The organism is Mobilisporobacter senegalensis (genome assembly GCF_003752155.1).
GTDB classification, from domain to species: domain Bacteria; phylum Bacillota; class Clostridia; order Lachnospirales; family Lachnospiraceae; genus Mobilisporobacter; species Mobilisporobacter senegalensis.
In genome coordinates this window covers 230,687-288,357 of sequence record NZ_RJVG01000002.1, presented here as the reverse complement: position 1 = coordinate 288,357, position 57,671 = coordinate 230,687, and the positions used below count along the sequence as shown (strand labels likewise).

Annotated in this window: 58 protein-coding genes and 1 tRNA gene (2 of these 59 running past the window's edge); 10 read left to right on the top strand and 49 right to left on the bottom strand. The window is 34.7% G+C overall.

From position 1 onward, the window contains the following. Nucleotides 1-499, bottom strand: the 5' portion of a protein-coding gene (locus tag EDD66_RS04105; protein WP_123608292.1) for an AraC family transcriptional regulator. Its footprint begins 497 nt before the window's first position; the window shows 499 of its 996 coding nt (coding positions 1-499); its start codon is at nucleotides 497-499; its stop codon lies beyond the left edge, outside the window. Between the two features lie 130 nt (nucleotides 500-629). On the opposite strand from EDD66_RS04105, the gene EDD66_RS04100 reads away from it, so the two are divergent. After that, nucleotides 630-881: an HPr family phosphocarrier protein gene (locus tag EDD66_RS04100; protein WP_123608291.1), complete on the top strand. Its 252-nt coding sequence runs from the start codon at nucleotides 630-632 to the stop codon at nucleotides 879-881. 1 nt (nucleotide 882) lies between these two features. On the opposite strand, the gene EDD66_RS04095 is transcribed toward EDD66_RS04100, so the two are convergent. From EDD66_RS04095 to EDD66_RS04075, 5 genes are all read right to left on the bottom strand, one after another. Beyond that, nucleotides 883-1,671, bottom strand: coding sequence for a CPBP family intramembrane glutamic endopeptidase (locus EDD66_RS04095; RefSeq protein ID WP_170164248.1), 789 nt, complete (start codon nucleotides 1,669-1,671; stop codon nucleotides 883-885). A gap of 52 nt (nucleotides 1,672-1,723) precedes the next feature. Continuing rightward, a complete protein-coding gene (locus EDD66_RS04090; RefSeq protein ID WP_408632100.1) occupies nucleotides 1,724-2,209 on the bottom strand; it encodes a nucleotidyltransferase domain-containing protein in 486 nt (161 codons plus the stop codon). Nucleotides 2,210-2,528: 319 nt separating this feature from the next. Next, on the bottom strand, nucleotides 2,529-2,942 hold the full coding sequence (locus EDD66_RS04085) for a VOC family protein (protein ID WP_123608289.1): 414 nt from the start codon (nucleotides 2,940-2,942) through the stop codon (nucleotides 2,529-2,531). A 44-nt stretch (nucleotides 2,943-2,986) separates the two neighbouring features. Beyond that, a complete protein-coding gene (locus tag EDD66_RS04080) occupies nucleotides 2,987-3,451 on the bottom strand; it encodes an SRPBCC family protein (RefSeq protein ID WP_123608288.1) in 465 nt (154 codons plus the stop codon). A 29-nt stretch (nucleotides 3,452-3,480) separates the two neighbouring features. Continuing rightward, on the bottom strand, nucleotides 3,481-3,945 hold the full coding sequence (locus EDD66_RS04075) for a hypothetical protein (protein ID WP_123608287.1): 465 nt from the start codon (nucleotides 3,943-3,945) through the stop codon (nucleotides 3,481-3,483). 188 nt (nucleotides 3,946-4,133) lie between these two features. Here EDD66_RS04075 and EDD66_RS04070 point away from each other — a divergent pair, with 188 nt between their 5' ends. Then, entirely contained in the window at nucleotides 4,134-4,346 is a 213-nt protein-coding gene (locus EDD66_RS04070) for a DUF6774 domain-containing protein (RefSeq protein WP_123608286.1), read from the top strand. Between the two features lie 152 nt (nucleotides 4,347-4,498). On the opposite strand, the gene EDD66_RS04065 is transcribed toward EDD66_RS04070, so the two are convergent. The 6 genes from EDD66_RS04065 to EDD66_RS04040 form a co-directional block, all read right to left on the bottom strand. After that, nucleotides 4,499-4,789 carry a P-loop NTPase family protein gene (locus EDD66_RS04065; protein ID WP_123608285.1) on the bottom strand — a complete coding sequence of 97 codons (291 nt, stop codon included), beginning with the start codon at nucleotides 4,787-4,789 and terminating at the stop codon, nucleotides 4,499-4,501. 109 nt (nucleotides 4,790-4,898) lie between these two features. Continuing rightward, nucleotides 4,899-5,951 carry an acyltransferase family protein gene (locus EDD66_RS04060; RefSeq protein WP_170164247.1) on the bottom strand — a complete coding sequence of 351 codons (1,053 nt, stop codon included), beginning with the start codon at nucleotides 5,949-5,951 and terminating at the stop codon, nucleotides 4,899-4,901. 187 nt (nucleotides 5,952-6,138) lie between these two features. Further along, nucleotides 6,139-6,984, bottom strand: a complete 846-nt coding sequence (locus EDD66_RS04055; RefSeq protein WP_170164246.1) for a S1 family peptidase — start codon at nucleotides 6,982-6,984, stop codon at nucleotides 6,139-6,141. A gap of 163 nt (nucleotides 6,985-7,147) precedes the next feature. Beyond that, nucleotides 7,148-7,235: transfer RNA gene (locus EDD66_RS04050), tRNA-Ser, on the bottom strand. 53 nt (nucleotides 7,236-7,288) lie between these two features. After that, nucleotides 7,289-8,263 carry a DNA polymerase III subunit delta gene (holA, locus tag EDD66_RS04045; protein ID WP_123608282.1) on the bottom strand — a complete coding sequence of 325 codons (975 nt, stop codon included), beginning with the start codon at nucleotides 8,261-8,263 and terminating at the stop codon, nucleotides 7,289-7,291. Between the two features lie 117 nt (nucleotides 8,264-8,380). Continuing rightward, nucleotides 8,381-9,085, bottom strand: coding sequence for a VOC family protein (locus EDD66_RS04040; protein WP_123608281.1), 705 nt, complete (start codon nucleotides 9,083-9,085; stop codon nucleotides 8,381-8,383). A gap of 153 nt (nucleotides 9,086-9,238) precedes the next feature. On the opposite strand from EDD66_RS04040, the gene EDD66_RS04035 reads away from it, so the two are divergent. Next, entirely contained in the window at nucleotides 9,239-9,940 is a 702-nt protein-coding gene (locus EDD66_RS04035; RefSeq protein WP_123608280.1) for a MerR family transcriptional regulator, read from the top strand. Between the two features lie 128 nt (nucleotides 9,941-10,068). Here EDD66_RS04035 and EDD66_RS04030 read toward each other — a convergent pair whose 3' ends face one another. From EDD66_RS04030 to argC, 12 genes are all read right to left on the bottom strand, one after another. Beyond that, nucleotides 10,069-10,680 carry a GNAT family N-acetyltransferase gene (locus EDD66_RS04030; RefSeq protein WP_123608279.1) on the bottom strand — a complete coding sequence of 204 codons (612 nt, stop codon included), beginning with the start codon at nucleotides 10,678-10,680 and terminating at the stop codon, nucleotides 10,069-10,071. Between the two features lie 3 nt (nucleotides 10,681-10,683). Further along, nucleotides 10,684-11,289: a TetR/AcrR family transcriptional regulator gene (locus EDD66_RS04025; RefSeq protein WP_123608278.1), complete on the bottom strand. Its 606-nt coding sequence runs from the start codon at nucleotides 11,287-11,289 to the stop codon at nucleotides 10,684-10,686. Between the two features lie 99 nt (nucleotides 11,290-11,388). Next, entirely contained in the window at nucleotides 11,389-13,800 is a 2,412-nt protein-coding gene (locus tag EDD66_RS04020) for a DNA internalization-related competence protein ComEC/Rec2 (RefSeq protein ID WP_170164245.1), read from the bottom strand. 71 nt (nucleotides 13,801-13,871) lie between these two features. Beyond that, a complete protein-coding gene (locus EDD66_RS04015) occupies nucleotides 13,872-14,837 on the bottom strand; it encodes a GerMN domain-containing protein (protein WP_170164244.1) in 966 nt (321 codons plus the stop codon). A gap of 28 nt (nucleotides 14,838-14,865) precedes the next feature. Then, nucleotides 14,866-16,257: a sensor histidine kinase gene (locus EDD66_RS04010; RefSeq protein WP_123608275.1), complete on the bottom strand. Its 1,392-nt coding sequence runs from the start codon at nucleotides 16,255-16,257 to the stop codon at nucleotides 14,866-14,868. Between the two features lie 25 nt (nucleotides 16,258-16,282). Beyond that, the gene (locus tag EDD66_RS04005; protein WP_123608274.1) at nucleotides 16,283-16,972 is read right to left on the bottom strand and encodes a response regulator transcription factor; all 690 of its coding nucleotides are present in this window, start codon (nucleotides 16,970-16,972) and stop codon (nucleotides 16,283-16,285) included. 10 nt (nucleotides 16,973-16,982) lie between these two features. After that, nucleotides 16,983-17,708 carry a helix-hairpin-helix domain-containing protein gene (locus tag EDD66_RS04000; RefSeq protein ID WP_123608273.1) on the bottom strand — a complete coding sequence of 242 codons (726 nt, stop codon included), beginning with the start codon at nucleotides 17,706-17,708 and terminating at the stop codon, nucleotides 16,983-16,985. Between the two features lie 97 nt (nucleotides 17,709-17,805). Continuing rightward, nucleotides 17,806-18,240, bottom strand: coding sequence for a DMT family transporter (locus EDD66_RS03995; protein ID WP_123608272.1), 435 nt, complete (start codon nucleotides 18,238-18,240; stop codon nucleotides 17,806-17,808). 359 nt (nucleotides 18,241-18,599) lie between these two features. Beyond that, a complete protein-coding gene (locus EDD66_RS03990) occupies nucleotides 18,600-19,781 on the bottom strand; it encodes an aspartate aminotransferase family protein (protein WP_123608271.1) in 1,182 nt (393 codons plus the stop codon). Further along, nucleotides 19,774-20,664: an acetylglutamate kinase gene (argB, locus tag EDD66_RS03985; RefSeq protein WP_123608270.1), complete on the bottom strand. Its 891-nt coding sequence runs from the start codon at nucleotides 20,662-20,664 to the stop codon at nucleotides 19,774-19,776. Before argB ends, EDD66_RS03990 begins: the two co-directional genes overlap by 8 nt. Nucleotides 20,665-20,741: 77 nt before the next feature. Then, nucleotides 20,742-21,962, bottom strand: coding sequence for a bifunctional ornithine acetyltransferase/N-acetylglutamate synthase (gene argJ, locus EDD66_RS03980; protein WP_123608269.1), 1,221 nt, complete (start codon nucleotides 21,960-21,962; stop codon nucleotides 20,742-20,744). 31 nt (nucleotides 21,963-21,993) lie between these two features. Next, nucleotides 21,994-23,034 (bottom strand): N-acetyl-gamma-glutamyl-phosphate reductase, encoded by a 1,041-nt coding sequence (gene argC, locus EDD66_RS03975; protein ID WP_123608268.1) that lies wholly within the window; start codon nucleotides 23,032-23,034, stop codon nucleotides 21,994-21,996. Between the two features lie 339 nt (nucleotides 23,035-23,373). Here argC and EDD66_RS03970 point away from each other — a divergent pair, with 339 nt between their 5' ends. The 3 genes from EDD66_RS03970 (at nucleotide 23,374) to EDD66_RS03960 (ending at nucleotide 25,350) form a co-directional block, all read left to right on the top strand. Further along, nucleotides 23,374-24,594 carry an argininosuccinate synthase gene (locus EDD66_RS03970; protein ID WP_123608267.1) on the top strand — a complete coding sequence of 407 codons (1,221 nt, stop codon included), beginning with the start codon at nucleotides 23,374-23,376 and terminating at the stop codon, nucleotides 24,592-24,594. A gap of 188 nt (nucleotides 24,595-24,782) precedes the next feature. After that, nucleotides 24,783-25,145 (top strand): hypothetical protein, encoded by a 363-nt coding sequence (locus tag EDD66_RS03965; RefSeq protein ID WP_170164243.1) that lies wholly within the window; start codon nucleotides 24,783-24,785, stop codon nucleotides 25,143-25,145. A 1-nt stretch (nucleotide 25,146) separates the two neighbouring features. Then, nucleotides 25,147-25,350, top strand: a complete 204-nt coding sequence (locus tag EDD66_RS03960) for a helix-turn-helix transcriptional regulator (RefSeq protein ID WP_123608265.1) — start codon at nucleotides 25,147-25,149, stop codon at nucleotides 25,348-25,350. A 39-nt stretch (nucleotides 25,351-25,389) separates the two neighbouring features. Here the strand turns inward: EDD66_RS03960 and EDD66_RS03955 are convergent, their stop codons facing one another. The 16 genes from EDD66_RS03955 to EDD66_RS03880 form a co-directional block, all read right to left on the bottom strand. Further along, on the bottom strand, nucleotides 25,390-26,370 hold the full coding sequence (locus EDD66_RS03955) for a beta-galactosidase small subunit (RefSeq protein ID WP_123608264.1): 981 nt from the start codon (nucleotides 26,368-26,370) through the stop codon (nucleotides 25,390-25,392). Continuing rightward, a complete protein-coding gene (locus EDD66_RS03950) occupies nucleotides 26,354-28,237 on the bottom strand; it encodes a glycoside hydrolase family 2 TIM barrel-domain containing protein (RefSeq protein ID WP_123608263.1) in 1,884 nt (627 codons plus the stop codon). The genes EDD66_RS03955 and EDD66_RS03950 overlap by 17 nt, the downstream gene beginning before the upstream one ends. A gap of 29 nt (nucleotides 28,238-28,266) precedes the next feature. After that, nucleotides 28,267-29,100, bottom strand: coding sequence for a carbohydrate ABC transporter permease (locus EDD66_RS03945; protein WP_123608262.1), 834 nt, complete (start codon nucleotides 29,098-29,100; stop codon nucleotides 28,267-28,269). Continuing rightward, complete coding sequence (locus EDD66_RS03940) at nucleotides 29,093-29,995, bottom strand: carbohydrate ABC transporter permease (protein WP_123608261.1); 903 nt, start codon at nucleotides 29,993-29,995, stop codon at nucleotides 29,093-29,095. The genes EDD66_RS03945 and EDD66_RS03940 overlap by 8 nt, the downstream gene beginning before the upstream one ends. A gap of 150 nt (nucleotides 29,996-30,145) precedes the next feature. Then, entirely contained in the window at nucleotides 30,146-31,501 is a 1,356-nt protein-coding gene (locus tag EDD66_RS03935; RefSeq protein ID WP_123608260.1) for an ABC transporter substrate-binding protein, read from the bottom strand. 247 nt (nucleotides 31,502-31,748) lie between these two features. After that, entirely contained in the window at nucleotides 31,749-34,010 is a 2,262-nt protein-coding gene (locus EDD66_RS03930; protein ID WP_123608259.1) for a helix-turn-helix domain-containing protein, read from the bottom strand. A 293-nt stretch (nucleotides 34,011-34,303) separates the two neighbouring features. Further along, entirely contained in the window at nucleotides 34,304-34,843 is a 540-nt protein-coding gene (gene rbr / locus EDD66_RS03925) for a rubrerythrin (protein WP_123608258.1), read from the bottom strand. Nucleotides 34,844-34,994: 151 nt separating this feature from the next. Then, a complete protein-coding gene (locus EDD66_RS03920) occupies nucleotides 34,995-35,573 on the bottom strand; it encodes a Maf family protein (protein ID WP_123608257.1) in 579 nt (192 codons plus the stop codon). A gap of 77 nt (nucleotides 35,574-35,650) precedes the next feature. After that, complete coding sequence (locus tag EDD66_RS03915) at nucleotides 35,651-36,280, bottom strand: histidine phosphatase family protein (RefSeq protein WP_123608256.1); 630 nt, start codon at nucleotides 36,278-36,280, stop codon at nucleotides 35,651-35,653. Between the two features lie 147 nt (nucleotides 36,281-36,427). Further along, nucleotides 36,428-37,438, bottom strand: a complete 1,011-nt coding sequence (asnA, locus tag EDD66_RS03910; protein ID WP_123608255.1) for an aspartate--ammonia ligase — start codon at nucleotides 37,436-37,438, stop codon at nucleotides 36,428-36,430. A gap of 221 nt (nucleotides 37,439-37,659) precedes the next feature. Then, on the bottom strand, nucleotides 37,660-38,673 hold the full coding sequence (locus tag EDD66_RS03905) for an aldo/keto reductase (protein ID WP_123608254.1): 1,014 nt from the start codon (nucleotides 38,671-38,673) through the stop codon (nucleotides 37,660-37,662). A gap of 20 nt (nucleotides 38,674-38,693) precedes the next feature. Beyond that, a complete protein-coding gene (pfkB, locus tag EDD66_RS03900) occupies nucleotides 38,694-39,629 on the bottom strand; it encodes a 1-phosphofructokinase (protein WP_123608253.1) in 936 nt (311 codons plus the stop codon). A gap of 15 nt (nucleotides 39,630-39,644) precedes the next feature. Then, nucleotides 39,645-40,691 (bottom strand): galactitol-1-phosphate 5-dehydrogenase, encoded by a 1,047-nt coding sequence (locus EDD66_RS03895; protein WP_123608252.1) that lies wholly within the window; start codon nucleotides 40,689-40,691, stop codon nucleotides 39,645-39,647. 13 nt (nucleotides 40,692-40,704) lie between these two features. After that, the gene (xylB, locus tag EDD66_RS03890; protein WP_123608251.1) at nucleotides 40,705-42,213 is read right to left on the bottom strand and encodes a xylulokinase; all 1,509 of its coding nucleotides are present in this window, start codon (nucleotides 42,211-42,213) and stop codon (nucleotides 40,705-40,707) included. A gap of 60 nt (nucleotides 42,214-42,273) precedes the next feature. Next, nucleotides 42,274-43,137 (bottom strand): class II fructose-bisphosphate aldolase, encoded by an 864-nt coding sequence (locus EDD66_RS03885; protein ID WP_123608250.1) that lies wholly within the window; start codon nucleotides 43,135-43,137, stop codon nucleotides 42,274-42,276. A 187-nt stretch (nucleotides 43,138-43,324) separates the two neighbouring features. Then, the gene (locus EDD66_RS03880; RefSeq protein WP_123608249.1) at nucleotides 43,325-44,338 is read right to left on the bottom strand and encodes a LacI family DNA-binding transcriptional regulator; all 1,014 of its coding nucleotides are present in this window, start codon (nucleotides 44,336-44,338) and stop codon (nucleotides 43,325-43,327) included. A 366-nt stretch (nucleotides 44,339-44,704) separates the two neighbouring features. On the opposite strand from EDD66_RS03880, the gene EDD66_RS03875 reads away from it, so the two are divergent. After that, on the top strand, nucleotides 44,705-45,757 hold the full coding sequence (locus EDD66_RS03875) for a M23 family metallopeptidase (protein ID WP_408632099.1): 1,053 nt from the start codon (nucleotides 44,705-44,707) through the stop codon (nucleotides 45,755-45,757). A gap of 157 nt (nucleotides 45,758-45,914) precedes the next feature. On the opposite strand, the gene rlmH is transcribed toward EDD66_RS03875, so the two are convergent. From rlmH to EDD66_RS03830, 9 genes are all read right to left on the bottom strand, one after another. Beyond that, a complete protein-coding gene (gene rlmH / locus EDD66_RS03870; protein ID WP_123608248.1) occupies nucleotides 45,915-46,394 on the bottom strand; it encodes a 23S rRNA (pseudouridine(1915)-N(3))-methyltransferase RlmH in 480 nt (159 codons plus the stop codon). 26 nt (nucleotides 46,395-46,420) lie between these two features. Next, on the bottom strand, nucleotides 46,421-46,870 hold the full coding sequence (locus tag EDD66_RS03865; RefSeq protein WP_123608247.1) for a threonine/serine exporter family protein: 450 nt from the start codon (nucleotides 46,868-46,870) through the stop codon (nucleotides 46,421-46,423). Further along, entirely contained in the window at nucleotides 46,867-47,643 is a 777-nt protein-coding gene (locus EDD66_RS03860) for a threonine/serine exporter family protein (protein WP_123608246.1), read from the bottom strand. Before EDD66_RS03860 ends, EDD66_RS03865 begins: the two co-directional genes overlap by 4 nt. A 395-nt stretch (nucleotides 47,644-48,038) precedes the next feature. Further along, nucleotides 48,039-48,398: a type II toxin-antitoxin system PemK/MazF family toxin gene (locus tag EDD66_RS03855; protein WP_123608245.1), complete on the bottom strand. Its 360-nt coding sequence runs from the start codon at nucleotides 48,396-48,398 to the stop codon at nucleotides 48,039-48,041. Nucleotides 48,399-48,531: 133 nt separating this feature from the next. Further along, complete coding sequence (gene alr / locus EDD66_RS03850) at nucleotides 48,532-49,722, bottom strand: alanine racemase (protein ID WP_123608244.1); 1,191 nt, start codon at nucleotides 49,720-49,722, stop codon at nucleotides 48,532-48,534. A 12-nt stretch (nucleotides 49,723-49,734) separates the two neighbouring features. Next, nucleotides 49,735-51,261 (bottom strand): NAD(P)H-hydrate dehydratase, encoded by a 1,527-nt coding sequence (locus EDD66_RS03845; protein ID WP_123608243.1) that lies wholly within the window; start codon nucleotides 51,259-51,261, stop codon nucleotides 49,735-49,737. Nucleotides 51,262-51,264: 3 nt separating this feature from the next. Beyond that, entirely contained in the window at nucleotides 51,265-51,627 is a 363-nt protein-coding gene (acpS, locus tag EDD66_RS03840) for a holo-ACP synthase (RefSeq protein WP_123608242.1), read from the bottom strand. 19 nt (nucleotides 51,628-51,646) lie between these two features. Further along, nucleotides 51,647-52,261 carry a coiled-coil domain-containing protein gene (locus tag EDD66_RS03835; RefSeq protein ID WP_123608241.1) on the bottom strand — a complete coding sequence of 205 codons (615 nt, stop codon included), beginning with the start codon at nucleotides 52,259-52,261 and terminating at the stop codon, nucleotides 51,647-51,649. 40 nt (nucleotides 52,262-52,301) lie between these two features. Continuing rightward, complete coding sequence (locus EDD66_RS03830) at nucleotides 52,302-52,952, bottom strand: redox-sensing transcriptional repressor Rex (RefSeq protein WP_123608240.1); 651 nt, start codon at nucleotides 52,950-52,952, stop codon at nucleotides 52,302-52,304. A gap of 220 nt (nucleotides 52,953-53,172) precedes the next feature. Between EDD66_RS03830 and EDD66_RS03825 the strand changes: the two genes are divergently transcribed. The 3 genes from EDD66_RS03825 to abc-f form a co-directional block, all read left to right on the top strand. Next, a complete protein-coding gene (locus EDD66_RS03825) occupies nucleotides 53,173-53,367 on the top strand; it encodes a hypothetical protein (RefSeq protein ID WP_123608239.1) in 195 nt (64 codons plus the stop codon). Nucleotides 53,368-53,624: 257 nt separating this feature from the next. Then, nucleotides 53,625-55,697, top strand: a complete 2,073-nt coding sequence (locus EDD66_RS03820; protein ID WP_123608238.1) for a methyl-accepting chemotaxis protein — start codon at nucleotides 53,625-53,627, stop codon at nucleotides 55,695-55,697. 218 nt (nucleotides 55,698-55,915) lie between these two features. Continuing rightward, nucleotides 55,916-57,671, top strand: partial view of a ribosomal protection-like ABC-F family protein gene (gene abc-f / locus EDD66_RS03815; RefSeq protein WP_123608237.1) — the 5' portion only. The gene runs 164 nt beyond the window's last position; 1,756 of the gene's 1,920 nt are visible here — the first part of the coding sequence; its start codon is at nucleotides 55,916-55,918; its stop codon lies beyond the right edge, outside the window.

Sequence of the window (57,671 nt, the reverse complement as noted above, 5' to 3'; positions counted from 1 at the left end):
ACATATAGTTTCGTTGCTGTGGCAGTTTATTTCTCAAAAATAGAGAAATTGAATTATTATCTTCATAAAAATATTTTAAGGTTCTCTTAAATACCTCTTTTTTAAGACAAAAATTAATGAGCAATGTATAAGAACATGTGCTCTTGATTTCCTGAATAGCATGTGGATTCAGAATAGATAAATCCCCTTCTGACATATAGAATTCATTTCCATCAATAATATTCTTTATGCCGCCTTGGCACACATACGTTATTTCATAAAAACTGTGTGTATGGGACGGGAAATCAGAAGATACATCGTGAGCAAGGATATAGATATTTTCATTTGGAGGGAATTTATCAGATATCTGAGAGATATTATCAATCTTATAAGAATCCCAAGACGTCTTCTGACTATATTTGAGCAAAGTCTGTGACATAACTGTAGAAACTGAAAAAGGGCTCTTTACCCCATCAGCGGTTATAGTGATCAAAGATCCTAAACTTTTTTTATACTTCATAAATATCACTCCTAAGAAAATCACATATTTATCTAAACAAATGCACTTCTTAATTTTTTATAATCGCTTATAATTATACCATAACTCTAAATGGTTGCACATTGGATTGAAAGATATGGAAGGTGATTTTATGATATCCAGAAAATTTAATCAACGAAATGAATTATCCATGAAAATTCTAGTGAATTCCTATTCTAAAATAAACACATATATGAATATTGTGGCTCAGATTCCTAATGAAATATATATGGCTTCGGGAGAAAAGTGCGTGAATGGAAAATCGTTAATGAGTATATTCCGTCTGGATATTACAGAACCTGTGACCATATATAATATTCCAATAGATTTCATTGAACAATTGAAACCTTTAAAATGCCCGTAAATTAGATACTTAGAGATTTTCCTTTTGGAAAGGTCACTTTCTTATGAAACATCCAACCCTTATTCACTGCTACAACAACAACGCAGATTAGTCCAAATAAGATCATTTCTGTTAACAAAAGATTTATGTTGAATCTTCCCCAGACAAATACACGGTTTGCCAGATTAAAAAAGGCATGGAGTATAATTGCTGTCCATAAATTCCCATTTGTTTTATACAGGAAAAATGTAAAAATAATTGACAGCTCTACAGTGGTCATAATAAATATCAACCAAAAAATAATATCACCCGCATAGTTTAAATGCCAAAATCCCCACAAGCACCCTACAAGGATACTACTGAAGAAAGGGGTAAACCTTTTATTCAGTACCGGCAGTAAATATCCACGCCAGCCAAGTTCTTCACCGATGCTTCCCAACAGCATTGCCATGAAATTTAGAGAATAGAATATTGGAGTTCCGTTCCAGGCGAGATATGGATTGCTAAAAATTACCCCAAGTAAAAAGCTGCTAATGCCTATTAATGCAAAAGAAGTAATTGCCGCCCATACATAAAAAACAATATCTTGTATATGAAAAAATAATCCGGTTTGAATTTTTTTCAAGGCATTCTTATCTTTTACAATATAGATTAACAGAAAGGTTGCAAGCATTGGTCCGAATTGGGTGAAGGAAACAGAATAATCCCCTGCACTTTTCCAAACAAAATGCAAGCAGAGCAATCCTCCGGTAAATATCAGGTTGGCAAGATACCATATTGGAATATTATATTTTTGAATTTTTTGTCTCATAGCTCTCTCCATATGCAAATTATGATCTGTTCCCATAATATTCTTTCATTTCTCAAATAAGGCTATCAAGGTTTTTCATATCAATTTTATCAACTTCTCTAAGCTCATATCCACTATGAAATAATTTTTGAGCTTCCGCAGAAATACATGGAATAATTCTATCGTCAAACAATGCACTGGAAAACCATTCAGCCTTAAAGTCATACCAATCATTATTTAATCCAGCTTGTTTTGCACTTCCATCTTTACTTATTATTAAAGGATGTATATCTATATATCCCAATTCAGGATGGTACAGCTCAATACGTGCTGGACGCCAGTCGGTTGTAATCTCATAGCCTTTTTCTTTCAGTATCTCTAATAAAATCCCTGTAAATTCTCCATCAAAATCCACATCAATATCTCTGTGTTCCCTGTGCTGTTTCCCAAGTAGAATGTCTACACCCCAGCCTCCGTCGATCCAATATTTCATTTTTAAACCTTCAAGTAAATTTAAAACTTCCATCAGATTTTCTTTCGTCGTAATTTCTTTTTTGATAATAAACACTCCTTTTGACAAATCATTGTTTGTCTTTTTATTATAAAGTAAGTAAATTAACTAATCAAATATATTTCTTTATTATAACAAAGAAGAGACCGAAAGATATTTCATCAATATCTTTATATACCCAGAAAAACTTTCTCACCAAGATATATAGCTGAAAGCTTCCGGAATGGTATGGCGAGAGCAAAAGAAAAAGCAGCGAATGGAACTATCACGGACATATCTTTTTATAGCTCCACGCTGCTTTTCTCCTTCTCTATAATAAATGAGATGAGTATCTCTTGTGAATCCAAATAAAACGAACTGATATCAATTATTTATTTCCAAAAGTTAATTGCCATGAGACACCAAACTTATCATTTACCCACCCAAATCTTTCACTAAACGGATACTCCCCAAGGGGCATTAGGATTTTGCCGCCCTCTGAAAGCTTTTCAAACAGTTTATTAATCTCATCTTTAGTATCACATGTTACATATAAAGACATTGCAGGGGTAAATGTAAATTCATGCTTCACATTGCTGTCTATACACATATACTCCTGCCCATTCAATGAAAATATAGCATGCATTACCGTCCCCTCTTTACCGGATTGATTTGCTCCATAGTAGGTAACATTCATTATTTCAGAATTATCAAATAATGAAATATAAAAATTCATTGCCTCTTCCCCATTGTCATCTTGAAACATTAAGAATGTAGTAATTTTCTGTTTTGAATTATTCATTTGATTTTCTCCTTTACAGGTATTTTTAATGATTTACAGCCTATTTAACTATGAGAAAATTTAATCAGCCTATCCTCCATCTGAGCAAGAACCAGCGGCCATGCCTGTTCATGCCTGTCCCTCGATTCTTCATCTGGAAACCCCGCATGATTTAATCGTAATACTGTTCCACTCTCGACCTCTTCTAATTCCACAGTCACAACCGTTTCAGCACCTTTGGTTCCGTCAGCACCTGTTAGCCAGGTAAGCACAACCAGTTGGTCAGGTACAAGTCGAAGAAAACGGCCATAGTGGGGATGACGGCTCCCTTCAAAGGCTGTTTCAAAGTAAAAAACAGTGTTGACTTCTCCTTTCATCAGAACAGAACCCGGTTCTGCAAACCAGAGATCAAACTGTTTAGTCCAGGCACGATACAGTACATTGGGTGGAAATGAAATGATTCTCTCTACCGAAAGCCAAAATGGTCGTAATGATAAATCAGGCATACAAATTGGTATTGTTTGTTTCATAGGTCAATCTCCTTTCATTTGAATTTTTCTCATTTCGATTTCGTGGCACCACCCAATAGATTCAGCCATTTTTTCTGTCTATGTCTGTAAAATAAATAACTCCACCAATATACAAAAATCGTTTTCCATCCAGCATAGATTTCGACTTGATCGCTGTATTGTGTACTATTTACACCCAATTCTTTCAAACTGATCCGATGATTCCATGTTGGTACGCTATTGTTTTGCTCATTTGTGTATATTGATAAGCTATCTCTATTGAACTCCAGAACATTAATTGTATGGATTCCAAAAGGGAATATACCAAATAGTTTTAATTGGAACTGTGAACTTGCACCTTCCTGCCACAATATGTGCTCGTTATCAAGGGATTCAAACGTTACAAACGGCGCAGCTATATATTGAAGCGTATCCAAACGCTGTATTTTCTTCCAAATATCAGATACAGAGGCTGGAAAGATACTTGTAACACAAATAATTTTTGCTTTTCCCATATTTACCTCCTATTATATAATATTTCCATTTTAACTTATAAAATCACATTTCTGCAATCATTTTCTTTTCATAAAACATTAGGTATCTCTACTCCAAAATAGATATAATTCATTGCGTATAAAAAATCAAACTTTTGTATATTCACAAACAATAAAGCAATACATATATTATACTGGGAGGCGAAAAGATGAATGATTGCGAATTAATTTCATATATCACAGCGATTGCCTGCACTATCATTAAATGTATCCCCGATGATGATGATATTGCATTAATGGCTGCGGGCTTTACTCAACTTGGCGATACATTAGCTACCTATCTTACTCAAAAAAGTATTAAGGATAACAAAAAAACTCTTAATAGTGATAATAATAATATTTTTGATAAGGATACAGTATAAAAACCTGTATCTTTAACTTTGGAGCACGTTTACTTTAACTTAAAATTGTACTTGCTTCTCTTAACAGATAGTGCCTGCATTTTTTACAGATTCTCATCTCAGATGATTACATATGGAGTAAAGCCTCCTGGTCAATTAAGATTTGTCAGATTTCAATGAAATTCCTTTAAAACAAGCTGGCATAATACATCCACCGGCTGGTTTGCGTCCAGTTCCAGAGTTTTGCATTTTGCCTCTTTTAAAAGGCACCTATGACAGGCAAGCGAACAGATATCGTTCTGATACATCTTTAATCGCTCCTCAATCGGATAATTCTCGGTGAAATCAGCATCCTTCCATAAATATCTGTCAGTATCAATCCAATATATATCAGCCACTTCGCTAATATATTTGCAAAGTGTGCTTTTGCCGACACCCGAGGCTCCAATCACTCGTATTTTCATAGTTATCTCCCTTATTATCTAAGACATAAACCAATGGTATTTCAGAATTCTTTGTTATGCTCATAGTGGTAACTCAACTTCTTTTAAACGACATTCTAAATTAGAGCCTTTATTTAATTCCAAATATCCATCGCGTAATACCGATACTCTTGCAAATATTGTATGTGAGGAACGTTATGGGAACGCTGAACAGCAAAATCAAAGCGATCTGTAAGCCAACGTTTTGCGTGATGCGAAACACGAAGAAAGCGATAACAACGATCCATGATTGATGAAAAAGATAGACACCGAAAGACGATTTTGATAGATATCCGGTCAGCTTGGTCTGAAAATTTAGATGACGCCTTGCCATTCCTATAAAAGCAAGAATAGCGATCCATGCGTAAAATCCGGCGATTATGTCAAATAAATAGCTGTTTATTTCGTAAATGCCTGTCCCTGTCGCCAATATCAGGATAAAGCCTGCAATAAAAATTGCCATAAGAGGCAAACGGCATCGTTCCATTTTATCGAGCACGCTCTCCTGGGACAACACGAAATAGCCCAGCATGAAAAACGTGAAATACTCTCCGACACTTTTCCCACTGATGTCCAAAACAAGCTGCATCAGCAATGGGACAACAAACAGCGCCAACAGCAGCGGCAAAGAGACGTTTTGTATATCAAACCGTTTCCTGTGTTTTTGATGATACAACATGAAAGGTAGCGCCAGCAGCGAAATAACGAACAAATACAGAATAAACCAAAGGTGTCCCGGTGTAAAGCCCCCGGCATACCCAGTTAAATCGGTTACCTTCGCAAAATAATTCCAATAATTTGCTGATCCATAATGAAATATCTCTGCCAAGTAGGTTTGGACGGGGATAATCAGCAGCATTCCAAATAGCAGCGGGATGAGCAGTTTTAGGACGCGCTCTTTCAAATATGTGCCGCCTGAACGCTTCTGCAGTGCATAGGCTGAGCTCATACCCGCGATAGTGAACAAAACTGGCATCATCCAAGGCCATAGCGCATGAAGTATTCTGCTTAACCCATCTATTTCAGCCCCATGAATATAAAAACTCTCAAAATTATTATAAATCATAAATATATGATAGGGGAAAAGCAACAATACGACTGTCCAACGTAGATTGTCAATATATAATTTTCTTATTTTATCCACCACCTTGATTTGAATAATATATAAATAATCTCAGTCCCAATTTCTGCTTTAAGCATGTGTGTAATAATTTATCTTTATTTTAACACTTAGAGGAACAAAAAAACAGACAAATTTGATATCAAAATTTGTCTGTTTTCTTTGGAGTAATAGTGGAAAAAGATTTTTGTAGTTAATCCATCATAGACAGCTATTGCTTTTTACTTGAATACCATGTTGTTATGAAATCATTTATCTCATTTGCGGGCATTACCAAAGAATATCTGAAATTATCAAAGATATCACGGCCACCGCCTAAAACAATCCCCGCTATTTCTGATTGTTTATTTAATAAAACACTTCCACTACTACCGAAATTATCATAGGCGGATGTTTTGATTACTAATCGCTGATTCTCTCCGTTTGCATCGCCAAATTTGACTGGTTTTTTTGAAATAATCGTACCATAAGTGATTTCATTTCTCCCTTCATTCAATGGACTGCTAATAATCGCAACTTGATCTTTAAAAGCCGGGGTGTTTGAGGCAATATTTAATATTCCAAAAGAATCACTGCAACTAAATTTAAGGATAGCAAGATCATACTCCTCATCAGAATAAACCACTTCTGCTATAGGTAAAGTCTTATAATAGTCTCTTAACCCTATATGTTGTTCTTGCTGTGCAATGCGTTCATTATATGTTAAATCATCATAAGAGAGAACATATAAGTGTGTTGGATTGTTGTCTACGGCGTGCAGAGCCGTAAGGGCATAATATACTCCATCGGCCTCAGAAAAAACCACGCCACCAAATCCAGCGCCATAGCTAAATGATTCGTCGTTTCCTGATATTGTTGCAGTTTCACTAACAATATACAAAGTCGAGGATTTCACCTCATGATTAATTATTTCTTGGAAATCTATATTCTTTCTGGTACGACATACGTAATCATAAAAAAAAGAACTTCCTATAATGGAGACACATACAACAGCACTAATTACAATGCTTACAATGCTTATTGTTTTTTTGCTTTTCCTTGATAATCTTTTTTCCACAGCTACTTTCGATCTCTCCTTACATTGCATATTATCCTCATTATATAAATAATCAGCAGGTTGCCTTTCGCCAGGTATTAAGCGGTTTTGAGGCTATAATACCATGTTTTCTGAAATTAAGAAAGACATATCTTCCCCTTGGCGGAAAATATGTCTTTTTTGACGGAGACGGTGGGATTCGAACCCACGTGCCGGTTACCCGACAAAACGATTTCGAGTCGTTCTCGTTATGGCCACTTCGATACATCTCCATATTTATTCAACACTTATCCTGCGAAACTAAGCAGGATAAGTGAAGATATCATTATGAACTATATTTTACGATTAGAAGCTCCACACCCATAGTGTCAATTAACCGGCCTGTTTTTACCTGTTCTTCAATATCTGCACAGGAATTTAATGCTTCTTTTAAAATAATTGGAGAAAAATTCTTAGATTGAGTGATATATTTACTTACTGCAAATGGCGGCAGCCCGGTTCTTTGGCTAATAACTGTATTATTTACTCTGACTGTTTCTAATTCTTTTACCTGATATAACATATTAAAATGTCTTGTTATCAAAAATAGAATAGACATTGGTTTTTCCCTTAAAGAGAGTAAATCATAATATAAACTTAAAGCATTACTCTGCTTTTTACTTGCGATTGCATCAATCATTTGGAATATCTTATTGGATATTTGAGTTGTACAGATTTCATCAATGTCTTCTGACGTTATTACTTCCCTCTCCATAGTATAGCAAATTAATTTTTCAAGTTCCTGGCTAATATTCTCCATATCAGTTCCGGATTTATTTAAGAAATACATCAGTGTATTACCTGTAATTTTCTTATTATCCTTATCCAGAATAGATGTGATCCAAAGTTTGAGATTATTCTCATCTAAACCATTCATCTCAGAGATAACTCCAATATCTTTCACTGCTTTAAATAAACGATTTCTCTTATCAACCTCTGATTCAACAAACACGATATGGGTTCCTTCCGGAATCCTTTTTATATAATCTGCCAAATCATTTTGAGCTTTGAAAAGTCCGCTGTTTTCTATCATGATCAATCTTCTATCGCTAAAGAAAGGGAGAGTTTCTGCAATTTCTATTACTTTATTTATCTCAATACCCTTGCCTTCGAAATGAGAATAATTCATCTCATCACTTCCAAGAAGTATTCCTTCTTTTAACTTATTCTTATATAAGTTCTTTAAGTAACTTTCTTCACCATATAAAAGATATACAGGTTTATAGGTATTTAGTTTAATATGTTCTTTAATTGTTCTCATAAACACTCCCTAGGTAATACCTAATAAAACTATATTAAAAATACAAATCGTTTACCCATCTATTCTACTAGGAAATATTAAAATTATCAAGGTATCTTCGGAAATTTTATAACGGACTTATTCATCATTAATAATTTCATTATATTTTTCTAATATTTTCTCCCAATAAGAATTTTGTTTGTCACAAGTATGAAGTATCTCATTAAGCCTTCCACTAATTCTTTCATCAATTATTTTATTTTTTTGTAAGTTAATATCTAATGCAACTAACAATATTTTGGCTATATCTAATTCATCGGCCTTAATTGTGGTTATGTCTGTAGGAAAGAATTTCATTAACATATTAAAAGCTATATTACAATCTTCTTTTGAATAAGTTAAATCATACAATATTTTAAAGTTTTCAGCGTATTCTTCATTATCAATAGTTCTATAGAAATTTTCTTTGATAGGTGTCCCTATAAAGAATGTATTACCTCCTGCATCTGTTAAGGTAAATCTTCTATCACTTTGAAGATCTCTTGGTTTTGAAATTCTTGGGATTCCGTTTCGTGGTATTTTTCCAATGTTTTTCTTATAGTTAGTAATAAACTCCTCATATGTTCTATCTACATCTTCAACTCTCATAAAGCACATATTGGGATTTTCTGAAGGTTCTGTTTTTTTACTACCATAAAAATGTATTTCAAAGGTACCATACTGCAGCACAGCATATGGATTTGGAGAGGCAAATACTTCCATTGTAGTAAATCCTAAATTTTCAAAAAATATAACTTGCTCTTTAATCGATGGGCAGGGCAATATAGGTATTATTTTGTTCATAATCAATCCTCCGTTAATTTAAATATTATTTATTACAACCTTATTCTACAACATTTGTGCAAATGATAAAGTTACTATTTATTTCATTAGAATATTACGTTATAATAGATTAGCAACCTTATCATATACTTCAATCTGCCTGGATGTGTTAAAATGCATAAACCTATTGATATTGCCAAAAAATTAAATATTAGTACCAGTACCCTAAGACATTACGAAGCATGGGGTATTATTCCGCCTGTACCTCGCTCTATGAATGGATACAGAGAATACACCGAAGAACATATTGGGTATTTTGAATGCATTAGAGCAATGTTACCTGGATTTGGTATGGATTTGGTAAAAGAAATCATGATAAATATTCAGTTAAAAAATATAATGTCTGCCATTTTAATTATGAATAAAGCACAAAGTAATCTGTACCAAGAGAGACTGATTACAGAACAAACGATTGAATTATTAGAAACGAATGCACTTAGTGCTACAAAATTAATGGGTAACAAAAAGTGGTTGACAATCGGTGAGGTATCATCTATAGCTAAAGTCCCCACAACAGCTATACGTCACTGGGAAAGAATAAGGCTAATTTCTCCTTGCAGAGACACAAATAATGGATATAGGAAATTTAATGTATCTCATTTAAGGCAAATTCTTTTTATTCGATCACTAAAGAAAACTATATATCTACTCGATGGAATTCGGGGTTTGATAAAGGAATTAGAAAATAATAATATAGAAATTGTTCGAAAAGCAGCCAGAGATTCTTTGGATTACTTTGACCAGGTAAGTAAGGATCAGATTCATGGAGTACACTCATTTTATATTTTATGCAACAAATTAATGCTATTAGAATGATATATCTGCAATGTAACAATCACTATTCTGGATATAAAAAGAAATAGCACCTGGTAATAAACCAGGTACTACAACTTTTTCTGTTACTCATTTCTACAAAATATTATCGTTTTAATCTATTTATATTTTTATTTTATATATTTTAAAGCTATGAAATTATTTATCCCAATTTTCTTGACCCTCTTTTGCGGAACAGGTATCCGTTTATATTCCTTAAAGCCCAACTTTTTATATAGATTCATAGCTGATATATTAGAGTCAGCAACCTCTTCAATTAAATACTCTCGATAGGGTGTATTACTGATGATATAGTTAATAATCTGTGTTGCCACACGCTTACCTCTGAATTCAACAGCCGTTCCAACAAACTCGATAGATCCTGTTTCTGGAGGAGGATTTTTAAAAGTTCTTTCAAATTCTTTTTTTAAAGCAATTGCTGCAATGCTGCCCTTGAAAAAGCCTAAGTACTTTCTCAGTTCTTTTTTATTCAGCCTGACTGACAGTGTTCTACAGTCTGTACAAGCAACCATTCCGGCTATTTTATTGTCAGTAACTGCTACATAAAATTGATCCAAAACAAACATATGGGCAAATGCTTTAGCTATTATATTTTTATCCTTTGAAAAAAACACAAGCCATTGAGTAAATCCCTCAGCAAATATTTCAGACATTTGCAGCCTAACATCTAAATCCAATTTATCTGCTCGAATTACAGCAAACTTATAATCTTCATATATCATAAATTATTCTCCTTCCTTAAATAAAAAAGCAGTTATAACAGATGGAGATGGCATAATAAAACTATCTTTTAATGTGACCTTCATCATTGCTAATCCTTGTAATGCTGAATAGAAAAACTCCGCTAATTCATAGGGATTTCCTGGACGAAGTTCACCGAGTTCCTGTCCTCTTTCAATTAGCTTTGCAGTAGCTTGAAGCATCTTGACATCTACCTCTATAATTTCATTTTGTTTAAGATTAGCTGCCCCCGACAAAAATGATTGGGTCATAAGAATTAATAGATTAGCTAATTCTTCACCATTTATCATGTCGTTATAAACTTCCCAAACAAATTGATTAATTAATTCCTTAGGCGAATTATTCTGATTGAATAAATCAGTAATATTTTTAATACCTATAAGTGAATATTCAACTAAATCACTAAATAATTCTTCTTTAGTCCTGTATTGACGATATAAAAGTCCAATGCTAATTCCGGCTAAATCAGCAATCTCCTGAACATTTGTAGAACCAAATCCCTTTTGAACAAACAACTTCATCGCCGCTGATTGAATTTTATCTCTGGTGACTCTGCGCATTTCTTCAAATTGTTCTTTTGTTCGTGGCATAAATCTCCTCCTTTTTTGAGTGAGTATATACTCATTGTAAAATTAATGAATACTTTTGTCAAGTCAATTCTTCTAAAGATCGGTGATGGGAACAGCACCTCATTGATCCAGAAAGCTTTTTATTATGAACTTTTCACCATCCGTCCACAGGGTGATTGCCCCCTTCTCATAAGTTCCCATGATCCGACTTCCTGCCTCTTCAAGCCTCTTTAGCAGCTCCGGGTGTGGATGCCCGTATCGGTTATTCCTGCCACACGATATAATTGATATTTCCGGCAATGCAGATTTAAGAAATTCTACATGGCTGGAATATTTGGAACCATGATGTGCAACCTTTAGCAGATCATAATCTAATAATAGTTTCTCACCTTTCGGATTCTTTTCCTCCAGAATCATTTTTTCTCCATCTTTTTCAATATCCCCTACAAATAATGCTTTAAAATCTTTATATTCCAGGCTCAACACTGTAGAATATCCATTTCTGGATGTGGTTTTATAATCAGGGGTTGGATGGAGGCAGGTCATAGATAGATCGCCATCTTGAATGATATCCCCCTTCTCTATGTAAAGTACTTTTGTCTTATTACTCTTGGCTAAAGAAACCAATTCTTCATAGGCTTCATCTTTAAAGGAAGTATCAGGTAATACTAAGTATTTCACTTTTATTTCATTCCTTCCACCTAACAGCTCCTTTAATCCACTGATATGATCAGAATCTGCATGAGTCACAAGAGCATAATCTATTGTACTGATTCCACTGGCCTTAAGAAATGGTTCCAGGCGATACTCTCCAACCTTTGATACGTCACTGCTTCCTCCATCAATAAGATAGGTCGTTCCACTATCCGAGTGGATAAAGATACCATCCCCCTGAGATACATCTAGAAAGGTTATGGTAAGGCCTTTTTCATTTTTATGGATAAATATTATAAAAAGTAAAATCAGAATAAGAAAACAACGTTTTTTCTCATATCTCTTCATTACAAAAACAAAGGTGATCAGGATACCATAATATATTATGATCTGAATGAAAGCCGGCTTTCCCACTATAAGCATGTGCCCTGGCATACTCTGAAAAAACTCGCACATAGTTTGATATGCTTCAAGAATATAATGGGCTCCTCCTATAAAGAAAGTCCCAAGATGGTGGTGAAAGCAGCCAGCCATTCCTCCAATTATCATAAGATATGTTAAAACAGACATAGGTGGAATAATTAATAAATTAACAATCAGGCTGTAAACCGGCAGCTCATAGAAAAAGTATATTAAAATTGGAAGGGTTATAAGATTAATACTAATACAGAGAAAGATGCTATTTGTAACACCTTTTAGAAATTTCAAAAAATGCTTATTATCAATATTACTATTATCATTTACTTTATATTTCCTAAGTACATCTTCAAATATATTATCTGTAAATTTTGTGAATAAAGGTGTGATAATTCCTATCCCCAGAACAGCTCCAAATGATAATAGAAAGCCTGCATCATAAATCTCCATAGGATTTTGTATCAGAATAAGAAGTGCACTTAATGATATTGCAGAAAGAAGATCATAAGTACGCCCGATTACATTGGCAAAAAGACTTACGATAAGCATGACCACTGCTCTATTGGTGGATACACTAAAATTAGTTAAGACTCCATAACAGTAGATGGTAAATGTAGAAATCAGAGTAGACGCTAATTGGTTTAATCCAATTTGATTTAGAATTTTATAGAATGTCAATCCGATTAATGATACATGAAATCCGGAAATGGCTAAGATATGAGTGATTCCATTTTGTTGATATAATTCTTTAATTTCTTCCTCCAGTAAAGACTTTTCTCCAAGAAGCATTGCAGATACAATTCCTGCATTCTTATCATTAAGAATACTGGAATAAACCCTTACCAGTTTTAACTTCAACTCATATAACCTCTGCTTTAACCAGTTATACTTTGGATCTATGATCAGGGTATGTTTTTCATATACTTTATAGTCTATTCCACCAATATTATAATAAGAGGCTTCATCAAATTGACCATAGTTGGTAGCTGGCTTAAATTTATGGATTTCACCATCTACGCTGATTTTATTACCTATCTTTAATTGTTTTTCATTCTTTGAATATAGGATTAATTGATCGCTTAGAAAAAGCGTTGAATGTTTAGAAATTTTAATTTGATTATTCTTTAGATAAATGACTGTGTTCTCACCTTTATCCACAATCATAGAAACAGTGCCAGTGATATTTCCCATAATTTTATCAGCAAATAGTTCATCCATGGGATTCTTAACCTGCTGCCTGCTCATTAGTACGAATCCAAAGTAGAGAAAGAGTGGCAGTAAAATTAAAAATTGATCCAGAGAATTTACATATCTGTTGGATAACTTTAAAATATATAATATTAATATGATCAATATTAATACAGTACTTATCACTCCAAATACAACTGGCGCCTTAAATTTCGTGAGCATGCTTCCCAGAATAAAACTAAGAAGTATAACTACAAAGGGCCTTTTTATCAAATACATTCCCCCTTATTTATTTTTAGACCAGGCAATTGCAAAACTCTAAAATAGTTTTGCAATTGCCTGTATTATTCTTTTACAATATCTAAATTACGTTCAAAAAATTCATTAAAAGTCATAGTCTCTCGATATGTCTTATGTTCTTCTCCCTCAATTAAGAATTTGACCTTATTTACGGAAGGCATCTCTACTAAAGAATTTACAACAGAATAAATGGCTACTTGATCCGTAATCTCCGGTATCTTCTCAAGAAATTCCTTACTTAGATCAACATAACATACTCCATCTTTCGTTGATACTTTAATTAAAGAAACAGAGGATGGAATGGTTGGATACAAAGTCCCTTCTTTGGTGCCTTTAATCACACTTGGTCCTTTAATAAGCTGCTCAATAATTAATTGCTCCATAGAAATGGTTCCATCATAGATCTTAGTTACTCTTGTTTCAACCAGGGCATTCCCCTTTTTATTTGCAAAAAATAATGTCATAGTAACTTCCTGGGTATAATCTGTTTCACCACCGGTGTTCTCAATAAAATCATCTCTTTTCATGAATCCAATTGGTTTCTCATTGGTATTCATAAGTGGCTGCCCATTAACATTAAACTCAATATATTCAATGCCATCAATCTGACCTAAAGTTTTAACAATTGCTGCCCGGCATAAAATCTCTGAAATTCCTGTAAGACTTTTATAATTCACATCAAAATTCAGTGATAACTGTCCGTCATCTGTTAGTTTATAATCTTTAATAGTCACATTATCCGGTTTTGCTTTTTTATAAGATAAATTCTTGGGATTTAAATCCAATTGCAGTAAGAACTCTTCCAGTAATTCTGTAGTATCGTTTCCCTCTGGTTCATATGGCTCACCTACTACCCTTGCTTCTTCACTGTCCAGGTAGTATACCTTATATTCTGATTCATCACTTTTTTGTTCTTCCTTTTTACATCCTGTAAATGAAGAACAGAACAATAGAATCATACCAATATAAAGAAAAATTCTTAATTTTGATTCGGTGAATCGTTTCTTCATAGTTCTTCCTTTCATGCTTATTGATCTTCTATGCAATGTAGTTAAGGGGTACCCTCACTGTAAATGTTGTTCCTTCATTTTCTTTACTATAAACTTTAATTGCTCCTCTGTGCATAAGGATGGCATTTCTTGTGATAGAAAGACCAAGGCCTGTCCCACCCGTTTCTCTGGACCTGGCTTTATCCACTCTGTAAAAACGTTCGAAGATAGCATTTTGTGCATCCTCCGGAATACCAACACCAGAATCTGATACTTTTACATAAAAGAACTTGTGGTCAGCATTTAAAGAAACTCTTACCCAGCCTTCATCAAAATTATATTTAATTGCATTCTCAATCAGATTTGATAATGCTAATGATATCTTCACTTCATCCACTTCTGCAATGACCGGCCTGAAACTTTCAAATACTAATTCAATATTTCTCTTGGCAGCGATTGGACGTAAACGTTTCATGATCTGCTCTAACAGCTCATTAATATTAATGGTTGAAATATGCATCTCACCGGATTTCTTATCTAACTTAACTAATGATAATAAATCATTGATAATTTTATTCTCACGATCGATTTCTTCTGCAATATCCACCAGGAACTCTTGATAAAGTTCTGCCGGAACTCCTTCTTGCTGTAACAGAGAATCTGCAAGCACTTTCATGGAAGTAATGGGAGTTTTTAATTCGTGAGATACATTAGATACAAATTCCTGTCTGGAATCTTCTAATTGTTTCATTCTTGAGATCATCTGATTAAAGGATTCTGAAATACTTTCCATCTCAGAGAATCCTTTAATGGAAACATCTTCATCCATATAGCCTTCTGATAAACGGTCAATAGAACTTGTAACCCGCTTAAAAGGTTGTGTCAGCTTGCTGGAATAAAAGAAAGCAAAAAGAAAAACTATGGTAGATATAGTAATAATTATAATTGTTGCCTTTTGTTCCAACATATCAGATATGGTATCCATATTCTTTGTGGAAAAGCTCATAATAATTACTCCTACAGTCTTCCCAGAGTCAGGATGATTAACTGGTATTGTCATTTCTACATACTGTTTGCCCTTATCTGTATATTGGCTTTTATTTCCCTCAAAACTTTTTATTGCTTCTTTTGAAATTAATGTTTTGCCCTCTTCTAATGCATAAGAATCTTTTATGATTTTAAGATTATTATCCACTACAAGGATTCTTCCTTCATAAATATTAGCAACCTGTGCAATTTCAGAATTCACCTCAGATATTGTATTATCTGTCATGTATCCTGTAGTCACTAAAAGATTTGATATAATATTACCATGATTTTGAAGGCTACTAATTCTTTGATTAATAGCCTCATCATAATAGGTATGAATCAAAACCCATGCAAATATCGTCATAGGTATTACACCTAAGAGAATTAACACTGCAAAGAGCTGAGCCTTCATACTTCTTAAGTATTTATTTTTGATTTTAATTCTGGAAAAAATATCCTACACCCCATTTTGTATGTATATATTTTGGTTCACTTGGATTAGTTTCTATTTTTTCACGAAGTCTACGAATATGAACATCCACCGTACGAACATCACCTGGATAGTCATATCCCCAAACAGTATTTAATAAACTATCACGACTATATACTTTATTTGGATTAAACATAAGTAATTCTAATAGATCAAATTCTTTTGCTGTCAGATTCACTTCTTTATTCTCAATGTAGACTCTTCTGCTTTCGCAATCCACTCTTAAATCGCCAAATTCAACTATTTTTGAAGCTTCTTCTCCAACTTGTCTTTTGCCGTTTCTACGTATAATTGCTTTGATTCTGGCTTTTACTTCCAAGATGTTGAATGGTTTTGTAATATAGTCGTCTGCACCATACTCTAATCCCAATATCTTATCCATGTCATCACCTTTTGCTGTTAACATGATAATCGGCATACTTGAGAATTCTCTTATTTGCTGGCATACTTCAAAACCTGTAAGTTTTGGAAGCATGACATCTAAAAGTACCACATCATACTCTCTCTGTCTGGCCGCCTCTAAAGCTTCCTCTCCATCATAGGCACAGTCAACTTCCATACCGTCCTGTTCCAGACTAAAACGTATTCCCTTAACAATTAATTTCTCGTCATCTACTACCAGTACTCTCTTGCTCAATTCTTCCACCTCAATTCACAGTAATTAAATCAGAGATTTTTTGATAAACCCCTTCTTTGATTCCTACTATATTCTTTAATTCTTCTATTGATTTAAAAGTTCCATTTTCTTCACGATATGTAATAATACTTTTTGCTTTAGACTCTCCAATTCCTGGTAAAGTCATTAATCCTTCCATGGAAGCAGTATTGATATTTACCAATGTTGATTTTGAAGAACTTTCCTGACCATTAGCGATCTCTCTTTCATCAAGTAAATTCATATCCTGAACTTCATCTATGGATGGAATATATAATTGTTCTCCATCCACAACTATTCTGGCTTGATTTATATATTCTTTTGCGGCTGTTTTCGTAAATCCTCCAGCCTTTTGCACCGCATCAATTACCCTGGTGCCTTCTTCCAGAGAATATACATCCGGTTTTTTTACTTCTCCGCATACATGAACATAAATGAATACTTTCTGTTCTGTTGCATCCGTTCCTGTACTTACTGGATCTTCTTTGTTCACATCTTTAGAATCAGGCAACTTACCAGAGCTTTCCTCTTCCGATTGAACCTCTTTTCTACTGTACTCTTTTGAATCATTAGTTATAGTATCTTTTCTCTCTAAGGCACCTTTTGTAAGAATCACATCTTCTTTCGTCTCTTTTACTGCACCCAAACTATAAAAGAAACCTGTTACCCCAATAAAAAACACAGTAATAATTCCTATTACAAGTTTTTTATTGCTCATATGATCTTCCTTTTCTTATGTGATTTTTAAGTACCAATTATATTCTACATAAAAAATTCAAGATTTACAATAGGCTTTTCTAATTATTAGAAGTTCTTTAGTCCCATTTAAAAGTGATTAACCCTGCTATAATAATGATTACTCCGAAAAGTTTTCGATATTCAAAATCTGCTTTTTCAATACCGAACATTCCAAATAATTCTATAAGGTATGCTATAATTAATTGAGATACTACGATCACCATTGCTGCCTTTGTCGGTCCTACTATATCCACACTTTTTATTACTGTAAATGTAATAAAAGCTCCAATTGCCCCACCCAGGAGCATATATTTATTCTCAACCTGAAATAATTCTGAAAAGCTGCTTTCTCTTCCAGTAACAAACCATGCAATCAGACAGACGATCAGCGCAGTAAATTGAACGAAACTGCTAGATACCCATACACTGGTCTCTTTTGTTACTCCAGTATTAAAAACACCCTGTACACTCATTAATGCACCTGATATTATCGCAATAATAATACCTATCATATTCTTCACCTCCATAACAGACAGGAAATAAAAAAGGGAGCGTTAAATATCCGTCCCCTTTTATTTACTATCTATTATGTTTTCCAAATTAGTTAAAATTATGCATATAAATATAATTCGATGTCAAAAGCCCATCTTAATTTTTTAAGGAATAAGGTATATATATTCATTTGGCTGCCTTTCCCTCAAGCGGTATCTTTCTTATTAAGCCCATATACGTACAAAAATGCTCAATAAGCAATTCACATTTTTGCATGGTCTTAAATGAAAGATAAACAACCACTTTCAGCCGGTCGACGCCAATCTGAATATATATCCTTATTCAAATGAAAGATTACCGTGGCTTTTGACTCTATATATTACTCACCAAAGCACTCCTCTAGAATTCCAATCATCTCATCCACATTCTCTTTAGTAATAATAAGAGGTGGAACAAAGCGGATAATATTCATACCTCCTGATATTATGATCAATCCTTTTTCTGCTGCTTTATCAATGTAGCTTTTGACTTCTCTATTCAATTCGATTCCCTGCATCAGCCCCTTGCCACGTCTTTCCAGAATAAAGTCATATTTTTCTACCAAGGAATCCAATTGTTTCTCCAGATATCCACCTACTTCTTTCACATTTTCAAGGATACCTTCAGACTCGAACATATCAAATACTTTACTGACTGCTGCCCCTGCTAAAGGATTCCCACCATAGGTAGTTCCATGATCCCCCGGCTTAAATGCCTCCGCTACTTTATAAATGGCAGCAAATGCACCTACCGGCAATCCGCATCCTAAAGCTTTGGCTATTGTTATAATATCTGGTTTTACTCCATATCCCTGATAAGCAAACATATCGCCTGTTCTTCCCATACCACACTGGATTTCATCAAAGATCAAAAGAATATCATTGTCATCACAAATCTTTCTAAGTCCTTCTAAGAACTCACTTGTTGCCGGATAGATTCCCCCCTCTCCTTGAATGGGTTCCACAATAATGGCGCAGGTCTTCTCATTTACAAGTTCTTTTACACTTTCTAAATGATTGAATTCTGCGTATACGACCCCTTCAATCATAGGTCCAAATGGCTTCTTATATTTGGGCTGTCCTGTTACCGCCAAGGCTCCAAGGCTTCTTCCATGAAAAGACTGATTCATTGATATGATTTCATGGTTTGCGTGTCCAGTCTTCTGGTAAGCATATTTCTTTGCTAATTTAATGGCACCTTCCATTGCCTCTGTTCCGCTGTTAGTGAAAAATACTTCATCCATATAGCTGGCTTTAATCAGCTTTTTCGCCGCCTCAATAATAGGTAAATTATAATACAGATTAGAAGTATGTATAAGCTTATCGATTTGTATTTTTATAGCATCATTATATTCTTTATTCCCATATCCAAAGGCAAATACTGCAATTCCTGCTGCAAAATCCAGATACTTTTTCCCATTTACATCATACAGATATACTCCTTCGCCCTTATCAAATACTATCTTAGCCCGATTATAAGTATGCATCAGTAAACTTTCTGCTTCGTCAATATATTTATTCATTATCTAAGAGACCTCCCTTATTAATGATCGCTGTTCCGATTCCACGATTGGTAAAGAATTCAAGTAATAAACAATGTTCTTTTCTTCCGTCAAGAATATGAACTCTTGTAACTCCATTTTTAACAGCATCAATACAATTTTTTAATTTTGGCAGCATCCCGCCGCCGATAAAACCATCTCCAATTAAATCATCTGCTTCATCCAGAGTTAATACAGAAATTAAAGTACTTTTATCCTCCGGATCTTTATATACCCCTTCAATATCTGTTAAAAATGCTAACTTTTCCGCCCCTATGGCAGTTGCAACCGCACAGGCGGCATCATCTGCATTAATATTATAGGTATCGTAATTTTCATCCAGACCAATTGGGGCAATGATAGGAATAAAATCATTGGCAATTAATGTATCAATCAACTCTGTATTTACAGATGTAATATCTCCAACGTATCCTATATCTCTTCCATTTACTAGTTTCTTTTCTACTTTTAAAGTAGCTCCATCTTTCCCACTGATTCCAACTGCCTTCACACCAAGCTGCTGTACCATCTGGACCAGCCCTTTATTTACCTTATTTAGTACCATTTCAGCAATTTCCATTGTATCCTGGTCCGTTACTCTGAGGCCTTCAATGAATTTTGTGTCTTTCCCAACTTTAGACAGCCACGAACTGATTTCTTTGCCTCCGCCATGAACGATAATTGGCTGCATGCCAATGAGTTTAAGAAGTGCAACATCTTTTATCACATTGTGTTGGAGTTCCCCATCCACCATGGCACTTCCGCCGTATTTTACAACTACCTTTTTATTATTAAATTTTTGTATATAAGGAAGGGCCTCTATAAGAGTTTGTGCCTTTATAAAAATTTGATCCATATTTTCCATATTCTGTCCTCCGAGTCTTTCGCCATTACTAATTAAAAAAATGAACAATCTATTGCTTTATTATCCAAAATATATATTTAAGAACGATAATCCGCATTAATCTTTACATAATCATAAGTGAGATCACAACCCCATGCAGTTGCTTTTCCATCCCCCAGCTTTACATCTGCAATTGCTTTTACTTCTTTCGAGGAAAGAATTCTGGTTGCGAGTTCTTCACTATAATCTGTCCCCATTCCATCTTTCACAAGCTGTAATTTACCTGTCTCACTTTCAATAAACAAATCCACTGTATCAGGGTTAAATTCAATACCTGAATATCCCATGGCACATAGAATTCTCCCCCAGTTTGCATCGTTGCCAAACACTGCTGATTTTACCAGATTAGAAGTTATAATTGATTTACTAAGCATTACTGCATCCTCTTTTGTTACGGTACCTGTCACTTGTACTTCTAATAGCTTAGTGGCTCCTTCACCATCTGCTGCCATCATCTTGGCAAGTTCAGTGGTAACCTTATTGAGTGCTTTGCAGAATATTTTATAATCTTCATTTTTCTGATTGATAATTTCGTTTCCTGCAAGACCATTAGCCAGAATAATTAATGAATCATTGGTAGAGGTATCACGATCAACAGATATCATATTAAAGGAGTCCTTTACATCATTACGGATCGCGTCTGATAGTAATTCTTTACTGATTGCCGCATCCGTTGTGATTACTCCAAGCATAGTCGCCATATTGGGATGAATCATACCGGAGCCTTTTGACATACCTCCAATGGTCACTGTTTTTCCATTTAACTCGAATTCCACAGCCCATTGTTTCAAATATGTATCTGTAGTCATAATCGCTTCTGCCGCCATCGTACCCGCCTCAATGGAATCCTTTAAATCAGGAATGATATTTTTAATTCCATGGACGATCACATCAATAGGCAGCTGTTTCCCAATCACCCCTGTAGAAGCCGTCAGCACTGTATTCTCAGAAATATTCAAATACTCTGCCACCGCTTTCGCCATAAGTAAATTATTTTTATCCCCTTCCATACCGGTACATGCATTGGCAACTCCGCTATTAAGTACCACTGCATTTGCTGTTTCACTTTCTTTGATTACTTTCTGGCACCATTTCACTGGAGCTGCTTTTACGACATTAGTAGTAAATGTACCGGCAACGGTAGCTGGAACCGCGCTATAGACCAATGCCATATCCTTTTTCTTTTTCTTTATACCTGCATAAATTCCAGCTGCCTTAAATCCTTTTGCAGCAGTAACTCCACCATTTATTTTCTTCATATTCATTCCTCCAATTAATCAACGTATTTATTTATGGAAACATTGGAACTAATTTTAAACCTTTATTCTCTTCTAATCCGAACATAATATTCATATTCTGAATTGCCTGACCGGCTGCACCTTTTACCAGATTATCCATTGCGCCCATCATGATAATACGATTCGTTCTTGGGTCAATCTGAAAATTCACATCTACATAATTACTTCCTTCCACCCACTTTGTTTCAGGGCAGACTCCCTTTTCTAAAACTCTGACAAAATATTCATTCTTATAATATTTATCATAAATCCCCTTAATTTCTTCATAAGATACGACTCTTTGCAGATTCCCATATGCAGTAATTAAGATTCCCCGATTCATAGGTACAAGGTGAGGAGTAAAATTAATTTTAATTTCTCCTCCTGAGACAAGAGATAATTGTTCTTCTATCTCTGGCGTATGTCGATGATTTGAAACACCATAAGCTTTTATACTTTCATTCACTTCACAATATAGATTCCCTACCTTTGCTCCTCTTCCTGCTCCGGAAGTTCCTGACTTAGCGTCTATAATAATGGAGCCTGCATCAATGATTCCTTCCTTTATGAGAGGATAAATCGCCAAGGTGGAGCAGGTTGGGTAACAACCTGGATTTGCAATGATTCTTGCACTTTTAATCTGATCCCTGTTGATTTCACATAAGCCATAAACTGCCTCTTGAATAAATTGAGGACTCTCATGCTTTATTCCATACCATTCTTCATAAATATTCACATCTTTGATTCTGTAATCTGCACTCAAATCAATAATTTTAGTTTTCCCAAGAATATCTTCATTCAGAAGAGAGGCACAAAAACCTTGTGGTGTTGCAGTAAAAATTACATCTACCTGATTTGCCAGTTCTCCCATATTATCATCCATACAGATATTATCCACGAGCTGAAACATGTTTTGAAAGATATCAGAATATCTCTTATCAATATAACTTTTTGAGCCAAACCACTTTATCACTATATCTTCACGCTGCAACAAAAGTCTGACAAGTTCACCACCGGCATATCCTGTTGAGCCAATTATTCCTACATTAATCATAGCATCCTCCTTATAAGTTTCATTTGATAGCGGATATTACTTTGATTTGATTTTTCAACCGCTTTTCGTTAAATATAAATTATTTCTCATAATTATACATCTTTTATGCATTTTATGCAATATCAAATTAAAATTTATTCATCTTATTATATTTGTATATTTTCATTTATTCCCATTAAAATAGCTTATTTTAATATTTAGTGTATCTTATAAATATAAATATTAATTAATATTTAAAAATTCTTATTGCATAATTGTTCATTATGTTGTATATTTATAATAACATTTTACATTAAGAAATTATCTTTAGAAAAAAGTCTAAAGATCGGAGGTATGTTTATGAAAGAAAAAGTAATCCTTGCGTATTCAGGTGGGCTTGATACCACTGCAATTATCCCTTGGTTAAAAGAAAATTATGATTTTGATGTGGTATGTGTTTGTATTGACGTTGGCCAGGGAAATGAATTAGATGGTCTGGAAGAAAGAGCAAAATTATCAGGTGCTACTAAATTATATATTGAAGATGTTGTAGACGAATTTTGTAACGATTATGTAATTCCATGCGTTCAGGCAAATGCCATCTATGAAAATAAGTATCTTCTTGGTACCTCCATGGCAAGACCGGTGATTGCAAAAAGACTTGTTGAAATTGCCAGAATAGAAGGTGCTACTGCTATCTGTCACGGCGCCACCGGTAAAGGAAATGATCAGGTTCGTTTTGAACTGGGAATTAAAGCTTTAGCCCCGGATTTAAAGATTATTGCTCCATGGAGATGTGATACCTGGAATATGAGCTCCAGAGAAGATGAAATCGAATATTGCAAACAACATGGTATTGACCTTCCTTTCTCCATGAACAATAGCTATAGCCGCGACAGAAATTTATGGCATATCAGCCATGAAGGTCTTGAACTGGAAGATCCCGGGGAAGCTCCCGATTACGATCATCTGCTGGTACTGGGTGTTTCTCCTGAGAATGCTCCTGATGAAGGAGAAATCGTTACCATGGCTTTTGAAAAAGGAATTCCTGTCAGCGTAAATGGAGAGAACTTATCCGTGTCTGATATTATCAAGAAATTAAATGAGCTTGGCGGAAAGCATGGAATTGGTATTGTAGATATTGTAGAAAACCGTGTAGTAGGCATGAAATCCCGTGGTGTATATGAAACTCCTGGTGGAACTATTCTCATGGAGGCACACACTCAATTAGAAGAATTAATCCTTGATCGTTCCACATTAACGGTGAAAAAAGAAATTGGCAATAAATTTGCAGATGTAGTTTATGAAGGAAAATGGTTTACTCCTTTACGTGAAGCTTTACAGGCTTTTATCGAATCAACACAAAGCTATGTAACAGGTGAAGTTAAATTCAAGCTGTACAAAGGTAATATCATTAAACAAGGTACTACTTCTCCTTATTCATTATACAATGAGAGCATTGCATCCTTTACAACTGGTGATCTTTATAACCACCATGATGCAGAAGGGTTCATTAACTTATTCGGCTTATCTTTAAAAGTTCGTGCTATGAAGATGGCTGAAGCCGAAAAAAATAAGTAAGTTCTTAATTCTTTCAACTAATATCCTTGAAATTGTAAAACCTTGAGGGATTAGATAATAATTTGGGCTTTTCATCTGATTGTTTTTTAAAAAACATAAGGATATCCTCAACCTACTTTAAGCCCAAATTATTATTTATTCTCTCAAGGTTTTATCTATTTAACGATACCATGATTATTTAAACAATTTTGTTAGAAATCCAATTGACAATCATGGCTGCTTTAAGTAAATATAATTTTATAAGGGATGATTTTTCTCCAATCATCCAATTAATTTGTTATATTGGAATGCTTACAGTCATAATTCTTGGATTGAAACAAAAAGAAAGTGCGGATGAATACGCCAGATTAATTCTTGGAAAAATAGACAGTATATGCATCACTTTTATTATGATCATCCTTATGATCTTAGCTGCGTTTATCGGAGGCCCCATGTTTAAGAAATATTCCATGACCAGGGACGATATTAGCATGTTATTATGTCTCATACTGGTTATTATCACAACACTGAAAGCTTTTTTATTTTTACTTTATAACAGGAGGGGAATTTAAATTGCCCACATTAAAAACTAAAATCAAAGAATACCGTGAAAATGCCATGATGAAACAAAACGAATTGGCACAACTTGTTGGTGTAAGGCGTGAAACAATTGTACATCTTGAAAACGGAAAATATAATCCATCCTTAAAACTGGCAATGGATATCGCCAGGATATTTGATGCAACCGTTGAAGAACTGTTTGAATTTAAAGACTAAACTAAGCCATTTCTATTTTATCAAAGCCTTTTTCCTGCCTTATATTCTTGAAATTTTAAAAGAATATTTTATATCCTTTTCGGCATCAATATGATATGCCGGTTCTACATCAGCTCCCCAGCTATTTATTCCCCCAACTCCTCTGACGGCACCCAGAATCGATACCACAGTTCTTCTGGCTGCTGGAAGTTCTTCCTGGTGAGTCGCATTTTCTAATTCTTCTGCTGTATAAGGAATGCAGGCAAACGCAAATTCTTTCTCTACACTCGAGAATTTAAGACCAAAAATGCTGCTGTCCATATTTGAATTATCCTGGGTTGTATTTCTGAATACTTCCAGCCATTTTGTATTCATATGCATATTGCAATCCTGTGGCACTAAATACTTTGTAACAGGAAGTCCTTCTACTTCATAAATTCCTTCCACTCCTCCTGCCATCCTGTCCGGGTAGGTTTCACCTGAAAGCCCCTCATACCGGTAGCTGACTGCTTTGGTAGGCATGACAAAACGCATTCCAAACACGGGAAGTTCCGGTAATTTTTTATTTCCGTAATAATGGACATGAACTTCTATATCACCAGCAGCTGTTATTTCATAAGCGACCTCTACCGTTGTTGCCGGAACTGTAATTGTTCTATAAGTAAAAATAATTTTTACCTTTTCCGCAGTTTCATTTCCTGAATATCTGTTATTTTCCGGTGCTATGGGCATTTCTATTTTTTTATCATCAACAAAGATATCTATTCCTGTACAATCAATGAACATATCCGCACCAAGCCACATACCTGAACGCAAGGGAAATTTATTTCCTCTGTCATTATCCGTTGTGGCACGCCAAAAGGTAGGTTTTGGAACACGGTAAAGCCATTCTTTTCCATCAGTTACCAGAGATTCCAACCCCCCTGACTGATAAGAGAAAATATAATGAAAGTCTGTTCCATGTACTCCCAGGGTACAATCTCCGTATACAATTTTAATTCCTTCCATCTGCTGCTTTCTTTCCTTATTTGTGCAATCCATAATAATATCTTACCTCCTGCATTGCGGGTTTTTCCCTTCTATCCGCAAATACGATTCCATTTCCAGAAAACTCATAATCAGAAGGCCTGTCGTCAAAGTCTCCTCCATAACGAAGTACTTCTTCTCCTGTAATTTCATCCTTTACAAAAAGTGCCTGATCGATATAGTCCCAGATGAACCCGCCTTGATACATTTCATATTTATCCAATAAATCCATATAAGACTTCATTCCTCCCAGGGAATTTCCCATATCATGCATGTATTCACACAGAATAAAAGGTTTTACCGGATTTTCCTCCAGATGTCTTACTATCTCCTCTGGTGCGGCATACATACGGCTTTCCACGTCAGAAATAGTCTCATTATAAATCCTGTTATGAAATACTCCTTCATAATGGACCAGACGGCTGTTATCTTTTTCTTTAAAAAAATGGTTCATACTCTCTATATTATCTCCTGCATAGGATTCATTTCCAAGAGACCAGAATAATATGGATGTATGGTTTTTAAAGATCTCAAAATTGGTTTTTGCCCTGTCTGCTACAGCCTCTCTCCACTGTATAATACTGCCCGGCACATTCCACGAGGGTTCAACATTGCCCATTTTCTGCCAGGAGCCATGAGATTCCAGATTTGTCTCCGCCATCATATAAATTCCATTTTCATCACACAGGGAATACCAGGGAATTTGATTTGGATAATGGCTGGTTCTTACGGCATTGATATGGTTCTTAAGGAAAATCTCCATGTCCATTTTCATTTCTCTCTCACTGATACATCTTCCGCTTTTGGCACTCCACTCATGACGGTTTACTCCATTTAAAATCAGCCTTTTTCCATTTAATAAAATGACTTTATTTTTTATTTCAAGTCTGCGAAATCCTATTTTATAAGGCACCACTTCCATTAGATTTCCAGATTTATCAAAGACTTCTATCATTAGTAAATATAGATAGGGATTATGATGATTCCAGGGTATCACATTTTCTATCTCTTCAGGCTCCAGATATATTTCTTCCTTTACTAATACTGTTTTCTTGAAGCAGACGTGCCCCGCATCATCTTTTAAAGTAACAATCATATTACCGGATTCGGTCAGAAAAGACATTTTTAAATCCAATGCCAGGCTGCCGGAAGCATTATCTTCCTTTAATGTTGGTTTTGCCCACATATCTTCCACATGAATAACCGGCTTTGCGTACAATGTAACATTTCTAAAAATACCAAAGAACCGGAAGAAATCCTGATCTTCTAAAAAAGCAGCAGTACTTCTCTTATGTACCTCTACTGCAAGCACATTGTTTTTTTCTCTGATATAAGGTGTTAAATCAAATTCTGAAGGCGTAAAACTATCTTCTCCATAGCCTACAAATACTCCATTCAGCCAAACATACATGGCTTGCTCCACTCCTTCAAAACAGATACAGACTCTCTTTCCGAAAAGCCCTTCTTCCAGATCAAACTTCTTGAGATAAGAACCAACCGGATTGTAATCTGCTTCACTAAAAGTTCCTTCCGCCCTTTTCCCATCCAGACTATATGCAGGTCTGCGAAAAATATGCCCTTCCCATGGATACATGGTATTGACATAATGAATTTTATCATAACCTGCCATTTCGATATGACAAGGTACTATGATTTCATCAAAATTTTCTGTGTCAGAACTTTCCTTATAAAATCCTTCCGGTCTTTCTTTGGCATTTATGGAATATCTGAACTTCCACTTTCCATTCAGAGATTGGATCAATGAATTAACTCCTGCCTGCATCTCATGATGGCTATTATAAAACCTATGATCACTATGAGCAGGAATCTGATTTATACAAAAAATTTCCGGATTATCTAAAAATCTAATATCTGCTTTCATACTATCTCCCATCTTAATAAGCTTTCACTTTATTCTTTTACTGCACCCGCTGTGACTCCGGCAAGAATATATTTCTGAAAAAATACATAAATGATAATTGTTGAAATCATAACAATAATAATTCCTGCTGCCAATAACTGCCAGGACCCCTGCTGTGCATTGGCATAATTCATAATGAAAGTTGTAAGGGTACGTAATTTATTCTTTGGCATATATAAATATGGAACGTACATATCATTAATAATGTTAATTGCTTTAATAATACAGACCGTTGCCGTAGCGGGCGCAAGAAGGGGAAAAATAATCTTTATGAAAAGTCCAAAATAGGAACATCCATCTAAGAGTGCCGCCTCATCAAGAGCCACAGAAATACCAGATAAGAATTGCCTGTAAATATAAAGCTGCATTAGATCTGATGCAACATAAATAACGATCGGAGCACCAAGCGTATTATATAGATGCAGTCCCTGGATGATACGAAATCTTGCAATTTCCGTAACAAAGTTAGGTATCAGCATTCCAATAAAGAATAAGGCTACAACAATCTTTTTCCCTTTAAACTGAAAACGGTCAATGATAAAAGCAGTAATTGTTCCAAATACAACATTAAGAAAAATAGATACAACTAAAATGATACCAGTATTTTTAAAACCTAATAATAAGTATTTATCCGATAATACTTTTTTGAAATTGTCTAAGGTAATTTTATCCCAGTCTGGCAGAGTCAAAGGCGAAGTAATAACCATATCCGCTTTTGTTTTTAATGCTGCAAACAGAGTCAGCAGAATCGGCCCTATCACAATCGCTACCATGGCCAGGCATATAATTTGTTTTAGACCCTGAATTATCACTTTCTTAAACATGCTCTTTCCTCCTGTCTCTTAATAATAGTCCATGAATCACTTTGTTCTGAATAATGTATATAACCACTATCATTACCATAATTGCGACTGCCATAGTGGATGCCAGCCCAAAGTTGGAGAAAGCAAATGCTGTCTTAATTGTATATAATGTAAAGGTAGAAGATGCATATCCCGGACCACCCGATGTCATTACGAAAGGAATATCAAATACCTGAAGTGCACCTCTGATATTATCAAATAGTACAAAATCCACCATTAGCATGATCGCCGGAATTTGGACATATTTGAATAAATGCCAGGCATTTGCACCATCTACTCTGGCTGCTTCCTCTATCTCCTGAGGGATGGACTGGAGTGCCGCCATAAACAGGATTACATGATATCCACTAAATCTCCAGACAGATACAAAAGAAAGTACATAATTGATAATTTTAGTATCGGATAACCAGTTCCTACTCAAAGCTTCCAGATGCAATGATTGTAAAATAGCATCGAAGGCACCGTTAATTGGTGAAAAGAAATATGAAAAAGCGTATGCAATTGCCACACCATTAATGATATAGGGCATAAATACCATTGTCTTGTAAAACTTTGCCCCACGCAGTTTACCAGTTAATAAAACTGCAAATGCAAGTTCTACGAATATCATACATAAATGAACTATAAAATAAACTGCATTATTTTTAAGAGACATCCATAAATCCTTATTCTGAAACATGGATAGATAATTACTTATTCCTATGAACTGACTATTCTTTGAGTAACCATCCCAGTTTGTAAAACTCATACGAAACAGATCGATGGCAGGAAATACTACAAAACCTATCAGAAGTAAAACCGGTACAATAAGTGATATTATAATGAACTTTTGCCTTTTTTTATTTAATTTTGTCATAATTTATCCTCCAATCCAAGCAAAATCAAGCTAATTTGATTCTATTTAACGCAAGCTTGGGGAGTGAAAATGTTTTATTTCACTCTTAGCTCCTGATAGTATATGAGGGCTACTAATCGTAACCCCCATATCAACACAAAACTATAAATTCTATTGAATCTGAAGTTTTTCTCTGGCAGCCGCCCACTTTTCATTCAGTTCTGTCAAAGCTGTATCTAAAACAAATCCCTCTGTCATCATTTCTGCGCCAAGTTTCTTGTAATCAAAAGTGGTTTCATTCTGGATAGCGGCGAAATCATCTCCACCTCCATCATACATAACAAGAACTTTATCCGGACTAAGATTATCTGCTTCTGCAAGAACAGGATCCTTTTCTTTCGGGAAATTCTTCATGGAAGATGCGCTTGTTACATAATTAAGATAATCTGGATACCATGCATCAGAATAAAACCACTCTACAAATGCAACAGCTGCTTCCTGATTCTTGGAATGTGTTGTTACACCCATCAAAGAATCACCCTGTACAATTACGTTGAAAGGATCCGATTCTGAATTTCTTGCAGGAAGATAGAATGTTCCAAGCTCGGATACATCTTCTGCACCATTTTGAATATTCTGAAGTCCCCAGTCACCAAGTGCAATCATTGCAGCATTTTTCGTTGCAAACAAAGCTGTTACCTGATCATTTCCAAGTCCTAGCGGATCTTTTCCAAGCACTCCGGAAGTAAATAAGTTATAGACTTTCTGATATGCCTTATTGATGTCAGTTCCTTCTGCGAACGGCTCATTCTGTGTAGCCATTGTATTCCAATTCTGTCCATTGCCGGATTCCAATGCAGGCATAAATTCCATAAAAGGATAATCCGGCCACTCATCTTTTAATCCACAGGCAAGAGCCATAAAATCTGCATTACTCTTTCCATAATAATCCTGTAACGTTTTTGCTGCTTGTTCAAACTCTTCCCATGTATCTGGTATCTCTACCCCTGCTTCTTTAAACATGTCTTTCCAGTAGTATACATATTCATAACCGGCTGTCATTGGAACTCCAAGCACCTTTCCATCTACAGCATATCCCTGTGCCAGTTCATTGTTGGCACTCGCATCTGTTCCTGATAAATCTACCAGATAATCTTTAAATCTTGATAGTGTAAAAGGCTTGTTAAACATAATATCCGGTAATTGGTTTGCTGATGCACGCATCTTCATTGCATTCCAGTATTCACTGTCATCTTTAATCTTCTCTACCTCGATATCAACATTCGGATACTGTTCCTGGAACTTTCCTACCATATCATTTTCTTCAATATAAGTATTTAAGTTATTATCCCAGATTGTAAAAGTAAGTGTTCCACTTAAATCTTCCTTAGAAGTCTCTCCCGTACTCTCCTCTGTCGATGCTCCATCAGAGTTCCCTTGATTTTCCTTCCCCGTGTTACCACATCCTACAAAAATAGATGTGACCATTGCGCAAGTTAAAATAATTGCGAGTAATTTTTTTCTCATATAAAATACCTCCCTTTCTTTTTGTGACCTTAGCATATCAATTATCAGAAAAAGTTACCATTTCATATTATCAGTTTTCTTGATTATTTTTCACATTGACATTTTTTCATTCTTAACTTTTCGTTAGAATTATTGATGTAAAGTAATAAAATTCCACTTTAATTTAAAATAATTAAAAGAAAAACGCCATACAATCAATTTAAATGTATGACGCTTATACAAATATTTTTATATTTAAGCCAGCCGTTTAATCATCTGTCTTCCGGTACCTGGCCGGGCTTATTCCATTCAACTTTTTAAACATTCTGTTAAAATGTTCTACATTATAGTATCCTACCATTTCTGCAATTTCGTATACTTTAAAATTGGTAGTTTTTAATAATTCCTGTGATTTTTGAATCCTTAACCCTGTTAAATAAGAAGAAAAAGTCTCTCCGGTTTCCTTTGTAAACCGATTTGTAAAATACTTTTCATTTAAACCAACATATTCTGCTACCCTTTTTAAAGACATCTCACCATCCTCATAATTATCCGCCAGATATCTTTTAGCCTTCACAATAGCATCCGTTTTGGAAACACTTAATTTAGTAGCAGAATAATCCACAATCCATGAAAAATAATTCGTTGTCCATAGTTTCAAGCTTCTTGCATCTTCAATACGGTTTATTTTTTCAATATAATCATACTGTTTTCCAAAAACATCAGAGAAACTGATATTATCTCGATTAAAGCGATCCCCTATGGCTAATATGGCTGCATATACCTGCATTTTCATTTCTTCTATGGGTTGATTACTGAATAATTCAAACATTTTTTCCTTTTCCTGCATCAGATTTTTTTCATCAGCAATGTAAAGTGCTCCTGCCAGTTTCTCATACTTTTTTGCCAGATGGAGCAGCCTGTCCGCCCTTTCGTTTTCCTCATTCAAATTAATAATGGAATTGTTCCCTTTTAAATGACGCATACATATTTTTTCTCTAATTTCTTTTATTTGTCCTTCAAATTCGGCATACCCAAATTTTTTCTGTCCAATACATATAAAAATCTGAGCATCAAACTCCTGCTTAGCAGCACGTTGTAATTCCTCTGCCATATGAATAAGCTTATAGGTATAATCATCTTCCGTAATACGATAAAATACCAGAAACAATTCAGAACTTTCCATATATATAATACATCTGGAAACAAACCTTGGATTTCTTTCAAAACTGCTCACAAGCCGTAAGGCAATGTCGGCCTCATTTTTCTTAGAATCATAGTATTCCACAAAAAATCCCAAAACTGCATAGTGCTCCATAAAAAATTCTTTCGACTGCTTATTAACCTCCTCTGGCGTCATTTCTCCTTTTAATATGGAAGCAAAATAATCTCCAGGGGTATTTTCCACACTCTTAATTCTTTCTTCATATTCCTCAACTAATACTTTCAGTCTTCGTACCATAGCATTAAACTGATGTATCATATTTCTTATTTCAAACTGACCTTTTGAAGCTATATGAACTTCCAGATTTCCTTCTTCCACCTGCCTCAAACCTCCGCTTATCTCTTCTATCGGTTTTACAATGCTCATAAGGAAATATCTGGAATAGTAACCTGCTAACATCAAGATCAATACAGCAGCTCCCAACACCCATATTGCAGTATTCCAATAATCCGCTGTAAGTTCTGATGTTTTGATATAATTTTCAATATACCAGGTGGAATTATTGAATTCTATTGGAGATGTTACACAGGTATATTCCCCAGACGAAAAATCAGTTTCTTTCTGGGTAGAAAAAACCAGTTCCCCATCCGTACCTATTATCTGGGTAATTCCTAATTTGTTCTTTCCTGTCAGATAACTCTGATTATATGATTTTATTCTTTCGGATGCTCCTGCAGATTGAAAGAACATTACCATCTCTATTTTCCTGAACCGGTCCGTTGTCACATCTGGTGCTAGTGCAAATACAAGAATCAAGGAATCCTTTTTACTTCCCATATAAAGATCATTGGTTGATTCCGTGTCGTAGAAGCCTGTACTTACGGTATTGCTCTTTTCTAAAGCGGCTTGATACCATTTGGACTTCTTTATTTCTTCCTGTTTACGTGTAATATCATTTTTTACATAGATTTCTTTTCCGTCTCTCATATAGAAACTAACGGAAATAATATCTTTAACCGGCTCCAGTGCCATATTTACAGCCTTTGCAAGTTTCCTCTCATAATCATTCCTGATATCCGGTTCCTGTATATCGGTTCCTGCCGCATATTTTAGTATTTCATTATCATTGGTATAGACCATATGAGAAAGTCTCATGGACATAACATCTTCATCAGATTCCAGATCAGCAATAATAGCTTCCTGGGCTCTTTTAATATTTTCAATTGCCTGTTTCTTAAACTGCTGATTTAATATCATAAGTACTACTACCAAAACAATCAGAATTGGTATAACTATAAAAAAAAGAAAAGACATATAGTATGCAGTTTTTAAAGGCAGTCTATTTCTTTTGTTTTTTAAGAACATATAAAACTCCTCCTTTAAAAAGCTATCTTGTCTTTTCTTTCCAGCTGTTTACTTGCTTTTAAATTTTCAATTATGAAAATATTTTATCATATATGTTACATTTATGCAACTTCTACACCCACCTGGGATTGCCTTACCCCAAACGCTAAAAAGACCAGGAAAAAGCCATATATTTATCTATATTTTTTCGTCCAGATACATTGTGTGGAACTGAAGAAAACATAGATAAATATATGGCTATCCCTGGCTTACATACACCTTGTTGCAAGGCGTCATAGAATCATATTCAAATCTTAATAGTTCTTAGCAAGAACCTGGAAGTATGCTTTTGGATGTTCGCACACTGGACATAGCTCTGGAGCCTTTGGTCCAATATGAAGATGTCCGCAATTTGCACATTGCCAAATTGTATCACCATCTTTAGAGAACACTAATCCACCTTCTACATTAGATAATAATTTAAGATATCTTTGTTCATGCTCTTTCTCAATTGCCCCAACTTTTTCAAAAAGCATTGCTATTTTATCAAAGCCTTCTTCCCTTGCAGTTTCAGCAAACCCTGCATACATATCAGTCCATTCATAGTTTTCACCAGCTGCTGCATCTTTTAAATTTGTTGCAGTATCAGCAATACCATCATGAAGAAGTTTGAACCAGATTTTTGCATGTTCTTTTTCATTATTTGCAGTTTCTAAGAAAAGTGCAGCGATTTGCTCATAACCATCTTTTTTTGCTTTACTTGCATAATATGTATATTTGTTTCTCGCCATAGATTCCCCTGCAAACGCAGCCTGTAAATTTGCTTCTGTTTTTGATCCTTTTAAATTTGGCATTTCAAATTACCTCCTGAGTATTATAATTTTATAAAATAGTAATCATTACTGTTATTATAGTAATATAATTACTAAGCTTTGTCAACCGCATTTCATGAAAAACTGCTGACAACAACTTAATTATACCAAATATCATACCGTTATGTAATAGTTATTTCCTCTGCGTATCATAAAGCCCCTCTTTTAATAACATTTCATAAATTTTACTGATAGGCAGTCCCATTACATTATAGTAATCTCCAATAATTTCTTTAATGAATAAAGCAAATCTTCCTTGAATTCCATAAGCTCCTGCCTTATCTAACGGTTCTCCTGATGCCACATAATCTGAGATTTCTTTATCTGACATTGGATTTACTGCTACTTTCGTTTCCACTACAAAATGTATTTCTTTTAATGGTGTAATTATTGCCACCCCTGTAAAAACCTGATGTATGTCATCTTGTAACTCTTTAATCATCCATTTTGCATCTTCCCCATCTTTTGGCTTTCCTAAAATCTTATTTTTATGTGCAACAATGGTGTCCGCTCCAATGATGATCCCGGGTTCCTTTACTTTATCCGCAACATCTCTTGCTTTCATAAGGGCTAATTCCGTCACCACTTCTTCCGGTGCTTCTTTTGTTATGATTTCTTCCTTATTGCTAGGTACAATCATACATTCAAATCCTACTAATTCCATGATTTCTTTCCTCCTTGGAGAGGAAGATGCTAATATTATTTTTTCCATTGTTCTTTCCCTTTCTATAAATAGAATCTAAAGTATACATTAATCCATGGCTGATCTGTTCAAACTCTTATCTATCTTTATATCCATCTTTTTCGTAATAATTCTTCCTTATGCTCAATATGTGCATAATCATTCAATCTTTCCAGATAAAATCTGTCTTTTTCCTCTACATATTTCAATTGAGTAATGCTGCAGTTTTCTAAAGTATCTGAAAATAATAGTTTTTTAGCATAATCAATTCCCAGGATCTTAGTTAATATAGCTCTTATTGCATTACCATGGGTAACAATTACTACATTTTCATATCTGCTCCTGGCAATTTCCTGGATCAATGGAAACATACGGTCACATGCATCCTGTCCATTTTCCCCGCCTGGGTAAGGTATATCGTCAGTTAACATATCCTGCTTTTTTAAAAAATCCGAAAAATGTTCCTGTATATATTCCTGGGTCATTCCTTCTAATTCCCCAAAAGAAAGTTCCCTTAACTCTTTTTTTATCATATGAGTTAATCCAAGATGCTTGTTTATTATCTCAGCAGTCTCTATTGCCCGCAACAGATCACTGGAATAAAGTGCATCTACATAATAATTTTTTAAGCGTTTTCCGAGGAAATCTGCTTGCATTTGTCCTTCTTTGGATAAAGGCACATTCAAGTTACATAAGGTACTATTTTGCCTTCCGTGCCTAATTAAATATAAATTCACATTTTTTCCTCCAATCCAGGTAAAAACAAAAAATCATATAATTTATCGCTTATGAAAAGAAAAGAGCCATGGCAGATTGTAATCTATAGCACTTGGTAGTAATATAGTCTGTTTTGCCACAACTCCTCTATTCATTAATAGTATCTGCTAAAGTAATTCAACACCTTTGCTTTTTGCATATTCTAAAACATCATCCGGCCATATGGATACCTGTACTTCTCCAATATGGGCTTTGCGAAGGAAGAACATACATATTCTGGATTGTCCGATACCACCGCCGATGGTATATGGTAATTCTTTATTCAATAATGCCTTTTGAAAAGGAAGATTTGCTCTGTCCATACATCCACTTATTTCTAATTGCTCTTTTAATGAATCCTCATCTACTCTGATTCCCATAGATGACAGTTCTAATGCTATATCAAGAACAGGATAATACACAATGATATCACCGTTTAATTTCCAATCATCATAATCCGGTGCTCTGCCGTCATGTTTTTCACCTGATTTTAATTCTCCGCCAATTTGCATAATAAATACAGCACCTTTTAATTTAGCAATTTTGTATTCTCTTTCCTTTGGTGTACAATCAGGATATTGGTCTTCTAATTCTTGAGAAGTCACAAAAACAATATCTTCCGGTAGCATTGTTTTTATATAATCATATTTATCTGATAAAAATCTTTCGGTATTCTTAAGCGCCATATATACACTGCGTACGGTTGCTTTTAAAGTATCAAAATTACGCTCTTCCTTACGGATGATTTTCTCCCAATCCCATTGATCAACAAAGATCGAATGTATATTATCCGTATCCTCATCACGGCGAATGGCATTCATATCTGTATATAATCCTTCTCCTACACAAAATGCATATCTTTGTAACGCCTGTCTTTTCCATTTTGCCAAAGAATGCACTATTTCAACTTCTGCATCATTTTGTTCTTTCACACCAAAACTAACTGGTCTTTCTACACCATTCAAGTTATCATTCAATCCTGTTTCAGGTTTTACGAACAATGGAGCAGATACTCTGGTAAGGTTTAACTGCTTTGCAAGTTCTCTTTCAAAAAAATCCTTTACATCTTTAATACCAATTTCTGTTTCCTTAATACCTAAATATGGTTCATATCCTTGTGGAATAATGATATTTTCCATTGTGTTTCTCCTTGTCTTTATTCACGTTAATTTTATTCTTTAATAACAATATAAAATATATGTTAACACAATTTAGATATAGTGTAAATAAATGTTATAGTTTTTATTGATTTTCCTACTAAATTTAGAAGAGGGTGCTGCAAAAAATTATTTTGCAGCACCCTCTTCTAAAGTACTAATTATTTGTTTATAGAAACATCGGGGATTAGTCTAAATTATTGCTATTTTGTTATAGTACCATCTAAATCCCAAAGATCTTCCCATCCTTTTGCACCTTCCCATAAAAATACCTGCCCTTTAATAAGACGGTTGTTCTTATCAATGGTCTTAAGAATTTCCATCTCTTCATCTGTTAATGGATCTTCTATGGTACATCTTAAATTACTTTCATATTCATTTTTATGAATTGAGAAAGGTATGGGAGTCTGCCCTCTTTGAACAGCCCATTTTAAACAAATTACTGCTGGATGAACATTATGAGCTTTCGCAATTTCAACTAGTTCTGGTACTTGAATATCAGCAACATCATTTTCTGTTTTATCACGATCTGGTCTTGTTGGTGAACCAATTGGGCAAAAACCAATTGGTTGTATCTCATGATCAATGCAGTATTGGAATAATTCTGGTTGTTGGAAACATGGATGTAATTCCATTTCAATTGCAACTGGTTTGATTCTACAAAGAGGAAGTATTGCTTCTAGTTTTGGAATTGTCATATTTGACATACCTATATTTTTTACAAGACCCATGTCAACAAGACGTTCACACTGCCTCCAGGTATTCATAAATTTGTCCAAATTAAATGGTTTTGAATCTGGATTTCTTTCATCTCCACCAGCTCCTGGTGCATGATAATTTGCAAATGGCCAATGAACAAAAAACAAATCAATATAATCTAATTTAAGATCACGTAAACTTTTTGCACAAGAGAGTAGAACATCTCCTTGTCCATGCATATTATTCCAAACTTTTGTTGTTATAAATAATTCTTCACGTTTCACAATTTCTTTATCAAATGCATTTTTAAATACTTCACCAATCTGATCTTCATTTCCATAGCATGCAGCACAATCAAATAATCGATAACCTGCTTCAATAGCACCTGCTACTGCTGCCGATACCTGCTCCGCACTAAATCTGTCTGAGCCAAATGTACCCATTCCTATCCCTGGCATTGTAACTCCATTATAAAAAGTTCTTTGTGGTACTAATTGTGGATCAATAATATTTCCCATATATTTTCGCTCCTTTTCTTTTATACACTTAATTTATTTACTTCTATCTTAGGAAGGATATTCTGCATATCTTCATTCACAAAAAATCCTGTTTCCTTACGTAATGCATTAGCTGCAGAAATAGCACTTGCCAGCTTTATGGTCTGAATCATAGAGAGTTCTCTTTCAAAACCAATGGCAAATCCGGCAAGCATGGAATCTCCACATCCCACCGTATTTACTGCCGCAATCTTTGGAACAATTGCCTGGTATACACCCTCTTCACAAGCAATAAGGGACCCTTCACTTCCTAAGGAGACCACAACCACATCAATTCCGTTTTTGCATAGGTCGGATGCAATTTGAATAAGATCTTTTCTATCTTTCACATCTCTTCCAATCAGCGCTTTTATTTCATCCCTATTTGGTTTAATTAAAGTGGGATTTGATTTCAGCGCTTCTTCTAAAAGTATTCCACTTGTATCTAATAATACTTTTTTCTCATATTTCTTCCCAGTCTGGATTAATTCTTTATAAAAGGAAGAATCTATTCCTTTAGGGACACTACCTGATATTGTAATAACCTTGCTTTTTTTTGCCAACTCAGTGAATTTTTCAAGCATTTCCTTTTTGTTTTTTTCTGTTACAGTAACCCCAGGTTCCAGGAATTCCGTCTGGGTATGATTTATTTTATCATAAATATTAATGCAGGAACGACTTTCTCCCACAACTTTTACAAAATCATTTTTGATATTTTGAGTTTCTAATTCTTGAACTACATAATCACCAGAATGGCCACCAATGAAACCAGTTGCTAATACTTCCTCTCCAGCAATTGCAGCCACTCTAGATACATTAAGTCCTTTTCCTCCGGCAGAATATATACACTCTTTTACCCGGTTAACATGATTAATATTAAAATTCTCTACAATATATCTTTTATCAATAGCCACATTTAGAGTAACTGTTAATATCATTTTGTGACCTCCCAACTATTCATTCATCAATAATATTTTACCTTTTATATTGCCAGGTTCTTTAAATAACCCAAAAGCTTCCGAGACTTCCCTCATTGGATATTTTTTATAGATAAATCCCGGATCAAATTTTAATTGGCCTGTTGCAAAATAGTGAGCTGTCAACTCCCACTCTTTTCCCGGAAATGGTGCACTATATGACATCCATGAACCTGTTAATTTAAATTCCTTGCGGTTCATATTCTCCCACATCTTAGGAGTAAAGGATAATTCAGTATGTGGTGTTCCAATATAGCAAACATGTGATTTATTCCCTGCTAATTCAAATGCCATGTGCATAGTTGGTATCGCTCCTGCTGTTTCGTAAACAAAGCCATACCCTTTACCATTAGTTAATTCCATCGCCTTTTCCATGAAACCTTCCACAGTGGTATTGATTACCTCATCTGCACCCAGTCTTTTTGCCAGTTCCAAACGTTCTTCATTTATATCGAATACGACCGCTTTTTTAGAACCAAATATTTTTGCCCACTGCAGAGTAAACATACCAATGGTACCTCCACCTAAAATAGCAACATATTCTCCACCTTTATAATCATTTTGCAATAGCCCATGAAGTGCCACAGTTGATGGTTCAAACATTGCACCTTGCTCATATGAAATACTCTTATCAAATACAACAGCATTTCTTTCAGGTATCACAACGTAATCTGCATTACTTCCCTGTTCTCTGGAACCAATGAAACTATAATGCTTACAAAGAGAATAATTACCATTCTGGCAGTCATCACATTGCAAACAAGGAAGCAGGGGGGCTCCTGATACTCTGTCTCCAACTTTAATCTTTGTAACTCCTTCACCCACTTCTACTACATCACCTGAGAATTCATGACCTAGTACGATTGGATAAAAATGCACTCCATTATGTAATACTCTAGGGATGTCAGATCCACATATTCCAGAAGCTACTACTTTTACTTTAATAGCACCAGGTAAAACTTTTGGTTCCTTATAATCTTCATAATGTATCTCTTCATTAGCCACAACTACCGCTGCTTTCACGTTATATTCCTCCTTACTTATGCATTGTCTCTTTTAACTTTTCATAAAGTTCTAAATATATCTCATAATTTTTTTTATATTGCTCATGTTTTTCCATATCTGGCTCATGTTTTCTTTTCACTTTTACTGTCAGCTTAACAGCTTCTTCAAAATCCTTATACATTCCTACACCAACACCTGCAAGAATACAGGCACCCAGTGTTGTTGCTGTATCAGATGCTGGTACAATAAATGGTTTGCCAATGATATCTGACTTAATCTGTGTCCAAAGCAGCGAATTAGCAGAGCCCCCCATTGCACATAATGTATCTACTTTGATATCAGTCTCGGCTGCAACATCTAAATTATGTTTTATAGAAAAAGCTACACCTTCCATCGCCGCTCTTACTAAATGGCCTTTGGTCTTACTAAAATCTAATCCATAAAATACACCTTTCGCATTTGGATCCCAAATCGGGGAACGTTCCCCTGCCATATATGGCAAAAATACAAGTCCATCACAACAAGGATTCACATCTTCGGCGATATCATTTAATAGTTCAAATAAATTTTTTTCTTCATGTTTTGCTTTTTCTCTTTCATAATCGCCAAGTTCCCTCTCAATCCACCTCATAACACCTCCGCCTCCGGTTGTTCCACCTTGAAGCAGCCATAGATCTGGAACTACATGGTAACTTAATATCAATCGTTTATCTGCTTTATACGTGTCAGTGCAAATGCTCATACCACCTGCCTGACCACCCTGTTCCTGAGTTTCGCCAGGATGTATTACACCTGCACCAAGTGTTCCACATGCCGCATCGAGACCACCTGCAACAACTGGAATTCCTATTGATAAACCACATTCCTCTGCAGCTTTTTTAGTTACTGCACCTACAATTTCATGACACTCATATATATCTGGTAAAATATCTATGGGTATTCCAAGTTTTTCACACATTCGTATATCCCAAATACCTTGATGCATATCAAAACAATGTAACCCGTATCCTTGTGATTTATCTTGACTCATAATACCTGTAAGTTTGTAGACAATAAAGCTGTTCGATTGCAGAATTTTATCTGTCTTTCTATAAATTTCCGGCATATTTTCCTTATACCAAAGAATCTTTGCTGTTGTATATGAAGGCTGTAATGAATTTCCAGCCAGATCAAATATTTTCTCAGAACCAATATCAGCATTTAAATTCTCACATATTTTATTTGCTCTGGTGTCCATCCAAATTGGCGTATTCGTTAATACATTCCCTTCCTGATCAACAGCGATCGCTGACCAGCTCTGCCCATCAATACCTATTCCAGCTATTTCATCTGATTGGATGCCACTTAGACTTAGTGCTTCTTTTATGGCTTTACATACTGCACTCCACCATTCATCGGGATTTTGCTCTGCATAGCCTTTCCTGGGATAATATACATTATAAACTTCATTCGTGCTCGCAAGAACCGTACCAAATTTATCGAAGATTGCTACCTTACAAGCACTTGTTCCAATATCTATCCCTAATAAATATTGTTTCATTGAATCACCTCGTAACGTTTCGGGTATATGTATAATATAAGCACCTCGAAAGGCACCGGACTAATAAGTTATACTCTTTATTTTACTGTTACACCCGCATACAATCATGCGATCCATAACAAGTTTTTTTACGTTTTCCATTCCCACTTTACCTAGATCCTTTGGATCAATCGTATCTGGTTTATCAGTAAAAAGATGTTTTATTCCATCCGTATATGCTGCCCTTAATTCGGTAGCAAAATTTACTTTACATATTCCCCGATTCACACAATCACGTACATCTTCATCACTTAACCCGGAAGCTCCATGTAGAACTAATGGTACTGATACTACTTTCTTTATTTCTGATAGTCTTTCTTTATCCAGCACTGGAGTTCCAGCATAAAAACCATGAGCAGTGCCAATTGCAATTGCCAGCGAGTTAATACCGGTTCTTTCTACGAATTCTTTCGCCTGCAGCGGATCTGTGTTAATATCTGCTTCTGCCTCCAGATCATCTTCTTTCCCACCAACTTTTCCAAGTTCTGCCTCTACAGGAATGTCATTTGGTGATGCAACTGCAACAACTCTTTTTGTTAATTCTATGTTTTCTTCAAAAGAAACAGCAGAGCCATCTATCATAATAGATGTATATCCCTCTTTAATAGCCTGTACTGCTAATTCAAAACTACTCCCATGATCAAGATGTAATGCAACTGGCACTTTAGCCTTTTTTGCTTCTGCGAAGACTAGTGCTGCAAAAGTAGCTAATGTACCATATTTCACCGTTGACGGCGTTGTTTGCAACATAACAGGTGCTTGCAGCTCCTCTGCTGCTGCAATTACTGCTTTCACCATTTCCATGTTTTCAACATTAAATGCACCCACTGCGTAACCACCTGCTTGTGCATCTAATAACATTTGTTTCGATGTAACGAATGCCATAACTTTCCTCCTTAATTTCAAAATAGAAACGTTTCGGTTATAACAATATATTATCATAAAACATAAAGATGTCAATAAAAAATATGATTTTTAAGATTATGTTTTATACATAAAAATGAATGCTGATGATACAACATAATATCGTATCATCAGCACTCATTTTTCTTTATATTTAGTCTTAAAAAAATCATATAGATGGCAACTTTACTTCTTGTATTGAATTGCCATTCAAAAAGCCTGTTTGCAGTTTAAGGATTTTTTTATCTTCTGGATTTCCGCTTATTCGATTTAACATAATTTCTGCAACATTAACTCCAATTTTTTTTGTTGGTTGCGTAACTATAGCCAGTTTAGGTTTACAAGCTCGTGCAAATTCAATATTATCAAATCCTATTACTGATATATTTTCTGGTATCTTTATACCAAGTTCATTTATCCCTATTACTGTTCCCATGGTCATTTCATAATTGGAAACAAATACAGCAGTCATATCAGGATTCTTTTTTATTAACTCTTCTATACATTTCATTCCACCTTGAATAGTATAGTCACCATGGGCAATGAAACGTTCTTCTGGCACAATGCCAGCTTCTAATAATGCTAATCTATATCCTAGTAACCGTTCTTGGGCAGTAAATATTTCCTCAGGTCCACTAATGATACCAATTTTTGAGTGGCCATTTTTAATTAAAATTCCTATGGCATCTTTCACAGCGGTTAAATTATCTACTAAAACACAATCACAATCCAGACCATTAATTTTACGGTCAATAAGTATAATCGGCTTTTTTGCCTTAATAAAGGACTTTAAATGATTGCCATCCACATTGACTGGCATATTAATTATTCCATCCACCCTCTTTCGATATAAAAAATCTATTGCTTCTTTTTCAATATCTTTGTTGGTTCGGCAATCACAAATAATCGTAGCATATCCATGCTGGCGCAAAATATCTTCCATCTCAATAATTATTTCTGCACAAAATACATTGTTCAATTCAGGTATTACAACACCAATTGTTTTTGTCTTATTTGTCTTTAGTCCTCTGGCAGTTTCATTTACCTCGAAATTCAATTCTTTTATTGCTTGTTCAATTTTTTCCCGATTTTTTTCCCGCAAATTCCCACCGTTTAAATAAGAAGATATTGTTGCTAAACCCAACCCCGTCTTTTGGGCAATATCTTTAATTGTTGCTGCCATGTATAATCCTCTTTTCGTTATAGTCCAATTTTATAAGTATTCGAATCGTTTTTATTATAGATTTATTTCTTTTTTTAGTCAATATCTTTTAATATAATCGACTTTACTATTAAAATAATAAAACAATATTCCGTTTTAATCATTCATTTTATTCAATAATTGATTATATTGTAATATGGAATGAATTAAATTCATAATATAGTACTACAGTTATTTGGTCGAGGTATGTTTATGATTAAAAGTTCAGCGATAAAACATAGTATTATGTCAGTGATGGTTTTGATATTAGTGATTTTTTCTGCACTAATGCAACATAACATAGCTTGGAAGTCTACATATACATTTGCACCAGAAAATTCCGAAAATATGGAAACAAATCAGGAAGGTACGGACGATAATTCTGAAATGAATTCTACAGAGGAAAACACTAACACAGAAACTGAAAATGCTACAGAGACCGAGAAAAAGGATTACATAAAGTGGGTGGATTTTAATGCCACAGAATCTGCAATGAGCCTGGCTTATAAATATGATGTTGAATCCCATACGTCAGAAGTTAAATTAAATTGGATTGAATTACTGGCATATGCAGCTGCTAAAAATGGCGGTAACTTTCCACAAAAAGCCAATAAAGATATCAGTACACTGGCTGAAAAACTTAAGAACAAAGAAGACACACTTGAAAGTATCACAAAAGATTTAAAATATTATAAATACTTCCTGGAAGCTTATACTGCTATTCTTGGTGGTATGGTAGGCGAATATGAAATAGAAGTTCCAGTGGAAGAAGGCAGTGAAGAAAAGAAATGGGAAAAGAAATATGGGCTCAAAGCATTTCTTCCAATTGCAAAAGGATTCCCTTACAGCGGTTACGATGATTTTGGAGTTTCCAGAGAATATGGCTTTACCAGAAAACATTTGGGCCATGATATGATGGGGCAGACAGGAACCCCTATTATAGCAGTGGAATCCGGATATGTAGAAGCCTTAGGCTGGAATCAATACGGCGGATGGCGTATTGGTATCAGAAGCTTTGATAAGAAAAGATATTATTACTACGCTCATCTTAGACAAAACTTTCCATATAATAAGTCTTTAAAAGAAGGAAGTATCGTTCAGGCAGGAGACGTTATAGGCTATCTTGGCCACACCGGCTATAGTACCAAGGAGAATACCAATAATATCAAGACCCCTCATCTTCACTTTGGCCTTCAGCTGATCTTTGATGAATCTCAAAAAGAGAGTACGAACGAAATCTGGATCGATTGTTACCAGCTGACGAAATTCTTATATAAGAACAGATGCCAGACTGCAAAGAATGTAGAAACAAAAGAATGGTACCGGATTTATAACATAAAAGATCCACTTGTGGATGAATATTTAAAGACTATTGATTCAGGCCCCGGATTGCCTCAATAAGAAGATATTAGATGATTGCGAAACCCTTTTGTGTGTTCAATGATGTTCCCGTGTTCTTAGGCTGTCTACTACAATTTTAGCAAACAGTGACGACAGACAAAGAACACATTGGGAGCACATGGGCTTTCCTGCATGATCCATAAATCTGCTCCTCCACTTATTTATGATAAGGCTGATTATGTATAATACGGTAAGCTCTATATATCTGCTCCAGTAAAATCATGCGCATCATCTGGTGTGGAAAAGTCATCTTAGAGAAACTCAGGCTATAGTCCCCACTTTTTAGAACGGCTTCATCTAATCCAAGTGAGCCGCCAATAATAAATATAATATGACTTTCACTGGAAATTCCAAGCTTTTCTATCTTTTCAGAAAGTTCTACTGATGTCACTTCTTTCCCCTCAATCGCAAGAGTAATTACATAAGCCCCATCTTTAATATATTTCAGTAAACGTTCGCCCTCTTTTTTCTTAATTTGCAATTCTTCTGCCATACTGGCATTATCAGGAGTTTTTTCATCAGATACTTCAATGATCTCCAACTTACAGTATCTGCTGAGCCTTTTTGAATATTCATCAATACCCATATTAAAATATTTCTCTTTAATTTTTCCTACACAAAGTATGGTAATTTTCATAATTTTCTCTCTAAGTCAAATAAAACCTACATTCCTTTCTTCTTTTTCTTTATGGGAACCTTCTGCTGCAATATCCTAAATATTGAATCCATAATAAATATAGCAAGGGCAATTACTCCTGCCAGCTGTAATGTCTGTGAAAAATAGTAACTTACCATGGCCCCATTTCCTGCAATAAAATGATATACCGTACGATACATCCCTGTTCCAGGGACTAATGGTAAAATACCGGAAATTAAGAATACTGTTACCGGCGCTTTTAAAATACGTGCAAAACTGTGGGATACCAGGGCTACTATAAGGGCCGCAATAAACGTGCGAAAGGCTATATGTTCTTCTCCTTCTCCCATGGCCAAATATACCCACCAGCCAATCGAGCCTACCAGCCCAACCAATAATGTAAACTTTTTTGGCACTCCCAGGATAATTGCAAGTGCAATCGTAGCAAAAAGCGCTCCAATTGTTTGTATTATCATAACAGACTACCTCCGATCCCATTGGAATACAAAGCCAGTCCCACACCAATTCCCACTGCAATGGATGCGGCAATTAAAAAGGCCTCCATTGCTCTGGTAGCTCCTGACATATAATCTCCCTGCAAAGTATCTCTTACCGCATTGGTAATTGCCACCCCCGGAACCATAGGCATGATCGATCCTGCAATGATTATTTCATTATTGGCATGATTTCCTGTAAAATTCACATATATCATAGTATTTATCGCGATTAAGACAGACGCCATCATATTGACAATGAATTGGCTCATTTCTGTTTTCTTGGCTATCATCATCCAAAGTACAATAAATAAGCCATTAACAGCAGAGATGGCGCAATCCTTCCAGTCCCCGCCTAAAACAACTGAAAAAAAGGCTGAAGTTGCCACTGTCATTATCCAGATAAGTATATCCGGATAATGTTCTTTTCTATTAATATTTTTTAATTCCTGATATGCAGTTACCCAATCTATTTCATCGTTGCATAACTTTCTGGATATATCATTCACTAAATATATCAGATTTAAATTTGTACTGCGGATAGATACTCTTTTTACCAGAGTAATCGCATCAATGGATATGTCATCCAGTGTTGCGAAGATTCCTGTAGTTGTCACAAATGCTTCTGTTCTTTCAAGATTAGAAATTCTAAGAATTCTACACATTGTATCCTCTACTCTATACGTTTCCGCTCCACTTGTTAACATGATTTCTCCCGCCAATAAAGCAATGTCCATTAACAGCTTATAATTCATTGTTTTCTCCCCTCGCATCACCTGAATCAAGTTTCACTTTATCTGATGGCTACCAGCTGTAACACTCCCACTTCTAAAGTGGGAGATAACAGCTGCTACGTCCCTAGATAAGTTCAACTAAGATTCAGATGTGTTAAAAACCACACCTGAATCAAGTTTCACTTTATAAAAAAGTCATTCATTTTCTATTTTTTTTATAATTTATTCACATTATAAACACATATTTATACTATACTAAGTTCCAGAAGTGAGAAATCACTTTCTATCCCACCCTATTATACGTATTGTAACTTATACAATAGTTTATCATGTGTATCTATTGTACAAAGATTACAGGAAAATAGCAATTAGATATAAAATCTAATTGCTATTTTTTGTGCGAAATATTCCTTTTGTTAATTATAAGCATATGTATCTAAGGAAAAACTTACGATTAATGCTCTATCTATTTTCTTAAGTATGTCTTCGTCAAGGTGGCATACCTTTTCCTTAAGCCTTGATTTATCAATCGTCCGCACTTGTTCTAAAAGTATAACCGAATCTTTTACTACACCATATTTCTCAGCATCTATCTGAACATGAGTTGGCAGCTTCGCTTTATTCATTTTTGAAGTTATTGCTGCACAGATCACTGTGGGGCTATGCTTGTTGCCGGTATCATTTTGAATGATTAATACTGGCCTTACGCCACCTTGTTCTGAACCAATGACAGGTCTTAAATCTGCATAGAAGATATCTCCTCTTTTTATTATCACTTTATTCACACTCCATCTTAGGCTTTAGCTTTATTATCTCCAAATTTTCCTAGTGTATTCCATAAAGTGTTATTCTTTTTCGAATTTAAGTATTTTAGGTATGAATACCTCCTGTTTTTACATGATTTTCACATTATAATGGAAAATCAAGGGTAACCTTGGTACAATTATAATAATCCAGAGTACCTATTTTTTTACCATCCCTATAATATTCTCTGGGGATTCTTTTTCCAAGGTCACAAACAAATTCATAATTAAATGAACCTTCCAGAGCGGCTAATTCTTCTACTGAAATAAATTCATTTTGATCTCTTCCTATTAAAGTTACCACATCTCCCGCACACACATTATCAATATCCGATATATCAACCATAAATTGATCCATACAGATTCTACCTATAATAGGTGCTGATCTGCCTTTGATTAATACCCTTCCTATATTAGATAATCTTCTTGGGTAACCATCTCCATAACCAATTGGTATGGTTGCAACCATTGTTTTCTTTTGGGTAATAAAAGTACTTCCATAGCCAACACCAATGCCTGCTTCTAATTCTTTTACATGTACCACATAACTTTTTAATTCTAAGGCAGGTATCAGAGGAAGCTTTTCTTTGTTCACTTCTTCCGATGGATATAATCCATAAGTAGATATACCACTTCTAACCATATCCAGATTCGCTTCAGGCATATCAATAATCCCTGCACTATTGGAAACATGCTTTAAAGAAATTTTTATGCCTTCATTTTCTAATCTATCTACAAACTCAAGAAATATTTTTAATTGATTTCTTGCCATTGTTTTGTCTAAATAATCAGCTTTTGCAAAATGAGTGAAAATCCCTTCTATCTTAATTCCTTCTAATTTACTAATTTTCTTGATACATTCAATACTGTCTGACGATGGCCAAAAACCTATTCTACTCATTCCTGTATCCAATTTAATGTGAATTTTTGCTGTTTTTCCCTGTTTAAGTGCTTCCTTTGATATATCCAATGCCATATCATATTGAAATACAGTCTGGGCAATATCGTATTCTATCAATTCTTTATAATACTCTTTCGGGGTAAACCCAAGTATTAAAATAGGTTTTGTAATATTAGCATTTCTTAGTTCTATTCCTTCTTGAATGATGGCAATCCCATAAACATCTACCAACGGATCAAGGATCTTTGCTACAGGAATTGCTCCATGCCCGTAACCATCTGCCTTCACAACAGCCATTATCTTTGAGTCACTACGAATAATTTTTCTGGTATTCTCTATATTTTTGTAAATTGCATCAAGGTTTATTAATGCCTTGACTCTGTAGTACTCTTTCATACTATTTGCCTCCTAGTCCCTAACTACACATGGTAATGCTTCTATTATATCACTTGCCATAAGAGAATAAACCCCTTTTTCTCTCATTGCATGATCTCCTGCAAGTCCATGAAGATATACTCCTAAAGCTGCAGCTTCAAAAGCAGACATACCTTGTGCCAGTAATCCTGCAATGATTCCTGTTAGTACATCGCCGGAACCTCCTGTAGCCATGCCATTATTACCTGATGTATTGATATAGATCTTCCCCTGACTAGCTACTAATGTTCTTGCATCTTTTAAGACAAGTGTGTACTGTTTCTCTTTCGTTGCCAGGTTTGCTGTCTGCAAAATATTTTCAGCAATTTCTTGTACTGTTCGATTCATAAGCCTCGACATTTCTTTTAGATGTGGAGTAAGAATAAAATTATTTGGCAGATTAACATTGATATCTATGCCGTTGTTTTCTTTGAAATCTTCATATTCTTTTTCTTTTGCAAGAAGATTAATAGCATCTGCATCAATAATTGTTGGAACTTTTGAATATTTTAGTACCAATTGCAATAATTGATCTGCCATATTAGAAACACCAATGCCTGGTCCTATTACAATAGAGGTCGACTGCTGTATTTCGTTTATAATGCCCTCTCTCAGACTATCGCTGTTTTCCTCTTCATCATAGGTAAAAGAAAGAGCCTCCGGTAGTAAAGTTTGTAGTATCTCTTTGTTTTCAATAGCAGTCATTATCTTAACAAGACCTGCTCCTGTTCGATAAGCAGCTTTCGCTGCTAAAAAACAGGCTCCTGATATTTCCTTAGAACCTGCCATAACTAATACTTTTCCGTAAGTCCCCTTATTGGAATACTTTTGCCTTACCGGTAACCTTAATATATCTTCTGGTTCATAGATAAAATGTTCCGGCCGTATCCCCATAAGTGCTTTTGGCGAAAATCCAATATCCTTTACTGTTACTATTCCTGCATACTCAGAACCTGGATATAACAAATGACCTAGTTTTAAAAATCCAAATGTAATAGTTTCATCTGCCTTAATTGCTGTATTCAACACTTTTCCATCATTAGCACTTATTCCAGATGGAATATCAATAGAATAAACTCTATTTTGTAATTGATTTATTTGATTAATAATAGATGCATATCTGCCAGTGACTGCTTTCGACAAACCTATGCCAAATAATGCATCTATAATTATATTATATTCATTAATTTCTAGTTGGTTAAAGATATTCACCCCAATATTTCTGGCAATATTAAGCTGTATTTTTGTTTGTTCTGTAGACTTTTCTTCTTCTCCAAGAAGTAAGATATCCGCATCAAAACCTAAATGGAATAGGATTCTCGCTACAGCTACACCATCTCCACCATTATTACCGGTCCCACATACAGCTAAAATCTTATCCTCTTTGACTATGGATTTTAATATCACATCAACCGCTGCCATGGCAGCTTTCTCCATTAATACTAAAGAAGGGATTCCGATTTCTCGAATAGTATATTCATCAATTTCTTTCATTTGTGATCCATTAACAACATACTTCATCTTCTAAATCCCTTCTCCTATCACATAGGCAATTGAATAAAGCTTAGTATTAGATATAGATACATGTATTTTATCTATATCTAATTCTAAACTCTTCTCTTTTGCTTTACCATATAAATTAACATAAGGCCTGCCCAATTCATCTCGTAAGACTTCAATTTCAATAGGTATAATACCTCTGAATCCTGTTCCAAACATTTTAGCTACTGCTTCTTTTACAGCAAAGTTATCAGCAGATTTTTTTTTATCTGTCTGAATTAATTCTATCTCTTTTAAAGTATAGTATTTCTTTAGAAATGATTCTTTATTACAAGCTTTCAATACTCTATCAATTTCAATTAAATCTGTTCCTATACCGATAATCAAAGCTTCTCACCTTTCGAAATCAATTATTCACTTGCTTTTTATCTAAAATTTCCATTATTTCTGCCCCAAGTAAATCATGCATATTAGAATAAATGATTGTATTCCTATTCTCCAGATCCTGCTTTTCTAGAATCTTATTTTTTAATGCTTCTCTGGTCTGTTGAATCCAATCATTTAAATTTGCTATTTCATTATAGTTCTCCTGCATTTCTTCGTAACAAATTGCCACACTATTTAGCATTAATTCTTCATTTGTAGCTTTGATTTTGTAAGGCAATTCTCCTAATTCATTTTCACAATCATTTAATTTCTCATTAATTTCCTGAATCAGTCTTCGATTTTGTTCCAGTTTTTTCTCATTCTTATGTCTTGTTGATAAAGTATCTATATCCATACTTTGAACGATTTCTGCCATAAGCTGCTTTTTCAAAGCTTTTAAATCTTTTATTTCTGATGTTAATCTTCCTTGTCTCTTCATTAAATCGTTCAACTGATCTTCTAATACTTTTACATCCACTGGTTTATCCATTCCAGGAAACAATTGATGCCATCTTGTATCTAAAGTAAGAATAGGAATTTTTTTATTTATAAAGGATAGTCTGAAATCATCAAAATTATTATTCTTTTTTGTCAATTAGATCCACCTTCCTTTAAAAACCTTATCCACTTTACTTTTATTCCTTTTTCTGCATGGCTTCTTCATGAGTTTTTAATTTATAGGACAATCTCATAAGACTTTCTGCCAAATGCACATTTTCGACCATGATATCACTTGGCAGATTAAGATCTGTAGGTGCAAAATTCCATATGGCCTTAATGCCCCATTTTACTAAATCTGAAGCTATCTGTGGTGCTTTTGTCTTAGGTAATGTAAGTGCTGCAATATGAACGGTATGCTCTTTCATATATGTTTCAAGCTCATCAATTAAATACACATCTTTCCCACGAATAGAAACCCCTGCCAATCTAGGATTTACATCAAACAGGGCTTGTATAACAAAACCTCTTCTTTCAAAATCCTGATAATTAGCAAGCGCCTGTCCAAGGTTACCTGCTCCAATAATGATAACATTATATTTTTTCTCTAATCCAAGAATCTTGCCTATCTCATTATACAAATATTCTACATTATAGCCATACCCTTGTTGACCAAATCCACCAAAATTATTTAAATCCTGTCTTATCTGAGAAGCTGTAACATTCATCTTTTCACTAAGTTCTTTGGATGATATACGAACGACTTCATTCTCAAGAAGCTCACCTAAATATCTGTAATATCTTGGAAGCCTTCTTATTACAGCTAAGGATATACCTTTTTCTTCCACTATTTGTTCCTCCTTTTTAATAAAAACACTTACTGTTATTATATAAAATCGTTAACTTCTTGTCAAATAATGTTTAAATTATTTAATGCAGCAAAGAGAAATCGAGCTTAGGCTGAACTGTAATTATTTAATAAAAATTTACCTTTAAATCCATTTTTATATGTTCTTGATTTTACATAATATAATCTAAATTGCAGATGCTATTTCTGAGGTGATTGATATGAATAATTTATTAAGTGAAGTTCCAATTGGTTTTGGTATGGCTCTTGCGCAAGATCTGGATGCCATGAATTATTTTGCTAATCTGGATAAGCAAAAACAGCAGGAAGTCATAAATCATACCACCCAGATACACTCAAGAGAAGAAATGAAACAATATGTTACCAGTCTTTCTGATCATTCCAGTTTTAAGTAAGAGACAAAGAAGGTTGTTGTATTAAAACAACCTTCTTTGCATTTTTGCAGAAAATTAAGAATATATTACCATTTTCCAATTGACAATATAAAACTCTGATAATAGAATAACGATATATTCACTATTCGACAGTTTTCGACATAAAGTAGTAATTTATCATCCCTAAATTTCAATAAATAATATTATGTGTCAAAGAAAGAAGTATTAATTAATATAGATAGTGAATAAATAAACATTTATCAAGGAGTATTCTCTCTATGAAATCTATTAAAAACAAATTAATCCTCGTAACTCTTATTTTAGTTTTAATCCCTTTAATTGGATCAACTGTTTTAGGATTTACTCTTAGTTACAATGAATTAAAAGGACAGGCAATCCAAAATCAGACAAAATTAGCTGATTCCGTAGCTGATAATGTTCTGTCTTTTGTAGATAAGGCTTATTCCTTAACAGAGCATTTATCTGTCAGCGACTCTATTACAGATTTTAATCCCACAGCCCAGTCCAATGCACTTGCTGGCACAGTAGAACGTCATCCCTATTTTGATTTATTATATGTACAAGGAACAGATGGTATGCAGACTGCCAGATCTGCCGGTGAATTAGGAGACCGTTCAAGTCGTTGGTGGTTTACCAAAATGATCGATGATAAAACTCCATTTGTCAGCCAGTCATATTATTCTCTTAGTGGAAACAAGCCTGTGACCTCTATATTTTTTCCAATAAACCAAAATGGAAGCTTTAAAGGAATTATGGGCGCTGATCTAAGCCTTGATGCATTACAGCAAATTGTGGAAGAAAAAAGTCAAGATGGAAGTTATACATATATTATCGATGGTGAAGGGGTCGTAATTGCCCATCCTGAGAAAACTCAGGTTTCTGAATTATATAATTATAAAACACTTCAAAAAACAGTACAGGTCATGGATGCACAAGGTAACGTAGTTCTTGATGCTGATGGCAATGAAACCACGGAGGTTCAGCCAATTGAAGTAGCAAAAGAAATTCAGACAATTACCACTAAAGTATTAAGTGGAGAATCCGGTACATCAGAATACAAAGATCTAAAAGGTGATGAAGTCATTAGTGCATATGAGAGTATAAAAATACCTGGTGAATCTGCTCCCTGGGCTGTAATCACTGTTCAAAAACAATCGGATGCATTATCGATCATCAACAATATGCAAAACAGAAATATTATAATGATTGCAATACTGATACCTATAGTCATTCTTATTACTTATTTTATTTCAAGCAGTATAACCAAGCCTATTGTAAATCTGATGAAGCTTATGGAACAGGCAAACCAAGGTGATTTGACGGTAAAAAGTAACTATCATTCAAAAAATGAATTAGGAAAACTAAGCAATAGTTTTAATTCTATGATCATGGGAATGAAAACTTTGATTGAGGAAATACAAAAAACCGCACTAGAAGTCAGCCACAGTTCCAATATGCTGGCTGCTACAACGGAAGATACTGCAAAAGCTACAGAAGAGGTTGCAAAAACAATTGTAGAAGTAGCAACCGGCGCCAACAATCAGGCTCTTGAAGCAGAGGATGGTTCAAAGGAAGTACAAAGGCTTGCTGCTGAAGTAGATAATATGACTTACTTCATTGAAGAAAGCAGTACATCTTCAAAACAGGTGAATGAAGCTAACAAAAATGGTATGAATACCATTATGCTACTAGAAGAGAAGAACAAAGAAAATAACCGGGTTACAAATGAATTATTAAATGTTATCGAAAGCCTAAAAGACAAAGCAAATACTATTGGCCAAATCGTTGAAACCATTACTTCTATTTCGGAACAAACGAATCTCCTCTCATTAAATGCCGCAATAGAAGCTGCCCGTGCCGGAGATGCGGGAAAAGGATTTGCTGTCGTCGCAAGTGAAGTCAAAAATCTTGCTGAAAGCAGCGCTGCATCCAGCAATGATGTTAAAGATATTATTACTTCAATTCAAAAAGATATACTAAAAGCACAACAGACAATGGAGGAAACAGAAAAAGTAATACAGGCACAGAATGAAGCTGTCAATAATACAAAAGAATCCTTTGTCTCAATAGATAAAGGAGTTGAAAATATTGTATCTAAAATCAGCAATATCACAAACTCTTTAGACCTTGTAATTGAAAGTAAAACAAGAGTAATGACTATGATTGAACATGTGTCCGTCGTTTCAGAAGAAACTGCTGTTGCTGCCCAGGAAGTATCTGCTGCAACAGAAGAGCAAAATGCTGCATCGGAACAAGTAAATGCATTAGCAGAAGAAATGAATGAAATGGCTAAACACATGGAATCTGCAGTGAAAGCTTTTCAGATTTAGTATATTACAAATCCAGATCAAATAAATCCCAGATCCATAATATTGGATCAAAAAATATTTTATATCAATTGTTCCACATTATGAAATGTTCCTTCTCTTAAGTGAAATATTCTTATAGAGAAGGAACTTTTTTGTCGTATTCGCTGGTCTTTACTTAATTTTATACCTATGTTAAAATTAAAACATTAAAATATTTTGTTACTAGAAAGAGGACTACCATGATTTTGGCATGTAAAAATATAAGCAAAGCATTTGGAACAAATCAAATATTAAAAAATGTCTCTTTTCATATCAATGAATATGAAAAGGCTGCAATTGTTGGTATAAATGGTGCAGGCAAATCTACCCTTCTTAAAATAATCGTAAATGAATTAAAGTCTGATGAAGGTGAAGTTATCTTTGCCAAGGGAAGTACCATAGGATATCTGTCCCAGCATCAGGACTTGGATTCTAAGAATACGATATATGATGAAATGCTGGAAATAAAGCGGGATATCATAGAGTTAGATGAAAAAATACGTCAATTGGAAAAAGATATGAAGCTGGTGTCTGGTAAAGAGTTAGAAAATATGCTGAGCACTTATACAAGGTTGACTCATGAGTTCGAATTAAAAAATGGTTATTCTTATAAGAGTGAAATTACAGGTGTTCTGAAAGGGCTTGGGTTCCCGGAAGAAGATTTTGAAAAATATGTAAATACCTTGTCCGGGGGACAAAAGACCAGAATAAGCCTCGGCAAACTACTCCTCTCTACTCCCGATGTTATTTTATTAGATGAACCAACCAACCATCTGGATATGGAATCTATTGCCTGGCTTGAGAATTATCTGCTTAATTATAAAGGCTCTGTAATTATCGTGGCTCATGATCGATATTTCCTAGATAAAGTAGTATCTAAAGTAATTGAGATCGACCATACAAAAGCCGTATCCTATGAAGGTAATTATTCAGAATATGCCAAGAAGAAATCTATGTTACAGGATGCCATGCTAAAACATTATCTGAACCAGCAAAAAGAAATCAAACATCAGGAAGACGTAATTGCTAAATTACGCTCCTTTAACCGGGAAAAATCAATCAAACGTGCAGAAAGCCGGGAAAAGATGTTAGATAAAATAGAACGTATTGAGAAACCAATTACCCACGAATCCCAGATCGCAATACGTTTGGAGCCAAATGTTACAAGCGGCAATGATGTTCTTACTGTAGCGAATCTAAGTAAATCTTTTGGAAAAGAACCACTGTTTACAAGTCTTAATTTTGATATTAAGAGAGAAGAAAAAGTTGCAATCATAGGTAATAATGGAACTGGCAAAACAACAATACTTAAAATTATAAATGGTGTTGTTCCATCAGATACTGGAGAAATCAAGCTTGGTGCAAAAGTTAAAATCGGCTACTACGATCAGGAGCATCAGGTTCTTAGTATGGAGAAAACTTTATTCGATGAGCTGCAGGATACCTATCCAAATCTGGATAATACTACCATACGCAATATTCTTGCTGCATTTTTATTCACCGGGGATGATGTGTTTAAGAGAATTAAAGATTTAAGCGGTGGAGAACGGGGACGAGTATCCTTAGCTAAATTAATGCTATCCGAAGCCAATCTTTTAATATTGGATGAACCTACAAATCATCTGGACATTATGTCAAAAGAAATTTTAGAACGTGCAATAAATAATTATACCGGAACTGTCCTTTATGTATCACATGACCGTTACTTTATTAATAAAACAGCTACACGAATTCTTGATCTTACGAATAATTCCTTATTAAATTATATTGGGAATTATGATTATTATCTTGAGAAGAAAACTGAAGTTGAAAAAATGCATTTTGGTGATCCTGCAAATAATTCAAACATGATAATTCAGGAAGACGCCTCTGCTACAAAGCTTGACTGGAAACAACAGAAAGAAGAACAAGCAAAACTCCGGAAGCGTGAAAATGAATTAAAAAGAACGGAGGAAG

Excerpts from the sequence above, each read along its gene's own strand:
- argC (WP_123608268.1), bottom strand. The coding sequence starts at position 23,034 with ATGATTAATGTAGGAATAATTGGCTCAACAGGATATGCCGGTGGTGAA.
- xylB (WP_123608251.1), bottom strand. The coding sequence starts at position 42,213 with ATGAAACAATATTTATTAGGGATAGATATTGGAACAAGTGCTTGTAAG.
- EDD66_RS03860 (WP_123608246.1), bottom strand. The coding sequence starts at position 47,643 with ATGAATTATAAGCTGTTAATGGACATTGCTTTATTGGCGGGAGAAATC.
- EDD66_RS03955 (WP_123608264.1), bottom strand. The coding sequence starts at position 26,370 with ATGGATTGCACAAATAAGGAAAGAAAGCAGCAGATGGAAGGAATTAAA.
- EDD66_RS04075 (WP_123608287.1), bottom strand. The coding sequence starts at position 3,945 with ATGGGAAAAGCAAAAATTATTTGTGTTACAAGTATCTTTCCAGCCTCT.
- EDD66_RS04070 (WP_123608286.1), top strand. The coding sequence starts at position 4,134 with ATGAATGATTGCGAATTAATTTCATATATCACAGCGATTGCCTGCACT.
- EDD66_RS03935 (WP_123608260.1), bottom strand. The coding sequence starts at position 31,501 with ATGAGAAAAAAATTACTCGCAATTATTTTAACTTGCGCAATGGTCACA.
- EDD66_RS04015 (WP_170164244.1), bottom strand. The coding sequence starts at position 14,837 with ATGAAGAAACGATTCACCGAATCAAAATTAAGAATTTTTCTTTATATT.
- EDD66_RS04080 (WP_123608288.1), bottom strand. The coding sequence starts at position 3,451 with ATGAAACAAACAATACCAATTTGTATGCCTGATTTATCATTACGACCA.
- EDD66_RS04040 (WP_123608281.1), bottom strand. The coding sequence starts at position 9,085 with ATGAACAAAATAATACCTATATTGCCCTGCCCATCGATTAAAGAGCAA.
- EDD66_RS03945 (WP_123608262.1), bottom strand. The coding sequence starts at position 29,100 with ATGTTTAAGAAAGTGATAATTCAGGGTCTAAAACAAATTATATGCCTG.
- EDD66_RS04000 (WP_123608273.1), bottom strand. The coding sequence starts at position 17,708 with ATGAGCAATAAAAAACTTGTAATAGGAATTATTACTGTGTTTTTTATT.
- EDD66_RS04085 (WP_123608289.1), bottom strand. The coding sequence starts at position 2,942 with ATGAATAATTCAAAACAGAAAATTACTACATTCTTAATGTTTCAAGAT.
- EDD66_RS03825 (WP_123608239.1), top strand. The coding sequence starts at position 53,173 with ATGAATAATTTATTAAGTGAAGTTCCAATTGGTTTTGGTATGGCTCTT.
- EDD66_RS03995 (WP_123608272.1), bottom strand. The coding sequence starts at position 18,240 with ATGATAGGTATTATTATTGCGATAATATCAGGTGCATTAATGAGTGTA.
- EDD66_RS03950 (WP_123608263.1), bottom strand. The coding sequence starts at position 28,237 with ATGAAAGCAGATATTAGATTTTTAGATAATCCGGAAATTTTTTGTATA.
- EDD66_RS03920 (WP_123608257.1), bottom strand. The coding sequence starts at position 35,573 with ATGGAAAAAATAATATTAGCATCTTCCTCTCCAAGGAGGAAAGAAATC.
- EDD66_RS04030 (WP_123608279.1), bottom strand. The coding sequence starts at position 10,680 with ATGATATATGAAGATTATAAGTTTGCTGTAATTCGAGCAGATAAATTG.
- EDD66_RS03930 (WP_123608259.1), bottom strand. The coding sequence starts at position 34,010 with ATGTTCTTAAAAAACAAAAGAAATAGACTGCCTTTAAAAACTGCATAC.
- holA (WP_123608282.1), bottom strand. The coding sequence starts at position 8,263 with ATGAGAACAATTAAAGAACATATTAAACTAAATACCTATAAACCTGTA.
- alr (WP_123608244.1), bottom strand. The coding sequence starts at position 49,722 with ATGAAAGAGTACTACAGAGTCAAGGCATTAATAAACCTTGATGCAATT.
- argJ (WP_123608269.1), bottom strand. The coding sequence starts at position 21,962 with ATGAAGAAAATAAATGGTGGAGTTACTGCTGCAAAAGGATTTAAGGCA.
- EDD66_RS04095 (WP_170164248.1), bottom strand. The coding sequence starts at position 1,671 with ATGAGACAAAAAATTCAAAAATATAATATTCCAATATGGTATCTTGCC.
- EDD66_RS04100 (WP_123608291.1), top strand. The coding sequence starts at position 630 with ATGATATCCAGAAAATTTAATCAACGAAATGAATTATCCATGAAAATT.
- EDD66_RS03885 (WP_123608250.1), bottom strand. The coding sequence starts at position 43,137 with ATGGCATTCGTTACATCGAAACAAATGTTATTAGATGCACAAGCAGGT.
- EDD66_RS03880 (WP_123608249.1), bottom strand. The coding sequence starts at position 44,338 with ATGGCAGCAACAATTAAAGATATTGCCCAAAAGACGGGGTTGGGTTTA.
- EDD66_RS04025 (WP_123608278.1), bottom strand. The coding sequence starts at position 11,289 with ATGCCACGAACAAAAGAACAATTTGAAGAAATGCGCAGAGTCACCAGA.
- EDD66_RS04035 (WP_123608280.1), top strand. The coding sequence starts at position 9,239 with ATGCATAAACCTATTGATATTGCCAAAAAATTAAATATTAGTACCAGT.
- EDD66_RS03865 (WP_123608247.1), bottom strand. The coding sequence starts at position 46,870 with ATGATAATACAAACAATTGGAGCGCTTTTTGCTACGATTGCACTTGCA.
- EDD66_RS03845 (WP_123608243.1), bottom strand. The coding sequence starts at position 51,261 with ATGAAGTATGTTGTTAATGGATCACAAATGAAAGAAATTGATGAATAT.
- EDD66_RS04065 (WP_123608285.1), bottom strand. The coding sequence starts at position 4,789 with ATGAAAATACGAGTGATTGGAGCCTCGGGTGTCGGCAAAAGCACACTT.
- EDD66_RS03820 (WP_123608238.1), top strand. The coding sequence starts at position 53,625 with ATGAAATCTATTAAAAACAAATTAATCCTCGTAACTCTTATTTTAGTT.
- rlmH (WP_123608248.1), bottom strand. The coding sequence starts at position 46,394 with ATGAAAATTACCATACTTTGTGTAGGAAAAATTAAAGAGAAATATTTT.
- EDD66_RS03940 (WP_123608261.1), bottom strand. The coding sequence starts at position 29,995 with ATGACAAAATTAAATAAAAAAAGGCAAAAGTTCATTATAATATCACTT.
- EDD66_RS03970 (WP_123608267.1), top strand. The coding sequence starts at position 23,374 with ATGAAAGAAAAAGTAATCCTTGCGTATTCAGGTGGGCTTGATACCACT.
- argB (WP_123608270.1), bottom strand. The coding sequence starts at position 20,664 with ATGGAAAATATGGATCAAATTTTTATAAAGGCACAAACTCTTATAGAG.
- EDD66_RS03875 (WP_408632099.1), top strand. The coding sequence starts at position 44,705 with ATGGAAACAAATCAGGAAGGTACGGACGATAATTCTGAAATGAATTCT.
- asnA (WP_123608255.1), bottom strand. The coding sequence starts at position 37,438 with ATGGAAAATATCATTATTCCACAAGGATATGAACCATATTTAGGTATT.
- rbr (WP_123608258.1), bottom strand. The coding sequence starts at position 34,843 with ATGCCAAATTTAAAAGGATCAAAAACAGAAGCAAATTTACAGGCTGCG.
- EDD66_RS03990 (WP_123608271.1), bottom strand. The coding sequence starts at position 19,781 with ATGAATAAATATATTGACGAAGCAGAAAGTTTACTGATGCATACTTAT.
- EDD66_RS04010 (WP_123608275.1), bottom strand. The coding sequence starts at position 16,257 with ATGAAGGCTCAGCTCTTTGCAGTGTTAATTCTCTTAGGTGTAATACCT.
- EDD66_RS03905 (WP_123608254.1), bottom strand. The coding sequence starts at position 38,673 with ATGGGAAATATTATTGATCCACAATTAGTACCACAAAGAACTTTTTAT.
- pfkB (WP_123608253.1), bottom strand. The coding sequence starts at position 39,629 with ATGATATTAACAGTTACTCTAAATGTGGCTATTGATAAAAGATATATT.